Origin of the sequence: Cellulomonas iranensis NBRC 101100 = JCM 18110 (genome assembly GCF_001552375.1) — a bacterium.
Lineage (GTDB): Bacteria > Actinomycetota > Actinomycetes > Actinomycetales > Cellulomonadaceae > Cellulomonas > Cellulomonas iranensis.
In genome coordinates this window covers 1-46,084 of the sequence record NZ_BCRB01000025.1, presented here as the reverse complement: position 1 = coordinate 46,084, position 46,084 = coordinate 1, and the positions used below count along the sequence as shown (strand labels likewise).

Here is a 46,084-nt window from a genome sequence, read left to right as displayed (position 1 = left end):
CCAGCGAGGCCCACGCGAGCGCGGCGGCGCCGGCGAGCGCGAGCCCGCCCGCGGCGCGCAGCGCACCCGCGCCGGGGTGCGCGCTGCGCGCCGTCACGGGTTCTGGTTCCCGGGGTTGCCCTGACCGTTGTTGCCGCCCGGGCCGCGCCCGTTACCGGGCCCGCCGGGCTGGCCGCCTCCTCCGCCGGGCTGGCCACCACCCGGCGCGGCCGGGTCGGGCGCCGGCGGCTGGCCGTTCGACAGCGTCAGCGTGATCGTCGCGCCCCGCGTCGCGTTCGACGCGGACTGCTGCGCGACCGTCCCGGCCGGGTACGGCGACTGGACCTGCTCGCCCGCGACCGACACCCGGAACCCGGCGCGCTCGAGCGCGCTGCGCGCGTCGGCCTCCGACCGTCCGACGACGGACGGCACGGCGACGCGCTCGCCGAACACCTCGCGGTCGCCGGCGTTGCTGAACCCGGGGTTCTCGGCGCCCGCGAGCACCTGCGTCATGAACCGGCTCCACGTGGGCCCGGCGATCGACGAGCCGTACGGGCCGCGGTAGTACGTGCGGCCGTTGATCGTCTGACGGTTCATCGAGCGCATCTCGCCCGGGAACCCGACCCAGACCGCGGTGGCGCGCAGCGGCGTGTAGCCGACGAACCAGTTGTACTCGTTGCTCGAGGTCGTGCCGGTCTTGCCCGCGGCGGGGAACGGCGGCTTCGCGATGTCCTTGCCGGTGCCGGTCCAGACGTTGCTCAGCGCGAAGTTGATGGCCGACGCGTACTTGGGGTCGATGGCCCCGTCGCGGCAGTCCGCGCTGGGCACGGGCAGCTCGGCGCCGGTCGAGTCGACGATGCTCGTGATCGCGATCGGCTTGCAGTAGGTGCCGTCCGCCGCGAACGTCGCGTAGGCGGCCGCCATCTGCAGCGGCGACGTCGAGTTGGTGCCGAGGACGGACGACGGGTACGGGCTGAACGGCACGTCGCCCATCGGGCGGCCCTCGGCGTCGTTCGAACTGGGGTTGCCGGCGCGCGTCACGCCGAGGTCCGCGGCGCCCTGCATGATGTTGCACAGGTCGAGCTGCTGGGCCATCGCGATGTACGCGGAGTTGACCGAGTTCTTCGTCGCGTCGATGACGGTCTGGTTGATGGCTCTGCCGCCCTCGGAGTTCCGGAACGGGTACTCACCCGTGAGGCGTCCGACGCACGACGCCGTGAACTCGCTGTTGTTGTACTTCAGGCGCGTGCCGTTGACCGTCTCCTGCAGCGCGTGCCCCTGCTTGAGCCACTCCAGCAGCGTGAACACCTTGAACGTCGACCCCGGGGCGAAGCCGCCCGAGCCGCCGTACCGGTAGCTCGTGTTGTAGTTGACCGACGTCTCGCGCTCGCCCTGGTTCTGCAGCGCCGAGTAGGTGCGGTTCTGCGCCATCGCGGTGATCTTGCCGGTACGCGGCTCGACCGAGACGATCGCCGAGGCGACCCCGGACGGGTCGTCGACCGGCACGCCGTTCTTCACCTCGGCGTCGGCGACGGCCTGCTCGCCGGGCACGAGCGTGGTCGTGATGGTGAGGCCGCCGCGGTAGAGCCTGCTCGTGCGCTCGGCCGCGGTCTCGCCGAAGACGGGGTCGTTCCCGATGACCTTGGTGACGTAGTCGCAGAAGAACCCGGACCCGGGCACGGCGTCGCCGGCCGTCATGCAGCCCTGCCGCAGCGGCTGCACGTTGAGGGTGTCCTGCACGGGGGTCGCGAGCCCGGTGTCGAGCTCCTCCTGCGTGATGAAGCCCTCGCGGTGCATGTCGCGCAGGACGCGGTCGCGGCGGGTCTGCGACGTCTTGTACCGGGCCTGGTGCTCCTCCTCGGTCTGCGAGGCCGCGCCGACCGGGTCCCACTTCGCGGGCGACTGCGTGATGCCGGCGATGGTCGCGGACTGCAGGTAGTTGAGCTGGCTCGCGGGGATCCCGAAGTAGTACTGCGCCGCGGACTCGACCCCGTACACCGAGGAGCCGAACGCCGCGATGTTGAGGTACTTCTCGAGGATCTCGTCCTTGGACATGTTCTTCTCGAGCGTGATCGCGATCTTCGCCTCGCGGAGCTTGCGCGCGATGCCCGGCAGGCCCTCGCTCTCCTGCGCCTCGCGCGTGAGCCGGTCGCGCTCCTCCTTGGTCTCGGCCCGGAGCGCGGCGTCGACGAAGACGTTCTTGACGTACTGCTGCGTGAGCGTCGAAGCGCCGCCGCCGTCGCCGCCGACGAGCGTCGCGATCGCCGCGCGGAGCATGCCCTGCGGGTCGACTCCCGCGTGCTCGTAGAACCGGCGGTCCTCGACCGCGACGACCGCCTTCTGCATGATCGGCGCGATCTCGCTCAGGGGCACGACCACGCGGTTCTGGTAGAAGAACGTCGCGAGCAGGGTGCCGTCGGCCGCCAGGATCTCCGACTTCTGCGGCAGGGTCCGCTGCTCGAGCTCGCTGGGCACCTCGTCGAACGCCGTGGCGGACATCGTGGCCACGCCGTTGGCGGCCGCGACGCCGGGCAGCACGAGGCCTGCCGTGAGCAGGCCGCCGATCCCGGCGACGAGGACGAAGGAGAGGAGCAGCGCCAGCGCCTGGACGGCGTTGACCTGGCGTCCACGCGAGCGGGCAGGGTTCGGCATACCCGAGAGGGTACCGGCGGTGCCTGACGCCGGGCCTTCGGCGCCTTGCCCCGCGCCTCACCTCCACCGGACCTGCACACCCGGACGGGGCCGTCCGGCGGAAAGACACTTCCGGGGGCTCGTCAGGGGTGCCCGTGGGCCAGTACCTTCGGCGACACGCTGGGACGACACGCGGAGGTTGGCAGTGGCAGGGCAGGGGGCGCAGGGGGTGCAGGTGCACGACGGGCACTGGACGGCTCGGGCGCAGTGCGGTCAGGGCAAGGTGGCCCCGGACGCGCTGTTCGTCGAGGGGGCGGCGCAGCGGGACGCGCGGGAGGTGTGCCACCGGTGCCCGGTGCGGCTCGAGTGCCTCGCCGACGCGCTCGACAGCCGCGCCGACTTCGGCGTGTGGGGCGGCATGACCGAGCGGGAGCGCCGAGCGCTGCTGCGCCGCCGCCCCGAGGTGGTCTCGTGGCGGGCCGAGCTGGTCGACGCCGACGACATGGCGGTCCTCGGCGTGTGAGCGCTACCACGACGCCCGCGGGGCAGGTGCGTCGAGGCCTCGGGACGGGGTGCCGGGGCGATGTCGCCCGCGGCTAGGGTGGGCGCATGGCGACCCAGTGGGAGTACGCGACCGTTCCGCTCATCATCCACGCCACCAAGGCGATCCTCGACCAGTGGGGTTCCGACGGGTGGGAGCTCGTCACGGTGATCCAGGGTCCCGACGCGGGGCTCGTGGCGTACCTCAAGCGGCCCAAGGACGCCTGATGGCGACGTCGCGCGTCGCGGACCGCCTCGCGGAGCTCGGCCTGACGCTGCCCGACGTCGCGGCACCCGTCGCGGCCTACGTCCCCGCCGTGCGCAGCGGTGCGCACGTGTGGACCTCGGGGCAGCTGCCGTTCGTCGCCGGCGCGCTCGCGGCCACGGGCAAGGTCGGCGCGGCCGTCGACGTGGAGACCGCCACGGACCTCGCGCGCACGGCGGCCCTCAACGCGCTCGCGGCCGTCGGCGCGCTGCTCGCGGCGGAGGAGGGCGGCGACCCCGTCGCCGCGCTCGACCGCGTCACGCGCGTCGTCAAGGTCGTCGGGTTCGTCGCGAGCGAGGCGGGCTTCACGTCGCAGCCCGCCGTGGTCAACGGCGCGAGCCACCTGCTGCACGACGTGCTCGGGGACGCGGGCGTGCACGCGCGCTCGGCGGTCGGCGTCGCGGTGCTGCCGCTGGACTCCCCGGTCGAGGTCGAGCTGGTCGTCGAGACCGCCTGACGGCCTCCGGCGTCGTCGCCGGACGACGAGGGGCCCGGTCCGCCTGCGCGGATCCGGGCCTCGTCGTCGTCGGGCGTCGCCTCAGCGCGCGCGGCGCTCGAGACGGTCGACGTCGAGCAGCACGACCGCGCGGCCCTCGCGGCGCACCCAGCCGCGGGCGGCGAAGTCCGCGAGCGCCTTGTTCACCGTCTCGCGCGACGCGCCGACGAGCTGCGCGAGCTCCTCCTGCGTGAGGTCGTGCGCGACGCGGATGCCCTCGTCGACGGGCTGGCCGAACCGCGTCGAGAGGTCCAGCAGCGCCTTGGCGACACGACCGGGCACGTCGGAGAACACGAGGTCGGCGAGCGCCTCGTTGGTGCGACGCAGCCGGCGCGCGAGCGCCTGCAGCAGGTGCTCGGCGACCGTCGGCTTGTCCGCGAGCCACGCCACGAGGTCGTGGTGCCCGAGCTCGAGCACGACCGCGTCGGCGACCACCGTCGCGGTCGCGGTGCGCGGACCCGGGTCGAACAGCGACAGCTCGCCGAACATCTCGCCCGGGCCGAGCACGGCGAGCAGGTTCTCGCGGCCGTCGTTCGACCGGCGGCCGAGCTTGATCTTCCCGTCCCGCACGAGGTACAGCCGGTCGCCCGGCTCGCCCTCGTGGAACAGCACCTCGCCGCGCGTGACGTCGAGGACCTTCATCGACGCGATCAGCGCGGTCGACGACCCCTCGTCCATGCCCGCGAACAGCGGTGCCGTCAGCACGATGTCCTCCGCCACGGCGGTCCCTTCCCCTCTTCCCGCGGAACCGCGGGCGTGCATCGCGTCCGACGCTCACGGCCGGACGCCCCGTCCGCCAGTGTGCCCCATCCGGGGCCCGCCGCGCGCCCGCGGGCGCACCGGGCGTCGGTCAGCGGCCCTCGACGGAGCGTGTGCGCCGCCGCGCCGCGGCGGTGGGGTCGGCGGCCACGTGCGCCACCAGGCGCGAGGTCGTGCGGGCGAGCGCCTCCAGCACGCCCGCCTCGTAGCGCGCGAGCTGCGCGTCGAGCGACCGCAGCTGCGGAAGCGCTCCCACGTCGTGCCCCGTCGTCCCCTCGCCGAGCGTCGCGCGCAGCTCGTCGGGCCGCGGCACCTCGAGCGCGACCTCGAGCGGCAGCGCGAACGCGACGTGCTCGCCGAGCGGCCCGGGCGTCGCCGCCCCCGCGACCGCGAGGTCGATCCGGGCACGCACCAGGCGCCGCCACCAGGCCACGAGGTCGCGCTCGGCGCGCAGCGCCCGACGCTCCAGGCGCAGGTCGTGGAGCGGTCGCTCGACGCGGGACGGCATGACCCTGGTTCGGCGGGCGACGGCCCCGCCTTGACCGTTCCGCGACGGATCACCCGATCTCTTCACCCGCTGGGAGCAACGGGAACGCTTGCCTGTGACCGGCTTTACTCTCGAGGCATGGCGCCCACCCGTGCAGAGACCGCGCTCGCGCGCACGCGCCGCGCGCGACGGATCGACCGGATGCTGGCCGAGCGCTACCCCGACGCACGCTGCGAGCTCGACTTCCGGAGCCCCTTCGAGCTGCTCGTCGCGACCGTGCTGTCCGCCCAGACCACCGACGTGCGGGTCAACCTCACGACCCCCGAGCTGTTCGCGCGGTGGCCCGACGCGGAGGCGATGGCCGGCGCCGACCCGAGCGAGCTCGAGGAGGTCCTGCGCCCCACCGGGTTCTTCCGCGCCAAGGCCCGCTCGCTCACCGGCATCGGGCGCGCGCTCGTCGAGCGGTTCGGCGGCGAGGTGCCCGCGCGCCTCGAGGACCTCGTGACGCTGCCCGGCGTGGGCCGCAAGACCGCGAACGTCGTGCTGGGCAACGCGTTCGGCGTGCCGGGCATCACGGTCGACACGCACGTGCAGCGGCTCTCGCACCGTCTGGGGTACACGACGAGCGACGACCCGGTGGTGATCGAGGCCGAGCTGGGGGCGCTGCTGGAGCGTCGCGACTGGACCATGGCGTCGCACCGGCTGATCTTCCACGGTCGGCGCACGTGCTTCGCGCGGCGACCCGCGTGCGGTGCGTGCCCGGTCGCGTCGCTGTGCCCGTCGGCAGGCATCGGCGAGACCGACCCCGTGCGGGCCGAGACGATGCTCAAGGGCTGACCGGAGCCCGCACGTCGCTCAGCGCGGCGGGTCGACCTCCGCGAGCCAGTCGACCAGCAGCTCGCCCACGAGCTCGGGCGCCTGGTCGGTGAGGTAGTGGCCGGCGTCGCGCAGCAGCTCGAACCGGTACGTGGTCGCGACGTGCGCGGTCCCGGGGCGCAGCGCCGCGGACGTGGCGGGCCGCAGGCCGTCGCGCCGCCCGTGCACCTGCAGCACGGGCACGGGGCGCGCGTCGCGCAGCACCGCCCGGTACCGCCCGCCGTCCGGGCGCGGCGTCGACCGCACGAGCCAGCGCACCTGCTCGAGCTGGCTGTGCGCGGCGAACGGGACCCGCGCCGCGCGCCGGTACGTCTCGACGGCCTCGGCGTCCGGCCGGCCCGCGACCCCGCCCCAGTGCGCGAGCATGCGGTCCACCAGGTCGCCGCGGGTCATGGCCCGCTCGGGGAACGACGGGAGCTGCGCGAACGCGAGCAGCGAGGTCGCCGCGGGCCTCGGGGGCGTGCGGGGCAGCGCGAGCGCGTCGAGCGGGTGCGGCGCGCCCAGCACCGCGACCGCGCGGACCACGTCGGGGTGGTAGGCGGCGGTCGCCCACGCGACGTCGCCGCCCGTGCCGGCGCCGACCACGACCGCGTCGTCGGCGCCGAGCGACCGCACGACGCCGGCCGCGTCGGCGGCGAGCGTCGGGACGTCGTAGCCCTGCGGCGGCTTGTCGGAGCAGCCCGTGCCGCGCAGGTCCATGGCCGCGACGCGGTAGCCGGCGGCGGCGAGCACGGGCAGCTGGTGCCGCCACGCCCACCACAGCTGGGGGACGCCGTGCAGCAGCAGCACGAGCGGCGCGTCCTGCGGCCCGGACAGGGCCACGTGGAACCGCGCACCGTTCGCGGTGACGAAGCGGTGCTCCCACGGGCCGTCGAGGAGGAGCGACGCGGAGTCGACGGTGGTCATCGGGTGCGAACCTACCGGTTCGCCGCGCCGTCGGGGCGGTCGTCGGCCGTGACGTCCGCGGCGCGGGCGGTGTGGACGCGGGACCTCCAGGCCAGCAGCACGGACCCGATCGCCGCCGCGACCACCGACGCCGCGAGCACGGCCACCACGACGTGCTCGTCGTGCGCGGAGCCCTCGCCGAACGCGAGCACGCCGACCAGCAGCGACACCGTGAACCCGATGCCGGCGAGCGCGCCGACCGCGAGCACGTCCGCCCACGAGAGCCCGGGCGCCAGCCGGGCGCGGGTGAAGCGCGCCAGCAGCCACGTGGCGCCGAGGATCCCGAGGGGCTTGCCGAGCACGAGGCCCAGCGCGACGCCCTGCGCGACGGGGTCGCCCAGGGCCGCCCCGAGGGTCTCGGGGGCGATCGTCACGCCGGCGGCGAACAGCGCGAAGACCGGCACCGCGACGCCGGCCGACAACGGCCGCCACACGTGCTCGTACCGTTCCGCCAGCGACCCGTCCGGCAGGTCGGGGTCGTCGTCCTCGGCCGCGTCGCCGGGGGTCGCGCGGGGGCGGCGCGCGGAGCCGGGGGACGCGGGCACGGTGAACCCGAGCAGCACCCCCGCGATCGTCGCGTGCACGCCCGACGCGTGGAGCAGGCCCCACGCCGCGAGCGCGAGCGGCACCAGGAGCCACGGGCTGCGCAGGCCGCGCGCGAGCGCGACCCCGAACGCCGCCACCGCGACCAGCGCCCCGGCGAGCAGGCCGACAGCGACGTGGTCCGTGTACGCGACGGCGATGACGACGATCGCGAGCAGGTCGTCCACGACCGCGAGCGTGAGGAGGAACGCGCGCAGCGCGACCGGCAGCCCGCGACCGACGAGCGCCAGCACGCCGACCGCGAACGCGATGTCGGTGGCCGTCGGCACCGCCCACCCGACCGGTGCGCCGTCGGGGCGCGCGAGGTTGACCGCGAGGTAGATCCCGGCGGGCACGAGCATGCCCCCGACCGCCGCGACGGCCGGCAGCACGGCCGTGCGCACGTGGCGCAGCTCGCCCACGACCATCTCGCGCTTGAGCTCGAGCCCGACGACGAAGAAGAAGATCGCGAGCAGGCCGTCGGACGCCCAGTGCGCCAGGCTCAGGTCGAGGTGCAGCGCAGCCGGCCCGACCACGGTGTCGGAGACCGCGCGGTACGTGCCGGGCGACGCGTTGGCCCACACGAGCGCGGCGAGCGCACCGACGAGCAGCAGGACACCCCCGGTGCGCTCGTCGCGCAGCGTGTCGCGCAGGTTGCGCTCGGCACCGACGGACGGGCGCGTGAGCAGGCGCGGGCGAGGGCGGGGTGAGATCGGCACGGGGCCTCCGAGGGGTCGACGCAGCGGCTGCCGACCAGGCTTCCCGGCGCTCCCTGCCCCCAGCGTACGGCCCGGTCGGCGCGCGTGCGCACCGCGTCCACCCGCCCCGGCGGGGGCGTCAGGCGTCCGCGGGCTCCGGCACGTCGGCGCGGTCGTCGACCGGGCGGCGGTCCTTCGGCGGGTCGAACCGGTAGCCGACGTTGCGGACCGTGCCGATGAGCTGCTCGTGCTCGGGCCCCAGCTTGGCGCGCAGGCGCCGCACGTGGACGTCGACCGTGCGCGTGCCCCCGTAGTAGTCGTAGCCCCAGACCTCCTGCAGCAGCTGTGCGCGCGTGAACACGCGGCCCGGGTGCTGCACGAGGTACTTGAGGAGCTCGAACTCCTTGTACGTGAGGTCGAGGGGCCGGCCGCGCAGGCGGGCGGTGTAGCCGCCCGCGTCGATCGTCAGCTCGCCCGACGAGATCTCCTGCGGCGCGTCGTCGTAGGCGGCGGTCGCCGCGCGCTCCATGACGAGGCGGAACCGCGTCTCGACCTCGGCGGGGGTCGCGTGCTCGAGCACGAGGTCGTCGGCGCCCCACTCGGCGGTGACGACCGTCAGGCCGCCCTCGGTGAGGACCAGCACGAGCGGCACGGTCAGACCGGTGGCGCGCAGCAGGCGGCACGTGGTGCGCGCGGTGACCAGGTCGCGCCGCGCGTCGAGCACGACGATGTCCGCGTCCGGTGCGTCCACCAGGGCGGACGGCTCGACGGGAAGCACACGGACCCGGTGGGACAGGAGCCCCAGCGCGGGCAGCACCTGTGCCGAACCCCCGGACGCAGGCGTGAGGAGCAGCAGATCCGCCACCGGTCACCTCCTGGCTGCGAGTGGGGACACGCTACAACGTGCCGCCCCGCGCACGGGCACGGTCTCGCGGTACGACCCTCCACACCACCCGTCCGCGCCCCGCGTCCCGCCCGGGCGGGACGCGCGGTCTGCGAGAATCGCCCGCGTGCCTGCCGACCCCCGCTGGACCCGACGCGCCCCGGAGCGACCCGTGACGACGCCGCACGGCGGCCCGCGAGGTGGGCGATGAGCGTCGAGACCCGGTCGGTCGTCACGGCGGTGCTGGCCGCGGTCGTCGCGGTCGCGGGCTACTTCGGCATGCTGCCGCTCGCGGTGGTCAGCGCCGTGCTGGTGGTCGCGCTCGCGGTCGGCTGGCCCGCGCTCGCGGGGCTGCCGTTCACGCCCGGGGCGGGTGCCGTCGTCGGGCTCGGCGGCCTGGGCGCCGTCGCGGCCGTGACGATCACGCCCGAGGACCCGTTCCTGCAGCACATGGCGCTCGTGCTCGCGGGCGCCGTCGTCCTGGCGTTCGTCAACGAGCTGCTGCGCCGCGACGGGCGCGTGCGCATGGTCGAGTCGGTCTCGGGCACCGTCACCGGCACGGTGCTCGCGGTGTGCGTCACGGGCTGGGTCGCGACGGCCCGCCTGACGGGCGGCGACGAGCTGGTCGTCGCGGGTGCGATCGCGCTCGCGCTGGGCTCGGCCGCGGTCGCGCTGCGCGGCCGCCCGTGGGTCGTGTACCTCGTGACCGTGGCCGCGGCGACGGCCGGCGGCACGCTCGTGGGGTGGCTGCTGCCGACCGTGCACCTGACGGCGGGCGTCGCGCTCGGCGTGGGCGTGGGCGTGCTGGTCGCGGCGATGCACGCGCTGTTCGACCGGCTGCCGGCGCTCGTGCGGCGCGTGCCCGCGCTCGCGGTGGTCGTGCTGCCGGTGACCGTGACGGGCGTGCTCGTGTACGTCGCGGGGCGCGTGCTCGCCGGCTGAGCGGGGCCCGGGACCACGGGGTGCCGGCCGCTCGGGACGATCCGAGCGCCGTGCGTCGTTAGGATCGGTGCATGACTGCGCTCGAGGGCTTCTTCATCGGCCTGCTCGTGGCCGCCACGCTGACGATCGGGTGGTTCGCGACCTTCGTCGTGTACCGCCTCTACAAGGGCCAGCGCTGAGCCCTCGGCGCTGACCGCGCCCGCGTGCCGCCGACCCGGCGGTGCGCGTCCCGTGCACGTCGCCGGCCACCGCCGGTGCGCGCCCGAGCCGAGGAGGCACTGTGCCGTTCGTGCTGCCCGAGGGCCTCGCGCCCGAGGTCTACCCGCTCGCCTGGCTGGTCGGCCGCTGGCGCGGCGAGGGCGTCGTCGGGTACCCCGGCATCGAGGAGAGCGCCTTCACGCAGGAGCTCGAGGTCACGCACGACGGCGGGCCGTACCTCGCGTACCGCACGACGATCCGCCTGGTGGTCGCACCCGACGACGCGGCCGCGCTGACGGGCGACGACGCCCCCGCGCCCGACGGCGACCCGGACGCCGCCCGCGGCGGCGCGACCGCCGACGCGCACGACGGCCCCGTGTGGTCCACGGAGTCCGGGTACTGGCGCGTGCCGCCCGAGCGCCCGTCCGACCTGCCCGAGGACCAGCACCCCGTCGAGCTGCTGCTCGCCGACCCCTCCGGGAACGTGTCGGTCTACGTCGGGGCCGTCGGCAAGGGCCGCATCGACCTCGCGTCGGACCTGATCGCGCACACCGCGTCGGGTGCGGCCGTCAACGCGGGCAAGCGTCTGTACGGGCTCGTCGAGGGCGACCTCATGTGGGCGCACGACCTCGCCGCGTTCGGGCAGCCGCTGCAGTCGTACGCGTCGGCACGCCTCAGCAGGGTGGACGACTGACGTGACCACGCAGCCCGGCACCGAGCCCGCCGCCACGCCGACCGACGCGGACGTCGCACCGGTCGAGCCGCGGCACCGCAGCCCGCTGCTCGCGCGGCGCGGCGCCGTCGCCGGCGCCGGGCCCGACGCGGGCGTGGCCTGGCACTACGGCGACCCGACCGCCGAGCAGCGCGCGCTCGCGCGCGGCGGCGCGGTCGTCGACCAGTCGCACCTCGGGGTCGTCACCGTCACCGGGCCGGACCGGCTCACGTGGCTGCACTCCCTGACGTCGCAGGACGTCGCGACGCTCGCACCCCGCACGTCCACCGAGCTGCTGGTGCTCGACCCGCACGGCCACGTCGAGCACGCCGTCGGCGTCGTCGACGACGGTGCGACCACGTGGCTGCTCACCGAGACGGCGCCTGCGCTCGCGGCGTGGCTCGACCGCATGCGGTTCATGCTGCGCGTCGAGGTCGCCGACGTCACCGACGCGTGGGCGGCGATCGGCGAGCCCGTCGACGCCGAGGGCGCCGAGGGCGAGCCCGTGACGTGGCGCGACCCGTGGCCCCGCACGGCCCCGGGCGGGACGCGCTACGGCGCCGAGGACGCCGCGCACCCCGGGGTGGACCGGCCCTGGCGGCTCGTGCTCGTGCCGCGCGAGCGGCTCGCCGACGAGGTCCGGGCCCGCGAGGCCGCGGGCTGGCCGCTCGTCGGCACGTGGGCGTCCGAGGCGCTGCGGGTCGAGGCGTGGCGCCCGCGCGCGACCCACGAGGTCGACGACCGCACGATCCCGCACGAGCTCGACTGGCTGCGCACGGCCGTGCACCTGCACAAGGGCTGCTACCGCGGCCAGGAGACGGTCGCGCGCGTGCACAACCTGGGCCGCCCGCCGCGCCGGCTCGTCATGCTGCACCTCGACGGCTCGGGGCACCTCGTGCCCGAGGTCGGCGCGGCCGTGCGACTGCCGGGCGCCGCGGCGCCCACGGCCGGGGGCGGCGAGGCCGCCGAGCCGGGTCGCGCCGTCGGGCGCGTCACGACGGTCGCGCGGCACCACGAGCTGGGTCCGGTCGCGCTCGCGGTCGTCAAGCGCTCGGTGCCCGAGGACGCGGTCCTGCTGGTCGACTGCGACGGCGGTGCCGTGTCCGCCGGCCAGGAGGTCGTCGTCCGCGGCGAGGGCGTCACGGCCGACCGGCCCGCGCCGCGCGGTCCGCTGACCCGGGGGCTCGGGCAGCACCCGATGCTCGGCCCGTGACGCGCGCGGCGGGCGCGTCGTGAGCGCGGCGTCCTCGCTCGCGTCGTCCGCGACGCTGCGGCTGCAGGTCGAGTCCCGGGTCCGTGCGGGCTGGGCGCGCGTGCGCGCGTCGTGGCCGCTGATCCTCCAGGCGTCCCTCGCGGCGGGTGTCGCGTACGGCATCGCGCGGTACGTCGCCGGGCACCCCGCCGCGTTCTTCGCGCCCGTGAGCGCGTGGATCGCGCTCGGGTTCTCGCGCAACCGCAACGTGCGGCGCGTGGCCGAGCTGGCCGTCGGGGTGGCGATCGGCGTCGGCGCGGGCGACCTCGTGGTGCACGTCATCGGCTCCGGCGTGTGGCAGATGGCGCTCGTGCTGCTGGTCGCGGCGCTGCTGGGCCGGTTCCTCGACCGCGGCCTGATGCTCACGACGCAGGCCGGCGTCCAGGCGATCGTCATCGTCGGGCTGCCGCAGACCACGGGCTCGCCGTTCGGGCGCTGGGTCGACGCGCTCATCGGTGGCGGCGTCGCGCTCGCGGTCGCGCTGCTCACGCCCACCGACCCGCGACGGCACCCGCGCACGCTCGCGCAGGCCGCCGTGCAGGAGCTCGCGGCCGTGCTGCACCTGCTGTCGCGCGGCCTGCGGGCCCGCGCGGTCGACGACGTCGAGTCGGCGCTGCTCACGGGCCGGGCCTCGCAGCCCGCGCTCGACGAGTGGCGCGAGGCGGCGCGCTCGGCGGCCGACCTCGTGCGGCTCGCGCCCGCGCACCGTCGGCACCGCGGCGAGCTGCACCGGCTCGTCGACGAGTCCGTGCTGCTCGACCGCGCGATGCGGAACGCGCGCGTGCTCGCGCGGCGCGCGATCGCCGCGGTCGAGGACGGGCACGTCGCGCCCGGGCTCGCGGACGCGGTCGCGTCGGCGGCACGCTCGACCGACGACCTCGCGGCCGCCGTCGGGTCGGGGCACGACGCCCGGGCGGCGCGCGAGCGGCTGCTCGACCTCGCGGCGACGCTCGACCCGCACACGCTGGTGCCCGAGGACTGGCAGGCGCAGTCGCTCGTGCTGCTGCTGCGCTCGCTCGTCGTGGACCTGCTCGAGGCCGCGGGGGCGTCGCCGCAGGACGCGCGCGCGGCCCTGCCCGAGCTCTGACGGCACCGCCCGGGCGCGCCCCGCGCCGGTCGACCCGCCGCGCCCGGTAGCGTCCGGGGCCATGGAGGTCGCGGTCAGCGCGTTGCGCGCGGAGCTCAGGCAGTGGATCGAGACGGCGCGGTCGGGGCAGGACGTCGTCGTGACCGAGCGCGGCGTGCCCGTCGCGCGCCTGGTCGGGATCGAGTCCGCCGACCTCGTCGCGCGGCTCGAGCGCGACGGCCTGCTCACGGCCGCCGAGGGCGACCGGCCCGCCGCCGAGCCCGAGCGTGCCGCGGGGGCCGCGCGCGCGGTCTCGGGCCTCGTGCGACGGCTGCGGCGCTGACCGTGGCGCTCGCGTACCTGGACACCAGCGCGCTGGTGAAGCTGTGCGTCGCCGAGCCGGGCACCGCGCTGGTCGCGGCCGTGTGGGACGGCGCGGACCTCGTCGCGACGTCGCGGCTGGCCGACGCCGAGGTGCGGGCGGTGCTCGCGTCGGGGCGGCGCGCGGGCGCGCTCGACGACGACGCGGCGCGCACCGCGGCGGCGGCGTGGCACCGGCTGCGGCCCGGCCTGCGACTCGTCGAGACGACGCCCGCGGTGCTCGACGCGGCGGCGCGGCTCGTCGACCGGCACCCGCTGCGGGCGGCCGACGCGGTGCACCTCGCGTCGGCCCTCGCGCTGCGCTCGCCCGACCTGCTCGTGCTCGCGTGGGACGAGCACCTCGCCGCCGCGGCGCGCGCCGAGGGTCTGACGGTGCTGCCGCGCGGCTGACCGCCACGCCGTCTCGTAGGGTCGGGGCGTGAACTTCATCTGGTCGGTGCAGGCGCTGCTGTTCTTCGTCTTCTACCTGACGATCTTCGTGCTGAGCGCGTGGGCGCTGGTCGACTGCCTGCGGCGCCCGGCGGGGGCGTTCACGGCGGCGGGCAAGCGCACCAAGCAGTTCTGGACGTGGGTGCTCGTGGCCGCGGCGGTCGTCGCGTTCATCTCGGTGCCGATCCCCGGGTTCCCGTCGTTCGGCCTGAGCTTCCTCGCGCTCGGCAGCGCGGCGGCCGCGATCGTCTACCTGGTCGACGTGCGGCCCGCGGTCGGGCCGTACTCGGGACGCCGGGGCGGCGGCTCGCGGGGCGGGTGGTGAGCGGGCGCGCCGTCGCGGCGGCGGCGGTCCCGCTCGCGGACGTCGTGCGCGGCGACCTCGTGGAGTCGGTGCACCTGGGGCACGTCGTCGTGCTCGCGCCCGACGGTGCGGTGCGCCTCGCGCTCGGCGACCCCGAGGTCGTGGTGTGGCCGCGGTCGTCGCTCAAGCCGGTGCAGGCCGTCGCCATGCTCCGCGCGGGCCTCGACGTGGACGGCGAGGAGCTCGCGCTCGCGTGCGCGAGCCACTCGGGCGAGCCCGGGCACCTCGACGTCGTGCGGCGCGTGCTCGCGGGCGCCGGGCTGGGGGAGGGCGACCTGCAGAACACGCCCGACTGGCCGCTGTCGGCCGACGCCGCGTGGCAGCGGCGCACCGACGGGTACGCGCCTGCGCCACTCACGCAGAACTGCTCGGGCAAGCACGCCGCGATGCTCGCGACGTGCCGCGCGGCGGGCTGGGACGTCGCGGGGTACCGCGACCCGGCGCACCCGCTGCAGCGGGCCGTGGTGGCGACGACGGCCGAGCTGACGGGCGCGCCGGTCGACCACGTGACGGTCGACGGGTGCGGCGCGCCGCTGCTGTCGACGACCCTGGTCGGCCTCGCGCGCGCGTTCGGCGCGATCGCGTCCGAGGGCGACCCGGCGTCGCCGCTCGCGCGGGTCGCGCGCGCGATGACGTCGCACCCGTGGCACGTCGGCGGCACGGGTCGTGACGTCACGGACGTCATGCGGGCCGTGCCGGGGCTGGTCGCCAAGGACGGCGCCGACGGCGTGTACGCGGCGGGTCTGCCGGACGGCGGCGCGGTGGCGCTCAAGGTGCTCGACGGGTCGGCGCGCCCGCGCGCCGCCGTGCTGGCTGCGGCGCTCGCGGTCGCGGGGGTCGACCCGGGGCTCGTCGCGCCCGTGGGCGCGACGCCCGTGCTGGGCCACGGGCAGCCGGTCGGCGAGGTGCGCGCGACGTTCGGCGGTGCCGCGTGAGGGCGGTCGTCCAGCGGGTCACGCACGCGGCCGTGCGCGTCGACGGCGAGGTCGTGGGGCGGATCGACCGCCCGGGTCTGCTCGCGCTGGTCGGCGTGACGCCCGGCGACGGGCCCGCGCAGGTCGAGGTCGTCGCGCGCAAGATCGCCGAGCTGCGCATCCTGCGCGACGAGCGGTCGGCCGTCGACGTGGGTGCGCCCGTGCTCGTCGTCAGCCAGTTCACGCTCTACGCCGACGTCCGCAAGGGCCGCCGGCCGACGTGGAACGCGGCGGCGCCGGGGCCGGTCGCCGAGCCGCTGGTCGACGCCGTGGTCGCGGCGCTGCGGGCGCGCGGGCTCGAGGTCGCGACGGGCCGGTTCGGCGCCGACATGGCCGTCGAGCTGGTCAACGACGGGCCCGTGACGATCCTCGTGGAGTCCGCGCCCGCGTGACGTCGCCGCGCCCGCGCCGAGCGCGGCGGGGGAGCGCGCGCGCCGGGACGCGAGGAGGGCCCCTCGGAGTAAGCGTCCGAGGGGCCCTCCCGTGACCGCGTGCCCACGCGCCACCGGTCGCCCGGTGGCCGGCGCCGCTGTTGACGGTGCGGCTCCGTCCCGGCACCCGACGGTCCGGCGCACCGGTCCGCCGCGGGCGGGACGACCACGATCGACCTCGCGGTACCGGTGCGTCCCCTGCGTCGTCATCCACAGGTCGACGGGTCTCCCCGCCGAGGCGTCCACACGTTCTCCGCTCGGTCCGTCCCCGCCGGTCGCACGCCCTCCACGGGCACTCCTGGAGGAGTGTTTCCGCAGGTGGCGGGCGGTCGGTCGAGGTCGATGACCCATGTCTAGTCCTGTGCGGCGAGCGCCACAAGAGGGTGGCGCGGGGCGATTTCGTCCACCGCTCCGTCCACAACACTCTCCACAGGGATACCTGGGAATCCATCCGTCAGACACAGGGGTGTGGACAGAATCTGTGGACACGCCACCTGCCGGTCACCCGACGGCCCACCGCGCTCGGTAACCTGGACCCCGGTACGAGGCCCCTCGGAGTAAGCGTCCGAGGGGCCTCGCCGTGTCCCGGGCGGGCTCACGCCACCGCGGCGTCCAGCGCGGCGACCTCGTCGGCCGTCAGCTCGAGGTCCGCGGCGCGCACCGAGTCCTGGATCGACGCGGGGCGTGACGCACCCGGGATCGGGATGACGACGTCGGCCTGCGCGAGCTCCCACGCGAGCGTCACCTGCTGCGGGCTCACGCCGTGCGCGTCGGCGACCTCCTGGAACGCGGCGTAGCGCGTGCCCAGGTCCCGCGCGCTGCGGATGCCGCCCAGCGGGCTCCACGGGAGGAACGCGACGCCCAGCTCGGCGCACAGCTCGAGCTCGGGCTGCGACGAGCGGAACGACGGCGAGTACTGGTTCTGCACCGACGCGAGCCGGCCGCCCAGCAGCTCCTGCGCGAGGCGGATCTGGTCCGGGTCGGCGTTCGAGATGCCGGCCATGCGGATCAGCCCCGAGTCGAGCAGCTCGACGATCGCGCCGAGCGACTCGGCGTACGGCACCTGCGGGTCGGGGCGGTGGAACTGGTAGAGGCCGATCTGCTCGACGCCCAGGCGGCGGGCCGACGCCTGCGCCGCGGCGCGCAGGTGCTCGGGCGAGCCGTCGAGCGTCCAGGAGCCGTCGCCCGGGCGCAGGTGCCCGCCCTTGGTCGCGACCACGACGCCCGACGTGTCGCCGCCCCACGAGCGCAGCGCCTGCGCGATGAGCTCCTCGTTGTGGCCGACCTCGTCGGCGTGCAGGTGGTACGCGTCCGCGGTGTCGATGAGCGTGACGCCCGCGTCGAGCGCGGCGTGGATCGTGGCGACCGAGCGCTCCCGGTCGGGGCGGCCCTCGATGCTCATGGGCATGCCGCCCAGGCCGACGGCGCTGACGGGGACTCCGGCGAGGTTGCGTGTCTTCATGCGTCCATCCCACCCCGCGCGGGCCCGCGCCGCACGCCGTCGCGCGTCCGGCGCGTCCCCTCGGCCCTCGGTCAGGGCAGTCGCAGCAGCGCGCGCAGCGTGCGGACCACGCCGTTGTCCGCGTTGGACGGTGCGACGTACCGCGCGTGCGCGCGGACGTCGGGGTGCGCGTTGTCCATCGCGAACGACCACTGGGCCGCGTCGAGCATGCCGAGGTCGTTGAGGTAGTCGCCGAACGCGACCGTCTGCGCGGACGTGACCCCGAGCGCGGCCTGCACGTCGCGCAGCGCGTGCCCCTTGTCGGCCGTCGGGCTCATGACGTCCACCCAGTGCTCGCCGCTCACGAGGACGCGCGCCGCGTCCGAGAACGCCGCGAGGGCCGGCGCCACGCCCGTCTCCGCCGGGCCGAAGTCGTACACCGCGACCTTGAGCACGGTGTCCTCGACGGCCGTGAGGTCCGGCACGTGCTCGAGCAGCGCGTAGTACGGCTCGCACTGCGCGAGGAACGCGGCGTCGGTGCGCTCGACGTACGCCGACGCGCGCCCGCACAGCACGACGCCCACGTCGGCGCCGCCCGCGGCGTGCGCCCGCACGGCCCGCACGACGTCCCGTGCGGTCGCCGGGTCCAGGCCGTCGACCGCGAGCACGTCGCCGTCCCGCACCACGAGCGCGCCGTTCTCCGCGACGTACACCAGGTCGTCGCGCCCGAGCTGCCGGCGCAGCGTCGCGTACTGCCGCCCGCTCGCGGGGCACACCGCGACGCCGCGCGCCACGAGCGCGTCGAGCAGCGGCCAGAACGACGGGTCGACGCGCTTGGCGTCGTCGAGCAGCGAGCCGTCCATGTCGACGGCGACGAGGCGCACGTCGGGCACGACGTCGAAGGCGGGGGGATCGGTCACGCGCACGTGCTCGATCCTCGCACCCGTCGTCGCCTCACCAGTTCCGGCCGCCGCGCCCGCCGCCGCCGGTGCCCGGCTGGTCGCCGCCGCCGCGCCCGCCCGAGCCGCCCTCGCCCTCGCCCTCGGCGCCGTCACCACCGCCACCGCCCGCCTGACCGTTGCGCTCGGCGAGCTGCTGCTGGCGCTCGGCCTCCGCCTGTGCGGGGTCGGGTGCGCCCTGGTCGCCCGGGCCTGCGCCGGGCGCCGGGACGTCGTCGACGGTGCCGTCCTCGGCCGCGCGAGCGAGCTGGTCGACGCCCGTCGCGAGGTCCAGCAGGTCCTGCATGCGCTGCTCGGCGGCGGCCTGCGGCGACGACGACGCGTCGTCCTCGCCGCCGCCCTCCTGCTCGTCCTGGCCGCCGCCCCCGCCGCCCTGGTCCTCCTGGTCGTCCTCGCCCCCGCCGCCCTGCGAGGGCGGCGGCGTGCACGCCGGGTCGCCGAGCGCCTCGGCCGCCAGGGCCGCGTGGTCGGCGGCGATGCGGAGCAGGAACGAGGCGTACGACATCTCGTCGGCCAGGACGGGCGGCTCGTCGCCGTACCGGGGTTCGAGGTCCGCGGGGTCGTACGGCTCGCCCGCGGCCTGCGCCGCGAGCGCGTCGGCGAGCTTCCTCGCGTACTCGAGCTGCTCGTCCGCGCTCTTCACCGCCGAGGCCTCGGCGGCCTGCAGCGCGAGCGCGCGGTTGGTCTGCACGTCGCACCGGTGCTGCTCGGGCACCCCGGCGAGCGCCTCGTCGAGGTGCTGCACGGCGCGCGTGTACCGGCCCGCGCGGTAGGCCGCGGTGCCCGCGTTGAACGCGGCCCTCCACCGCTCGACGATCGTGCGGTCCTTGACCTGCTCGAACGCGTCGAGCGCACGCCACTCGTCGCCGTGGTCGTAGACGTCCCGTGCCGCGGCGTAGCCGGGCGCCATGCGGGAGACGTTCAGCGCGAACGCGAGCAGCAGGAGCGCGGGCAGCCAGCTCCAGAGCAGCAGCCGCCGGCGCCGCCGTCGGTGCAGCGGCATCGCGGCGATGCGCGCGCGCTTCGCGGCGCGGCGCTCCTTGCGGGTGGCCGGACGGCCCGTGCCGCGCGCGGCCGCCCGCGCCTGCGCGGTGCGCTGGCTCAGCTCGACGGCCGCGCGGCGCGCGGCGCGGCGCTGCTCCTCGGCCTCGGCGCGCCGACGCTGCTGCTCGGCCCCGCGGCGCCGCCGGTCCCGGCGGTCGTCGTTGCTCATGAGGTCCTCCTGCGGCGACGGCTCGACGCGCGCGCCCACGTCCACGCCTCGGCGGCGAGCAGCGCGCCCGCGAGCAGCGCGAACGGCCACACCAGGTCGCGCTGCGTCGACAGGTCCGCGCGGCCGTCGGCGGCGATCGCCGCGACGTCGACGTCGGCCACGAGGTCGGCCGTCGGGGTGGGGCCGTCGCGGTGCACGTACGGCACGCCGAGCTCGGCGGCGACCTCGCGCAGCGCGGCCTCGTCGGCACGCGACAGCGCGGGGCGCGACGGGTCGTCGGGGTCGGGGATGTAGGGCGCGTCGGGGCGGGCCACGCCGTCGAACTCGCGCATCGGCGCACCGGCCGCCGTGCCGTACCCGAGCACGGCGCCGCCGTCGACGAGCTCGGCGACCTCCGCGAACGAGCCCGGCTCGGCGTCGGCGGTCTGCTCGCCGTCGGACAGGTAGAACACCAGGCGCACCATGGCGGGGTCGCGGTCGCGCGCGTCCTGCAGCGACCGCGTCAGCACCTCGAGCGCGCGGTCGCGGCTCGTGCCCGCCGACCCGGCCGTGACCTCCTGCGTCACGGTCTGCGCCCACGCGCGCACCGCGTTCACGTCGTCCGTCAGGGGCAGCTGCGTGCCCGCCTCGTCGGCGAAGCCCACGACCGCGTACGAGCCGCCGGGCAGGTCGCCCGCGAGCGAGACCACGTCGTGGCGCACGCCGTCGAGACGCTGCACGGACGGCTCGGGCGGCAGGCCCGGGCCGCGGACCACGGGGTCGCCCGGGCCCCAGTCCTCGGCGGCCATCGAGCCCGTGCGGTCCACCACGAACCACACCTGCACGCCGACGCGCGCACCACCGGCCTGCGTCGCCGCGGTCGTCGGCGTGAGGCCCACGACGCCCAGCACGACCACGAGCGCGGCCCGCCGCCACCACGTCCACCCGCCCGCGCGCGGCGCGTCGGACCGCCGCACGCGCAGCCGTCCGCCCGTGCGCTCGACCCGCAGCGCCAGCGCCTGCCCGACGCACACCAGCAGCACCGGCACCGCCGTGAGCAGCACGACGGCGACGGGCACGACCGTGCGGGCGCTCATGCGCGCACCCGCCAGGCCAGCACGACCGCCGCGAGCCCCGCGGCGTACAGCAGCACGAGCCAGCGGTCGGAGTCGTCGGTGACGACGCGCTCGGGGTCGGCGTCCATCGCGGCGAGCTGGCTGGCCTGCACGCGCGCGAGGATCGCGGGCACGGCGCCCGCGTCGTCGGCCGTCGAGAACGTGCCGTCCGTCGACTCCGCCGCGAGGCGCATCTCGGTGGCCGTCGACGCCGCGAACGTCTCACGCCCGGCGGCGTGCAGCGCGTGCAGCACGACGCCGCGCGACGCCGCGAGCGCGGCCGCCTCGGGCAGCGTGTAGATCGGGGACCCCCACACCTCGTTGTCGGTCGCGAGCACGACCGAGCGCGACCGGTCGGCGTCGAACTGGTCGAACAGCAGCGTGCACGACGCGAGCCCGTCGCCGACCAGCGACGCCTGCCCCTCGAGCCCGGACGTGCCGCGGTAGATGGCCTCCGCCTCGGGAGAGCGGGGGTCGGCGAACGCCTCGCGTGCCGCGCGCAGCTGCTCGGACACCAGCGTGTAGTCGTCGGTCAGCGGGAACACGGTCGACGACGTCGAGTCGAACACCGCGAGGGCCACGCGCTCGCCCGTGAACCCCTCGACGAGCCGCTCGAACGTCGCGACGACCCGTTCGTCGTAGTCGACCATCGACCCCGACACGTCGAGGCACAGCACGATGTCGCGGTTCGCGAGCTCGCGCGTGCGCTCCTCGACCGTGACGGGCCGCGCCGCGAGCACGCCCGCACCGACGGCGGCCGCGGCGACCGCGAGCGCGAGCCCCACGCGCAGCGCGCGGTACCGCACGCGCCACGCGCGCAGCGCCGGCACGCGCCGCAGGTCCTCGGTGTTGGCGACGCCGGTGGTCGCGCGACGGTCGCGCAGCAGCAGCCCCACGAGCACGGCCGCGGCCACGACGCCCAGCACGACCGGCACCAGCCACGGCACCTCGAGGCCCGCGCGCGTCACCACGAGCGCACCCGTGCCCGGGCCTGGTCCAGCGAGCGCGTGACGCGCGTGCGGGACGACCGGGCGAACGCGGGCACCGACGACTGCTCGAGCAGCGGTGCGAGGGGGCGCGTCTCGCGGCGCTCGCGCGCCTGCGAGGCCGTCATGGTCGTGGTGTCGACGCCCGTGCGGACGCTCGCGAACTCGCGGACCGCGGCGCGCAGCTCGAGGTGCGCGCCGCGCGCGTCGACGTCACCCGCGCGGTAGCGCCGCTCGACCTCGTCGAGGCGCGCGAGCGTCGTGGCGCGCAGCATCGCCCACGGGTCGGTGCTCGCCTTCGCCGCGGGGCGCGCGGCGGGGGCCGGGGTGGGCTCGGGCGGTGCGCCGGCGGGGCGGCGCGTCCACAGCAGCACGCCCACGAACCACGCGGCGACCAGCACGACGATCGCGCCGGCGACCCACGGCCACCACCACGAGAACGGCATCGGGTCGACGAGCTCAGCGGCCGGCACGGCGCGACCTCCCCAGCAGCGCGACCATCTCGTCGAGCACGTCGTGCGTGCTCTCGACGCTCACCGACCGCACGCCCAGCCGCCGCAGCCTGCCCTCGACCTGCGCGTGCCGCTCGGTGCGCGCCGCGGCCACGGCGTCGCGCACGGCGCGGCGGCCCCGCAGGTAGGCGGGCAGCGACCATCCCGTCACGACGTCCCGCACGCGGCGCCCGCGCGGCGGCGCGACCACGGGCCGGCCGCGCTCGGTCGCCGCCGAGCCGCCCGCGAGCGACCCCGGCGCGGCGCCCAGACCGGCCGCGAACAGATCCGCGTCGACGACCTGCACGACCATCACCTCGTGCCGCGTGCGCAGCCGCGCGAGCGCGCGCTCGTCGGCCTCGCCCGGGCGCGCCTCGTCGGTCACGACGACCACCAGGGACCGGCGCGGCGTGCCGCGCAGCACGCGGTCCAGCAGGCGCGCCAGGGCGCCCTCGGGCGCGTCGGGGTCGAACGTGCGCTGCACGCGCCGCAGCAGCACCTCCAGGTGCGTCGTCCCCGCGCCCGACGGCACCTCGACCACACGGCCCGCGTCGCCCGCCACGAGGGCGACGCGGTCGCCGCGCTGGTGCGCGAGGTGCGCGACCACGTCGGCCACGAGCTGCGCGACCTCGTGCTTGGGCTCGCCGCCGGCCGACGTCGCGGTCATGTGCCGCCCGGTGTCGACGACCAGCACGAGCGTGACGTTCGACGTCTCGACGTACCGCTTGACCACGGGCTGCGCCGAGCGCGCCGACGCGCGCCAGTCGATGTCGCCCACGTCGTCGCCCGGCGTGTAGACGTGCAGGTCGTCGACCTCGTCGCCGTGGCCCTTCCAGACCGCGCGGTGCCGTCCGTCGAGCAGGCCCGTGGCGCGCCGGAGCGTGGGCAGCTCGAGGCGCGCGCGGACGAGCGCGAGGCGGGACCGGGCGGGCACGGGGCTCAGGGCACCGGGACGGCGTCGAACACCGACGTGATGATCGACTCGGTCGACACGTCGTCGGCGATCGCGTCGAACGTGCGCACGATGCGGTGGCGCAGCACGGCGTTGCGCAGCGCGTGGACGTCGTCCGGGACGACGTGGCCGCGACCCGCGCGCAGCGCGACGGCCTGCGCGACCCGCATGAGCGAGATCGACCCGCGGGGGCTCGCGCCCATCCGCACGAGCCGGTCCAGGCCCGGGACCTGCACGGGGCCGCGGCCGCGCGTCGTCGCGACGAGGTCGACGACGTACCGGCGGATCGACGCGTCGACGTACACCTGGTCGACCAGGCGCTGCAGCCACGCCACCTCGTCGAGCCCCAGCCGGTCCGCGTCGAGCGGGCGGACCATGCGGCCGTCGGAGATGCGGTCGAGGATCTCGACCTCCTCCGCGGGGTCCGGGTAGTCCAGGACCTCCTTGAGCAGGAACCGGTCCATCTGCGCCTCGGGGAGCACGTGCGTGCCCTCCTCCTCGACCGGGTTCTGCGTGGCCAGCACCATGAACGGCGACGGCACCGCGTGGATCTCGCCCGCGATCGTGGTCTGCCGCTCCTGCATCGCCTCGAGCATCGCCGACTGCGTCTTGGCCGACGAGCGGTTGATCTCGTCGAGCAGCACGACGTTGGCGTGCACGGGGCCCAGCTGCGTCGTGAACTGCGACGTGCCGTAGTTGAAGACCTGCGTGCCCACGATGTCCGACGGCATGAGGTCGGGCGTGCACTGGATGCGGTGGAACGACCCCGACACCGCGTGCGCGAGCGTCTGCGCGGCCGTCGTCTTGGCGAGGCCCGGCACGGACTCGAGCAGCACGTGCCCGCCGCACATCAGCGCGACGACGAGCGACGTGCGCAGCTGCCGCTGCCCGACGACGCGCTGGTCGAAGACCGCGTCGATGCGCTCGCACAGCGCGATCGCACGCGAGCGGTCGGACGGGGAGACGGTGTCGCGAGTCACGGCGGGCAGGTTACCTGTGACAACGCACGCCCGCGCGCTCGGGCGTGTCGGGCGGGCACCGCGTGTCGCCGTGCCCCACCACCGCCACCACCCGCGGTCGAGTGCGGGGTTCGGCCGGTTCTCGGCACCGGGTAGCGGCAGAGCTCCGCGTTCGACGGGGTGACGGCGGTGGGTCCGGTGGTCGGTCAGGTGAGCCAGGTGCGGACCGCGTCGACGACGGGCGGGTCGGCGGGGGCGTGCCCGCCGGGGACCGTGACGAGCGTGACCGGACCGGCGAGCGTTGCGAGGTGCTCGGTCAGCTCGGCGGGGCTGCCGTAGGGGTCGCTCGCGCCGCTCACCGCGAGCACGGGGACGGTGACGCGCGGCAGGTGCGCGACGCGCAGCGTCTCGGGCTTCGCGGGCGGGTGCAGCGGGTACGACAGCAGCAGCAGGCCCGCGACCGGCAGCCCGTCGGCGACCGCGACCGAGCACATGCGTCCCCCGAACGAACGACCGCCGACCACGAGCCGGTCGGTGCCGACGCCCAGGTCGGCCGCGAACGCCGTGGTCTCCTCGACGACGCGCGTGGGGGCCGCGCGTGCGCCGCGTGGCAGGTCGACGCGCCGCACGGGCACGCCCGCGTCGGTGAGGGCCGCGTCGAGCGCGACGAGCGTCGCGTGGTCCCGCGTCGCGCTCGCGCCCGGCGTCAGGAGCACGCCCGCGACCTCCGCCGGACCCGGTCCGTCCCGTAGCACCCGCACGTCCGCCATCCCTGCATCCTCCCGCACCCGACCGCACAGCACCGTGGCACGGACGTCGCCGTCGCGCTCCCGTGCACGCGCGACGCGGTCGGACGTCGCGCGTGCACGGACGGACCGTGCGGTGCGCCGGTGGTGCTCGATCGCTCTCTCGCGCGGGTGCTCAGGTCTGCCTGCGCGCCGGTAGGAGGTGCTGGATCGCTCTCTCGCGGGCGGGTGGTGGTGCGGCGGGTGGGTCAGGGGGTGGCGAGGAGGTCGCGGACCAGGGCCGGGACGGCCTCGTCGATGGGGGCGCGGACGACCTCGTCGGCGAGGTGGTCGTACGGGGTCGGCTCGGCGTTGACGACCACCAGGCGTGCGCCCGCGTCGACCGCGAGCGGGGCCAGGCCCGCGACGGGGTGCACCGTCAGCGTCGTGCCGATCGCGACGAACGTGTGCGCGTCGGTCGTGGCTGCGACGGCACGGGCCAGGGCGTCGTCGGGCAGCAGCTCGCCGAAGTACACGACGTCGGGCTTGAGCACGCCGCCGCACGCCGTGCACGCCGGGTCCGGCTCCGCGGCCAGCCGGTCGAGCACGTCGCGCGTCGGGACGCCCGCGCCGCAGCGCAGGCACGACGTCGTCGCGAGCGACCCGTGCAGCTCGACGACCGACGCGGGGTCGGCGCCCGCGACCTGGTGCAGGCCGTCGAAGTTCTGCGTGAGCGTCGCGATCAGCACCCCCGCGCGCTCGAGCTCGACGAGCGCGCGGTGCGCCGGGGTGGGTCGCGCGTGCCACACCGGGTGCCCGGCCCACGTGCGCCAGCCGCGTGCGCGGACGCCCGCGTCGCGCACGTACCGGTCGATCTCGAGCAGCTCGGCCGCGGCCGGGTCCCGCGTCCACACGCCCTGCGGCCCGCGGAAGTCGGGCACGCCCGACGACGTCGAGATCCCCGCGCCGGTCAGCACGGTGACGGTCGGTGCGTGGTGGTGGTGCGGCACGGTTCTCCCGGGGTCGGCGGCTGCCGTCGAGCGTAGGCGCCGTCGGCGCGCGGTCAGGCCGCGTCGAGCGCGGCGACCACGCGGTCGACGTCGTCGGAGTCGTTCCAGACGTGGAACGCGAGCCGGACGCCGCCGCCGCGCCCCGCGACCCGCAGGCCGGCGGCGTCGAGGCGTGCGCGGACGGAGCCGTCGTCGTCGGCCAGGGACACGATCGCGGAGCCGGCCGGGTCCAGCCCCAGCCGGCCGCGCAGGTCGTCCGCGAGCCCGACGTCGTGCGCGTGCACCGCGGCGACGTCGACGCGCGCGAACGCGTCGAGCGCGGGTGCGGCGCCGACCCAGCTCAGCCACGCGGGCGACGTGTCGAACCGGCGTCCGTCGGAGGCCAGGCGCATGTCGGTGCCGTAGACCGACGCCCACGGGTCGTCGCCCGCGTACCAGTTGGCCGCGAGCGGGCGCAGCCGCGCGGCCGCGGCGGGCGTCGTCGTCGCGAACGCCGTGCCGCGCGGCGCGCACAGCCACTTGTACGCCGAGCACACCGTGACGTCCGCGTGGTCCGCCGGTGCGGGGACGAGCGGCAGCCAGCCGGCCGCCTGCGTGACGTCGACGAGGCTGACCGCACCGACCCGCGCGGCCGCGGCGCGCACGGCCCCGACGTCGGCGACGCGCCCGTCGCGCGACTGCACGAGCGACGTCGCGACGACGTCGCAGCCGTCGGCGGCCGCCTCGGCCAGGTGCCCGACCGGCACCGCCCGCACGGTCACCCCGCGGTCGGCGTGCGCGAGGAACGGGTACGTGACCGACGTGAAGTCGTCCTCCGCGACGACGACCCGACCACCGTCCGGCACCGCCGCCGCGACGAGCCCGACCAGCGGCGACGTCTGCGCGCCGATCGCGACGCGCGTGACGTCGACGCCCGCGACGCGTGCGTACGCGGCGCGTGACGCGGCGACCGACACGTCGTAGGTGGCGGGGGTCGCCTCGCCCGCGGTCCACGCGTCGAGGGCCGAGCGCAGCGCGTCGGCGGTCGCCGTGAGCGGCAGGCCCGACGTCGCGGCGTCGATGTGCCCGGGGACGCGCCGGAACATCGCCCGCAGGTCGGCCAGCGGCAGGGTGCCCGGACGCGGGGCGGCGGGGGTGACGGTCGTCATGCGTCCACCCTCACGGAGCCGATGACATCACACAACGGCCAGTCATGACGGCCCTGCATCACCGACAGTTATGGTTCGGCCATGTCGCCCACCCGCCACCACGGCGCACGCGGCCGCACCCGGGCGTCCGCGGACGACCGGGACGTCCGGGCGCCCGGCACGCCAGCGCCCGTCGTCGTCACCGCCGACGGCGAGCCGCCCCCGGTCGCCGACGTCCCCCGGACGTTCCCCGCGCACGCGCTCGACGTGGCCGCGCTGCGCATGGTCCAGGCCGTCGCCGAGCACGGCACGCTCACGGCCGCGGCCGCCGCGCTCGGCGTTAGCCAGCCCGCCGTGTCGCAGCACCTGCGCCGCCTCGAGCGCCGCCTCGGCACCGCGGTGCTCGACCGCAGCGGACGGTCCGTGCGGCTCACGGAGGCGGGGCGGGTGCTGGCCCGCCACGGGGCGACCGTGTCCGCCGCGCTGCACGCCGCATCGGCCGAGGTCGCCGCGCTCACCGGGCTGCGCGCGGGCGTCGTGCGGCTCGTCGCGTTCCCGTCCGCGTGCGCGACGCTCGTGCCGCGCGCGCTCGCGGACCTGCGCGTGCGCCACCCGGGGCTGTCCGTCACGCTCGTCGAGGCCGAGCCGCCCGAGTCCGTCGCGCTGCTCGCCGCGGGCGAGGCCGACGTGGTGCTCACGTTCGCCTACGACGACCTGGCCCGGACGGTACGCGGCACGGACGACGCCGAGCGCCCGGCGGACGACGTGGCGACGGCGGCCCCGGACCCGCGCCTCGTGCACCGCCGGCTGCTCACCGACCCGACGCTCGTCGCGCTCCCGGCCGGCCACCCGGCCGCGACCGTCGACGGTCTCGCGCTCGGCGACCTCGCCGCCGACACGTGGATCGCGGGGTGCCCGCGCTGCCGGCGGCACCTGCTGACGTCCGGGCGGGCGGTCGGGTTCGAGCCGCGCGTCGCGTACGCGACGGACGACTACCCGGCGGTCCTCGGCCTGGTCGCCGCCGGTCTCGGCGTCGCCGTGCTGCCGGGACTCGTGCGCGCGACCGCCGCGGGCGTGCCGGGTGTCGTCCTGCGCCCCGTCGACGGGACGTCGGCACGCCAGGTCGACGCGGTCACGACGCGCGACCTGCTGCGCGTCCCCGCCGTCGTGGCGACCCTCGACGCCCTGACGTCGGCGGCCGCCCCCGCCTGACGGGCGCGCGACCCGCGGGTGGGTAGCGTGAGGGGGTGGACGTGAGCGGACGGCCCGAGGCCGGGGACGGCGCGCGCGGCCGCGTCGTCATGCAGGTGCGGTGGTCGGACGTCGACCTGTTCGGGCACGTCAACAACGCGGCGTTCCTGCGGTACCTCGACGACGCGCGGTTCACGCTCTTCCCGCGCATGGGCGTCGACGAGGCCGGCGCCATGACCGCGTCGCTGCTGGTGGTCGTCAAGCACGAGATCGACTACGTCGCACCCATCCGGTTCCGGCTCGCGCCCGTCGTCGTCGAGGTGTGGGTGCCGCGCCTGGGTCGGTCGTCGGTCGACTTCGCGTACGAGGTGCTCGACGGCGACGGCCCCGACGCGGGCGTCGCGCTGCGCGCGCGCTCGCGGATGGTGCAGCTCGACCGCGCGACGCACACGCCGCGTCCCTTCACCGACGAGGAGCGCGCGACGTTCGCCGCGTTCCCCGGGCCCTCCCCGGAGCTGCGCGGCTGGTGACCGCTCGCACCCGGTGACCGCTCCGACCCGGTGACGGCCGGACGCCCGTCCCGCTTGTCCGGGATCGTCCGGACCCGCGCCGGTCGGGTGCGCCGCCGCCCGTGACGCGGCGAGCATCGCCGACGGGGCGAGCGGCGTGCCCGCGGCCCCGCGGACGACGCGCGACCCCCGCGCGCGCCGGAGACCGGGAGGACCCATGGGACGCATCACGCGCGTGGCGGGCGCGGCGGCGGTGCTGGCGCTGCTCGCCGCCGGCTGCACGGCGGCCGACGAGCCGGACACGGACACGACAATCACCGACGCGGCGACGCCCGAGCCGGGCCCCGGCTCGCTGACCATCCGCTGGCTCGCGTACACCGGGTCGGGCGAGGGGGCGGTCGGCGAGACCGAGCTGACGCGCCGCCCGCACGCGGACGGCGACTTCCGCGTCGAGCTCTCCGAGAACGAGGTCGGCGGCATCGGGCCCGCCGCGCAGGCCGGCGCGTGGAACGCGGCGATCGTCTCGACGCTGCTGCTGGGGCTGCCGCTGAGCGGCGAGTTCCGGTTCGAGACGAGCGGGCGCGTCGACGGCCCGAGCGCGGGCGCCCTGACGACGGCCGGGCTCATCGCGCTGCAGCGCGGCGACACGTTCCTCGACGACGTCACGATGACCGGCACGATCAACCCGACCGGCACGATCGGCCCGGTCGGCGGCATCCCCGAGAAGGTGCAGGCCGCGGCCGACGAGGGCTTCACGACCGTCCTCGTGCCGCTGGGGCAGCGCAACTCGCCGAACCAGGCCGGCGAGGTCGTCGACGTCGTCCGGCTCGGCGACCGCGAGGGCGTCGAGGTCATCGAGGTCGGCGACGTCTACGAGGCGTACGGGCACCTCACCGGCGAGCCGCTCGAGGCGCCGCGCCTGGGCGGCGACCCGCGGCTGTCGAACCAGTCGTACGACAAGGTCTCGGCGCAGGTCGAGGCGACGCTCGCGCGCTACGACACCGCGTTCCGCCGGTTCGAGGCGCTGCCCGCGGAGATCCGCACGACGCTCGCGTCGTCCGGCCTGCTCGACGCGGCCGCGACCGCGTCGGTCGACGCGAGGGACCTCGCGCAGCAGGGCCAGCAGGCCGGGGCGTTCCTCGAGGCGCAGCAGGCCGCGATGCTCGTCGAGACGCTCGTCGGCGCCGGGGAGTGGATGAACCCGCTGTTCACGCAGGGCCTGCCGGGTCTCGAGCTGCTGTTCCGCGACGCGCTCGACCTGGGCCCGACGAGCGCACGCGTGACGTCGTTCCTCGACCAGCTCTCGACGTACTCGCCGCGCACCGTCGCGGACGTCGAGGGCCTCGTGCAGGGGTACGCGGGCACGTTCGACGCGTACTCGCTCATGGTGTTCGCCCACCAGATGATCGCGAGCATCAAGGCGCGGTCCGACGCGGGCGGCTACGCGTCGCTCGAGCAGCTCTTCACCGACCTGTCCGGGCCGCTGCTGTACGCGCGGCTCAGCGAGGCGATGCTGACGTCGACGCAGGCGACGTTCGAGCTCGGCCGCGACAACCCGGGCACGCCCGTGCACGAGGACGTCGACCTGGGGGCGGTCGGCGACTTCTTCCGTCGCGGCGCCGACGCCAACCACACGGCCTTCCGCGAGATCGTCGTCGCGCCGCTCGCGCAGCAGCACGGCCTGAGCGAGGAGGACGTGCTCGCGCGGCTGAGCGGCGCCGACATGGCGGTCGCGTACGCGACCGTCGAGCGCAGCCTGCTGCCCGTGATCACCGACTACATCGGCGAGGGCAAGCCGAACGCCGACTACGCGGCCCTCGCCTACGGCGTCACCAACTACGTGCGCAACGCGGGCCTCATCGACAAGTACTACAACAACGCCGACCTGGGCCCGGGCTTCGAGATCACGGGGGTGCGGTGGCAGGCGGCGCTGAACCGCGCGCTCGACCTGGGCCGGCAGCAGCTCGGCGCCGAGGTCGACGCGCTGCGGGCGCACGACGTCGACCCGGTGCTCGGCGTCGGGTCGTACGAGGCTGCCGGGGTCATGCGCAACGGCACGGACTCCGAGCGGTTCAGCGCCGTGAACCAGTACGCCTCGGGCTTCGTGACGGCGCGGATGATCTCCTACCTCACCGGCCGCGACCTCGCCGAGGCCGCCGGCTGAGCCGGGGGCCGACGTTCAGGCCGGGTCCGCCGCGAGCGAGTCGTCGTGCGCGGGCCCGGCCGGCAGGCCCAGGGCGGCGAGCCCGGCGGCCGCACGCGTGGCCTCGTGCGCGTACCGCAGCGTGGCGGCCAGGTCGGCGGCCGTCCGGTAGCCGGCCCCCGCGAGGTCCGCGCGCCCCAGCGCGCGGTGCGTGTCCGCGAGGTTGTTGAGCACGGACACCTCGAGGTGCGGGTCGCCGATGCGGCGGCCCTGCGCGAGCGCCTCCCGGTGGTGGTCCGCGGCCGCGTCGTGGTCGCCCGTCGCGTCGAGCGCGATGCCGACGTTGGTCAGCGCGTACGCGACGACCCGGTCGTCGCCGCACGCACGGCCGATCGCCAGGGCCTCCCGTGCGGTGGCCAGGCCGTCGACGGCGTGCCCGAGCGCGAGCAGCACGTCCGACAGGTTCACCAGCGCGTTGCCCTGGCCCTCGCGGTCGCCCGCCGACGCGCTCTCGGCGGCGGCGCGGCGGTGCTCGGCCGCGGCCTCGTCGAGCCGGTCGAGGCGGCGCAGCACGATCGCCAGGTTGTCGCGCGCACGCCCGGCGTCGCGGACCCGCCCGCCGGCCACGAGACCGTCGAGCAGCTCACGCAGCAGCGCCGCGGCCTCGTCGTACCGCCCGGTCTGGGCCGCGACGATCGCGAGCGCCTGCGTGCACTCCTCGGCCTGCTCCCGCACGCCGTGCCGCTCGAACCCGCGGCGCGCGGCCGTGAGGAGCGCCGTCGCGTCGTCCCACTCGGCGCGCCACACGCTGAGCCGTCCGAGCGCGAGCGTCGCGCGCAGCACGCCGACCTCGTCGCCCGCCGCACGCGCGACGTCCCGTGCCCGGGTGTGCAGGAGGCGCGCGGTGTCCCACCGCGAGTACTGGTTGAGCGCCCACCCGAGCGCCTCCGACAGCTCGACGACCTGCTCGGCGTCCGGCCGGGTCGCGGGGTCGACGAGCAGCAGCACGTCGGCCGTGAGCCGGTCGAGCCACCCGCGGGCCTCGCGCGCGTCGACCTCGGGCCAGCCGGACCGGGTGCGGCTCGTGAGGCGCACGCGCTCGCCGCCGAGCGCGTGGTGCACGGCCCACGCGCGCTGCACCCACAGCTCGCGCAGCCGCGCGAGCGCCTCGACGCGCTCCGACGGCGGGTCCTCGTCGGCGCCGACACCCGCCGCGTACGCGCGCACGAGGTCGTGCAGCGCGACGCCGTCCGCGTCGCGGTGGACCAGGTGCACGGCCTCGAGGCGTGCGACGTCGCGCTCGGCGCCGCCCGTTGTCGTGCCCGTGAGCACCGCGACCTCGCGCGCCGACAGCGTGCGGCACGGCTGCGCGGCCAGCAGGCGCAGGGTCCGCGCGGTACGTGGCTCGAGGTCGAGGTAGCTGAGGTGGAACGCCGCGTGCACGGCCTCCTCGACGCGCGCCGTGCCGAGACGTTCCGTGACCCGGTCGGCGTGGTCGGCCAGCGACCACGACGGCGTCCCCGCGACGTGCCGGGCCGTCAGCTCGAGCGCCAGCGGCAGCCCGCCCAGCGCGTCGACGAGACGCCCCGCGGCGGCCGGCTCCGCGTCGACCCGCTGCGGGCCGACGACGGCCCGCAGCAGGTCGAGCGCCGCGTCGGCGGCGAGCGGCCGCACCGTGACGCGCTCGTGCGGCAGCGCCGCGGGCAGGCGCAGCCGGCGCCGCGACGTCACGACCACGCGCATCCCCGGGACCTGGGCGAGCACGGTCACGTGCTCGGCCGCGGGCACGTCGTCGAGCACGAGGAGCACGGTCCGCCCCGCGAGGTGCCCCGCGAGCGCGGTGCGCGCCGCGGCGACGTCGGCCGCCGCGGGCAGCCGCACGTCGAGGTGCCGCGCGACGGCCGCGACCACTGCCGTCGGCCCGGCCGGGCGGCGCGACGGCGACGACCCGTGCACGTCGAGGTGCAGCGCGCGCTCGGCGACGCCGGCCGCCACCAGGTCGTGCGCGACGGCGCGCGCGAGCGTCGACTTGCCTACGCCGGCCATGCCCTCGACCAGCACGACCGGCACGTCGCGCTCGACGACCGCGCGCCGCGCGACCTCGCGCTCGCGCGCCCGCCCCACGAGGAGCCCCGGGTCGCCGGTCGCGAGCCCTTCGCCGTGCGCGGCCTCCGTCCAGCGCGCCGGTGCGCCCGCGAGCCCGGCCGCGGCGAGCCACGCGGACGTCTCCTCGGCGCCCAGCCCGAGCGCCGCGAGCACGTCGCGGACCAGCGCGACGTCGACGCGGGCGCGCCCGGGCCGGAAGCAGTCGTACACGGTGCTGCGGGCGGGGGCCGCGCCGGGCTCGCCGCGCGCGGCCCGCACCTGCCCGACGCGCGCCGCGATCACGGCGTACGACGGCGACCCCGCCTGCGCGCGCAGCGCGACCAGGCGTGCGGCGACGTCGTCGAGCCCCGCGTCCTGCGCCATGCCGCCCCTCCCGCCGTGCGACCAGGCCCTCGACCCTAGCGACGGACCGCGCACCGGCGCGGGCGGGTCCACCCGGGACCGCGCGGGACGCACCGGAACGGCCGCGGGGGTGTCCCCCGGGTGGGTGATCTGGGTAGGTTCCTCCCCGTGCCCGAGCAGCCCCCGGCCGTGCCCACCGTCACCCCCGCGTCCGGTGCCGTCGCCGTCGTGCCCGAGGACGCCGACCACGCCTCCGCCGGACCGGCCGGCGTCGCCCTCGCGGCACTCGCGCTCGCCGCGGTCGTGGCCGCGTGGGTCGGCCTGACGCACCTGGGCGGGCTCGTCCCGGGCGTCGTCGGGCGCGTCGCCGCCGACGGCCCGCAGGCGCGTGCGCTCGCGTTCTGGGCGCTCGCGTGGGGTGCGCTGCTGCCGTGGGTCGCGACGCTCCTCGTCGCGCACGACGGCCGCACGCCGCGGTGGCGGGGCTCGCGCGGGTGGGCGCGCGCCGGTGTGCCGCTCGTGCTCGTGCCCGTCGCGGCCGCGCACGTCGTGCTGGCGCTCGCGACGCTCGGGCCCCGCGGGACGTCACCCGAGGAGTCGGTCGCGCAGGTCGCGCTGCTGCTGCCCGCGCACCTGCCCGCGTACGACGTGTGGGTCGGGGCGACGTGCGGCGCGTTCACCGGTCTCATCGGCCTGGTGCTCGGCGTGGCGGCCGCCGCGGGCGCCCTCGACGCGCGCGCGGGGCTGCTGCCGCGCGCGGTGTGGTGGTCGTGGCTCGTGGGCTGGCCGGCGCTGCTCGTGGGCGTCGCGCTCGTGGTCCGCTGACGCCGGACGGCGTCGGGCCGCGCGGCGTCCGGCCGCGCACGACGCCGGGGCGGGACGTGTCCGCTCAGTCCGCGGCGTCGAGCCGGGCGGCGACGTCCGCCGGGAAGCCGCCGGTCGCCAGCGGGCCCCACCGCTCGGGCGTGATCCGCAGCAGGCTCTTGCCCTGCAGGCGCATCGCGGCGCGGTACTCGTCCCAGTCGGGGTGCTCGCCCGCGATGCACCGGTAGTAGTCGACCAGCGCGTCCTCCGCCTCCGGCATGTGCAGCACCTCCGCGCTGCCGTCGACCTGCACCCACGGGCCGTCCCACTCGTCCGACAGCACGCACACCGACACGCGGGGGTCGCGCTCGGCGTTGCGGGTCTTGGCGCGGCCCGGGTACGTCGAGACGACGAGCCGCCCGGCGTCGTCGACGCCGCCGCTCACGGGGGAGACCTGCGGGCGCCCGTCGGCGCGGGTCGTCACCAGCAGCATGCGGTGCCGGGGACGGACGAAGTCGAGCAGCGTGGTGAGGTCGACGGGCGTGGCGGTCGCGACGGTGCGGGGCATGCCGCGACCCTACGTCGCGCGCGCCGTCGCCACCCGGCCGCCGTGCGGGCCGCTCAGCCCAGGCCCAGCAGCCCGCGCCACGTGCGGTAGTGCTGCACCGCGATGCCCTCGAAGCCGGGCGTGCCCCGCAGCGCCTGCGCGGCCAGCGCCGTCTCGCGCGCGAGCGCCTGCGCGCCGTCGTCGCCGAACGTCCACTGCGCGCCGCCCGCGACGGCCGGCGTGTCCGTCTCGACGCCCACCGTGAACGGCAGCCCCGCGCGCACGGCCGCGGCCACGGCGTCGGCGGACAGCGCGAGGATCCCGTCGTCGCCCTGCGCGTGGTCGACGAACGCGACGACGTCGACGCGGTCGGCGCGCGCCATCGCGGCGTCCGCCACCGACCCGTCGCCCCACGGCTCCCACGCGAGCCAGTAGGGCACGTCGACGCCCAGGCCCACGCCGGGCGGCAGCTCGACGCGCACCGTGTCGAGCAGCGCGAGCCAGCGCGTGACGGACCCGGCGCGGTCGGTGCCCCACGCGGGCAGCGTCCACGGCTCGACGTTGAGCTGCACGTGCGTCACCGCGCGGTCGTGCGTCGCCGCGTGCATCCACTGCACCGCGAGCTGCGGCTGGTCGAGCCACGGCGGGTCGCCACCGAGCACGCCCACCGACGCGCCCTCGGCGCGCACGGCGTCGACCGCGGCCGTGAGCCACGGCGCGACGGGGCCCTCGTCGGACGCCCACGGCGCCGACAGGTGCACGGTCGTCAGGCCGTGCTCGCGGACGAACGCCGCGAGCTGCGCGGGCTCGGCGGGCGCGTAGCCGGTGCCCCGGGGGTCGACCGCGCGGTCCACGGGGTTGTCCCACACCCACATCGCGCTGGTCACGGGCGGCGGGGGCGGGGTGGCCGTCGCGACGTCCTGCGCGAACGCGAGCGACAGCCCCGCGAGCGGCAGCGTCGTCAGCGCCACGACCACGGCCGCGCGCCGCAGGTGGTCGCGCGCCGTGCGCGCGGGGACTCCCGCAGCGGTCTCCGCGGCGGTGCGTGCGGTCGTGCGTGCTGCGGCCATGCGACGTCCCCCCGGAGGTCGGTCGCGACCCGTGAGTGGCGTGCGTCACGGATCGCTGTGCGACCCCGATCGTCACCTGCCGGGGCGACCCGCGCGAGGGGAGCGGAGCAGGTTCCCCCGGACGGCCGCGGACGGGCCGGGACGTTCCGGGCCAACCCCGCGGTCAGGCCTCGCCCGGGAGTGCGCGGCGTACGACCAGACGGGTCCACGACCCGAGGTACAGCCGGTCGCCGTCCTGCAGCTCGTGGCGCTGACCTGCGGGGATGGGTACCTCGGGGAGCGGCTCGCCGACCCGCGCGACGTACGTGCCGTTCGACGACTGCAGGTCCTCGACCCACCAGCGCTGCCCGTCGGTGTTGAGCTGGCAGTGCCGCCGCGAGACGCCCGAGTCGGCGCCCGCGTCGACCTGCGGCCGGATGTTCCGCGACGCCGACGGCCGCCCCACGAGCACGCTGCGCTCGCGCAGCGGCACGAGCACGGGCAGCCCGACCGACGGCATGGGGTCCTCGGCCTGCTGCGCGGCGTACCAGTCGGGGTCGACCCACAGCTCGGCGACCCACGCGTCGTCGCCCGGGGTCGGGGGCGCGAGCGGCGGGTCGGCGGGTGCGGTCTGCTGCGCACCGGGCGCTCCCGGCGCACCGGGCGCGGCCGTCGCGGCCGGCGATGCTGCGGGCTCGCCGGCCGGGTCCGCCGCGTCGACGCCGGGTACGGCCGGGGGAGCGGCCGGCGGCGTGACGCCGGGCGGCGGGGTCAGCGGGGTCGGGCCGGTCCCGGTGCCGGCCGCGGGGGCCGGGGCGGGGGCCGGTGCGCCGAGGTCCAGCGACGACGTCGGCGCCGCGGCCGCCGGGGCCACGGGCGTCGCGCCGGTCGTGAAGTCGTAGCCGCAGTTCTCGCAGAACAGCGCACCCGACGCCGCGGGGGACCCGCAGTGCGGGCACGTCGACGGGCCCGCCGCAGCCGGTGCGGGCGTCGCCGCCGCGGGCGCGGCCGACGCGATCGGCGTGCCGCACACGTCGCAGTAGTCGGTGGCCTCGCTCGTGTGCCCCTGCGGGCAGGTCACGGCGCTCACCGCCGCACCCGCGTGGTCTTCGTCGAGGCGGTGTCCAGGGCCATCTCGTCCAGGCGCGACGCGCCCCGCTTGAGCCTCACGGTGCCGTGCTCCTCGTCCTCGATGTCGACCACGCGTCGCAGCTTGCTCGTGGCCTCCTCGTTGCCGGTCTCGGCCGCGAGCTGCACGGCCCGCCCGAGCTTGACGGTCGCGGTCGCCTCGTCGCCCGCGGCCTTGGCAGCCAGACCCTCCTGGATCGCGTCGGCGAGCTCGGCCTGGCCCGTGTAGTGCGCGACCTCGGGGCTGATGCGGGCGGTCAGCGACGCGTCGTCCGACCACGCGGCCTTGACCAGCCCGGACGCGAGCACCTCGTCGCCGACCGCGATCTGCACGCGGGCCGCGAGCTGCTCGTTGCCGACCGTGCGCGACGGCACGCGCACCGCCACGTGGTAGTCGCGCGACTCGTCCGCCCACGCGCCCGTCGGGTAGGCGCCGACCAGCGGCGTGATGTCGGTGCGCCGGGCCGTGAGGTCCTCGACGGTCGGCGCGACCTGCCGCACGAACAGCACCTGCCCGCCCTGCGGCGTCCACACCCGCAGCTGCGCGTCGGCCACGCCGCGCGCGAGCGACGCCGCGAGCAGCGCCCGGAAGTCGTCCGCGATGTCCGCCGGGTCGGCGATGAGCTCGACAGTGCCGAGCAGCGCGGTGGAGATCTCGCGCAGCTCGTCGACCTGCCAGTGCTGGCCGACGCCGCGCGCGTCGCACTGGAACCGGCCCGTGACGTCGCGGATCGCGGCCGTGAGCTGCTCGCGCGGCTCGGACTCGTTCTTGCCGTCGGTCAGCAGGATCGCGTGCCGCTGGGTGGCCGCCGGCTGGGTCGCGAAGATCTGGTCCGCGAGGCGCAGCCACGTGCTCATCGCGGTGCCGCCGGTCGCCTTGAGCGCCGCCACCGCGCGCTTGGCCTCGGCGCGCGCGCCGGGCTCCATCTGCACGATCGCGACGCGCGCGTTCGGGTACGGGAACACGCGCTGCGCGACGTGGCTGCCGCTGACGATCGCGAACCACGTCCCGTCGGGGATGTGGTCGAGCGCGACCTGCGCGGCGTGCTTCGCGGCCTCGAGGGTCGGACCCGTCATGGAACCCGACGTGTCGATCATGACGACCTCGGCGACGCCGCCGTCGGCGGTGACCGCCCCGCCCACGCCCTCGGCGGTGACGGTGACGATCGCGTGCACGTCCGTGCCGCCGTCGGGCAGGAACTCGTTCTGGAAGACCTCGGCGCGGAACGTGGCCACGGTGCTGGCTCCTCGGGGGTGGCGAAGCGGGCGGGACGGGGTCGGCGGCTGGTCAGGCGGTCGGCGGGGCGGCGGTGCGGGGTCCTCCCGCGAGGCTACCGGCCGGTCGACGGCGCACGGTCGGGACGGTGCCGGGGTCGTCCTCGGCCGTCGTGCCGGGCGCGACGTCGGTGCCCGCGGGGCCGGCGACGCGCGCGAGCGCGACGGTCACGTTGTCGTGCCCGCCGCGCGCGTTGGCCCAGCCGACCAGGTCGCGCGCGACGGCCACGGGGTCGGGCCCGAGCCGGTCGACGGCGTCCCGGACCAGCCCGGCGACGACGTCGGGAGCCGACCCGTAGTTCCACAGGCCGTCGGAGCACGCGAGCACCCAGCCCGGCCCCGCGGGCCGGGTCGCGACGGTCCGGGCCGTCGCGTCCTCGGCGTCCGCCCCGAGCCAGCGCGTGATCGCGTGCGCGTCGCGCGAGCGCTCGGCCTGCTCGCGCGTCATGCCGCCGGCCACGAGCTCGGCCGCGAGGGAGTCGTCCTCGGTGAGCTGCTCGGCCGGCCCCGCGTCGGGCAGCCAGTACACGCGCGAGTCGCCCAGCCACGCCGCGACCAGCAGCGTCGGGCCGGCGAGCGCGGCGACGAACGTGCACGACGGCGGGTCCTCGCGCGACGCCGCGTCGTCGACGGCCGCGCGCACCGCGGCGTCGGCCGCGTGCCCCGCCGCCACGAGCAGCCGCGACCACGCACCCGCGTCGGGCGCGGGCGCCTCGACCGCGCCGAGACCGCCCACGAGCAGGTCGCGCGCGGCCTGCGCGGCCGCGCGGCTCGCGCGGTCGGAGTCCGGGGCGGACGCGACGCCGTCGCACACCACGAGCACCGCGACGTCGCCCGCCGTGCCGAGCGCGAGCGCGTCCTCGTTGCGGCGGCGTCGCACGCCGACGTCGCTCACGCCGCCGACGTCGTCGGACGCACGCCGCTCGACGTGGTCGCGCTCGCGCGGTGCGCGGGCGCCGCACTCGAGGCAGTACCCGTCGGGGGCGATCTCGCCGCCGCACGCGGGGCACGGGGTGGGCTCGGCGTCCGCCGCGTCGGGGGCGCCGTCGCGTGCTCCCTGCGGCGCCGCGGCGCCGGCCACGGTCGCGTCCGGGTCGCCCGGGTCGCCGTGCTCGCCCGGGGTGGCAGGGGCGGCGGGCCTGGCGACGCCTGCGGCTGCGTCCGCCGGGCCCGTCGACGGCGCGGCCGTCCCGTCGGGCGTCGTGCTCGCGCCCGCGGGTGCGAGCACCGCGCCGCACGCCTCGCAGAACCGTGCCCCCGGGCCCGCGGCCTCGCCGCACGCCGGGCACACGGCGGCGTCGGGAGCCCCGGCCGTCACCACGCCGTCCACCGCCGCACCCGGTTCGCGCGGTCCACGAGCGCGACGCGCTCCGCCCGGTCCGCGGTGAGCTCGGCCTGCTCGCGGTACGCGCCCTCGAGCGCGGTGCGCAGGTGCGGCTCGGTGGCCTCGGCGCCGTCGAACGTCGCGCCGCGCGTCGTGCGCCCGCTCGTGACGAGCTCGAGCGCCGTGCTCAGCACGTCGACGCGCAGCGCCGCGCGGTCGGCCGGCGCGAGCGTGACCGAGCGCACCGAGTCGAGCGCCGCCGACAGCGCGCGCAGGTCCTGGCGCGACCGCGCCAGCACGCGGGCGCGCAGCAGCCGTGCCTGCGGGTAGGACGAGCGCGTCGGCGTCACGAGGTCGAGCGCGGCGAGCGCGCCGTCCACGTCGTCCGCCGCGCGGCGCAGGCGCGCGAGCCCGAACGCGGCCGGCGCCGTGTAGTTCGCGTCCGCGTACGCGCACGTCGCGTACAGCTGCTCGGCGACGAACGGCTCGTCGGACAGCTCGCACGCCGCCGCGAGCGCGAGCTTGGGCGCGAGCTCGCCCGGCACCTGCCCGTACACCGCGTTGAACGACGCGCGGGCCGCGACCGCGTCGCCCGCCGCGAGCTGCGCGAGGCCCTGCGTCCACACCGCGCGCCACTCCCACGGGTCGTCCGCGAGGATCGCGTCCACCGCGGACGCCGCGACCTCGGGCCGCCCGGCCTCGATCGCCGTCGTGGCGCGCAGCAGCCGCACCTCGACGCTCTCGTCGGGGGCCGACGCGAGCGCGACGAGCCGCTGCTCGGGGTCGGCCACGTTGACGCCCGCGAGCCACCCGGCCATCGGGTCGTCGGGGTCGACCCGCAGCGCGGGCAGCTCGTGCCACGCGAGCGGCCGCTCGACCTGGTCGGTCGTGGGCGGCTCGAACAGCACCGACGCCGCGCTGGTCAGCGGCGGGTCGCCCGCGCCGCGGTCGGCGGCGACCACCTCGCGCAGCACGCCGAGCACCTGCGCGCGCATCTCGTCGACCGTGCCGAACCGGTCCGACGGGTCCGGTGCGCACGCCTTGGCGAGCAGCCGGTAGAACGAGTCGTACCGCTGGAACACCGGCGTCTGCTCGACGGGCGGCAGCGCCGCGACGTACGTCGTGGTGTTGCCGCGGAAGTCGAGCACGAGCGTCGCGAGCGTGCGGCCGATCGTGTAGACGTCGGACGCGACCGACGGGCCGTCCTGCGCGACCTCGGGCGCCTGGTAGCCGACCGTGCCGTAGATCGCGGACTCGTCGTCGTCGACGCGGCGCACGCCGCCGAGGTCGATGAGCTTGAGCGCGTCGCCCGCCTGGATGACGTTGTCGGGCTTGAAGTCGCAGTACAGCAGGCCCACGTCGTGCAGGTACCCGAACGCGGGCAGCACCTCGAGGACGAACGCGAGCGCCTGGTCGACGGGCAGCGGGTCGACCGTGCCGGCCGCGTCCCGCCGGTCGGTGAGCAGCTGCTTGAGCGACCGCCCGCCGACGTACTCCATGACGGTGTACCCGTCGCCGTCGTGCTCGACGAAGTTGTAGATCTCGACGATCAGCGGGTGCTCGACCCGCGCGAGGAACTGCCGCTCGGCGATGGCCGCGGCGACGGCGTCCTCGTCACCCGTGTTGAGCAGGCCCTTGAGCACGACCCACCGGCCCGACACGTTGCGGTCCCGCGCGAGGTAGATCCAGCCCATGCCGCCGTGCGCGAGGCACCCGACGACCTCGTACTGCCCGCCGACGAGCGTGCCGGGCGTCAGGCGCGGGTCGAAGTCGAAACGCGCGCCGCACTTCGGGCAGAAGCCCTGCGTACGCGCGGGCACGCCCTCGCGGCCGCGGCCCACGGGCTCGCCGCACGACGCGCAGAACCGCTTGCGCTCGGGCACCTGCGGGTCGGCCATGACGGCCTGCAGCGGGTCGGCCACGGGGGCGGGCGGCACGCTCGTCAGCCCCGCGCCGAGGCGCGCGCGCCGCAGGCGGGTCGAGGTCGTGCCGAGCCGACGCGTCGTGCGCGAGCCGGTCGCCGCGGTGCGCGCCGAGCCGAGCGCGGCCGACGCGAGGCGCGTCGAGCTGGTGCGGCCCGTGCGGGTCGAGCGCTCGGCGTCCGGGTCGCCGCCGCCCGCACCGGGCGTGGGGACGCCGCCCGCGATACCCGTGCCGAGCATGGCCGAGGGCGTGCGAGCGGCCGCGGTGCGACCGGTCGCCCCGGCGGGGGAGGCGGGGACGGCGGCGGGCGGGGGCGTGGTCGTGCCGGTGCTCGTCGACGCGGCGCCCGCGGGCGCGGGCGAGCCGCACACGTCGCACCAGCCGTCCTCGTAGCTGCCGGTGCACCCGGGTTCGCGGCACGCGGTGGCGCTGGTCATCGGGGTTCTCCCTGTCCGCCCGGCAGCGGCCGGGCCAGGTGCTCGTACTGCTCGACGAGGGCGCGGGCGAGGTCGACGTCGCACGGCGTCGCGTCGACCGCGGCGCGCGCCTCGTCGTGCGCGGCCCGCACGGTCGGGGACGCGTCGCGGCCGTTGCCGGCGGCGAGCGTCGTGGCCTGGCCGACGCGGTAGCGCAGCTCGGCGCGCTCGCGCAGCGGCTCGCTGTACGCGTCCTGCGCGGCGTCGAGCGCGCGACGCACGGCGTCGAGGCGCGCGACGTACGCGTCGAGCCCCGCGCGGTCCTCGGGGACCGGGCCCAGGCGCGAGACGTCGGGCACGGCGTTGCGCGGCGGGTCGACGACCTCGCGGCGGCACCGCTCGGCGAGCTCGTGCAGCGCGGGCTCGCGCGCCTCGAGCGCCGCGGCGGTGGTGTGCGCGTCGACGCGCGCGCGGGCCAGCGAGCGGCGCTGCGACACCGCGACCATGAGGTCGCGCTCGGCGCGCGCCGCCTGCGTCTCGAGCTCCGCGAGCGGCCCGGTGACGTCGCCGCCCCGCGCGGCCTGCTCCGACAGCCGCTGCTCGCGCGTCCGCAGGCCCGCGACCCGCTCGTGCGCGGCGGCGTCCGTCCCCGCGAGGTCCTCGGCGCGCACGAGCGACGCCCGCACGCCGCGCAGCCGCGCGACCACGTCCGCCGTGTCGGGGTCGAACGCGAGGCGCGTGCGCAGCGCCGAGACCATCGCGTCGCACAGCGTCAACGCCTCCGGCAGCGACACCGGCGCGGCCCCGGCACGCGTGTCGACGCGCCCCCACACGAGCTGCGACATGCGTTCGCGCTCGACCTCGGTGACGCGCCCCGAGTCCCACACGGCCAGCAGCTCGTCGGCGCGCGTGCGCACCGACTGCCACACCGTGAGCGCGAGCACCACGTCGGGCGTGTACCGCTGCGCGTCGGCCGTGGCCTGCGCCGCGGCGTCCAGCGCGTCGAGGCGCGACCGGCGGTCGTCGAGCCACGTGAGCAGGCCGTCGAGGTACGTCATGAGGTCGCGCGCCGGGATCGCCTCGCCCAGGCGCCCGGGCGCGACCGGCGCGACGACGTCCCCGCTGGCCATCACGCTCACGAGCGCCCGTAGACGGACGCGGGCGGCGCCGGCGCGGGGCCGAGCGCCTCACCGAGCCACCGGTCGTACAGCGCGGCCCAGCGGCCGTCGGCCTTCATCGCGTCGAGCACGCCGTTGACGTACCGCACGAGGTCGACCTGGTCGGCCGCGACGCCCAGGCCGTACGGCTCGGCGCTGAACGCGTCGCCGACGACCTTGGCGTACGGGTCCTGCGCGACGAACCCCGCGAGCACCGTGTCGTCGCCCGTGATCGCGTCGACCCGGCCCTGCTGGAACAGCGCCAGGCACGCCGAGTGCGTGCGGGCCCCGACGGCCTCGACGTCGTAGTCGGCCAGCCGGTCGAGCGTCGTCGTGCCCTCGGGCGCGCATACCCGCTGCCCGGCGAGGTCCGCCATGCCCGTCGCGTCGGACTCGGTGCTGACGAGCACCTTCTGCCCGGCCTGCAGGTACTCCGCCGAGAACGCGATCTGCTGCCAGCGGTCGCAGTTCATGGTGAACGCGCGCGCCACGAGGTCGACCTCGTGGTCCTCGAGCACGCCGATGCGGTCGCCCGCGGTGATGACGCGGAACCGCACGGCGTCGGGGTCGCCCAGCAGCGCCGCGGCCACCTGCCGCGCGACGTCGACGTCGAAGCCCTCGATCGTGCCGGTGAACGGGTTGCGGGCGCCCATGCGCAGCGTGTCGGCGGACACGCCGACCAGGAGGTAGCCGCGGTCGCGGATCGCGGCCATGGTCGACCCGTCCGGGACCGAGCCGTCGCCCGGGGCGTACGAGGTCGTCGCGTCGTCGCACGTCACGGCCTGCGGCGCGGGCGACGCGGGCGGCGGCGCGGACGCCGTGCCGGACGCGGACACCGTCGCGCTGGTCGTGGGCGTGCAGCCCACGAGCGTGGCCGCGAGCACCGCGACGACCGCCGCGGCGCGCGCGAGCCGGGTTCGGCGGCGCGCGACCGCCGCGTGCTGCGTGGTGCGTGCGCTCACCGGTACTCCTCCCGTCGGGGCCGCAGCCCGGTCCACGCCAGCACCGCACCGGCGCCGCCGACGGCCAGGAGCGCCCAGCCGAGCCACGCGCCCGCGGGCCGCAGCCCGTCGGCGACCTGCTGCCCGCCCGCGTCGACCGCGGCCGCGAGCGCACCCGACAGCGCGTCGAACAGCGCGGGCGGTGCACCCGGGTCGTCGCTCGTGACGAACGCGACCGCGCCGTCCCAGTCGCCGTCGTCGTCGCGCTGCCGGACCTCGTCGTGCGCCGCGACCCACGCGTCGAGCCGGTCCACGAGCGAGCCGTCCAGGCGCACGCCGTCGCGCTCGAGCGCGGTGCGCGCGTCGGCGACGTTCGCACGGAACGTCTCCTCGTACGACGCGCCCGAGCCGCGGCGGATCAGCGTGAACGCCTCCTGCGAGCGGGCGTCGTTGACCAGCGCGAACGCCTGCGACGTCTGCACGGTCGCGCGGTACGCGTCGTCGCGCACCTGCGCGGCCCGTGCCCCCGCCCCACCGAGGACGGCGCCGCCGACCGCGCCGACCAGCACGACCGCGACGGTCGCCGCGACGAGCCCGACGTTGAACGTGCGGCGCGTGCGACGCGCGACCCACACCTGCACGAGCGCCAGCACGACGAGCGCGAGCACGGCCACCGCGACGACCATCGGCGCCGCGAACCGGGCCGTCGCGATCTCGTCGTCCACCTGCTGCTGCTCGGCGGCGACGAGCGCGTCGAGCGCCGGCACGACGTCGTCGCGCAGCACGGCCGACGCCTCCTCGAGGTACGCCGACGCGACCGGGAAGCCCTGCCGGTTGTTCGCGCGCGCCTGCTCGACCAGCCCCGTGTACCGCGTGAGGTCCGCGCTCACCGCGGCCAGGCCGTCGGCCCCGTCGGGGCCCGTCGCGGCGAGCGACGTCAGCGCCTGCGCACCCGCGTCGACGGCCGCGTCGTACCGCGTGCGCAGCTCGACCGGCTCGAGGCCGCCCACGAGGAACGCGGTCGTCGCGGCGGCGTCCGCGGCGACGAGCTGGTTGCGCGCGTCCTGCAGGCCGACGAGCTGTGCGGCCGCGTCGCGCGCGTCGTCGACCGCGAGCGACTGCGAGGACACCGCGAGCACGCCGAACAGCCCGGTCAGGGCGGTGACGACCGCCGCGAGCGCACCCCACGTGCGCAGGCCGCGGGGCGTCGAGCCCCAGCCGCTCGTGGGGTGCGCGGGCGGCGCGGTCGCGGGGGCGCCGGGCGCCGTGGGTGCGCCGCCGGCCGCCGTGGGTGCGGGCGGCGCCGCGGGGGACGCGGTCGTGGTCACGCGGGCTCCTCGGTGGGCTCGGAGTCGGTGCGGGGTGTGGGCAGGTCCGGGTCGGCGGTGCCGGGCGACGGCGGGGCGACCTCGCCGACGGGCGGTGCGTCGGGCGCGGCGTCGTCGGCGTCCGGGACGGGCAGGTCGGGCGCGACGTCCTCGACGTCGGTCGCGAGGTCCTCGGGCAGGAGCGTGCGCAGCTGCTCGACGGTCGGCTCGGCGACGTCCCGCAGCCGCCACGCGTGCCGCAGCACCGCGCGGTCGAGCAGGTTGCGCGCGTACCGGCCGTTGCCGAAGCCCTCGTGCCGCGGCTGCGCGGCGACGATCTCCTCAAGCAGGTCGAGGCACGCGGGCGACGGCTCGAAGTCGGCACGGCGCGCGGCGAGCGCGAAGATCTCGCGCAGCTGGGCGTCGGTGTAGTCGTCGAACGTGACGGTCGTCGCGAACCGCGACTCCAGGCCCGGGTTCGTCGCGAGGAACCGCGCCATCGGCAGCGGGTAGCCCGCGACGATGACGACGAGCTCGTCGCGGTGGTCCTCCATGTCCTTGACCAGCGTGTTGACGGCCTCGGTGCCGTACTGGTCGTCGGCCAGCGCGTACGCCTCGTCGATGAACAGCACGCCGCCGATCGCGCGCTGCACGACCTCGGTGGTCTTCGCGGCGGTCTGGCCGAGGTACCCGGCGACGAGCTCGGAGCGGTCGACCTCGACGAGGTGCCCCTGCGCGAGCAGCCCGAGCGCGCGGTACAGCCCGGCGACCAGGCGTGCGACGGTCGTCTTGCCGGTGCCCGGGTTGCCGACGAACACGAGGTGCCGCGTGAGCGACGGCGTCGTCAGGCCCGCGTCGGCGCGCAGCCGCTCGACGCGCAGCAGCTGCGCCTGCTGCCGGATCTCGCGCTTGACGCGGTCCAGGCCGACGAGCGCGTCGAGCTCGGCGAGCAGCTCGTCGTACGTCTTCTCGGGCCGCGCGGGTGCGGCGGGCGGGGCGGGGGCGGTCGGGACGGCGGGCGCCGTGGCCGTCGGGGCGGGCGCACCGTCGGGGGCGGCCGAGCGACCCGGCCCCG

45 protein-coding genes are annotated in these 46,084 nt (G+C 77.0%); 17 read left to right on the top strand and 28 right to left on the bottom strand.

Features of this window, described 5'->3' with window-relative positions:
- Window positions 1-93: 93 nt before the first annotated feature.
- A complete protein-coding gene (locus CS2_RS07610) occupies window positions 94-2,631 on the bottom strand; it encodes a transglycosylase domain-containing protein (protein ID WP_070319510.1) in 2,538 nt (845 codons plus the stop codon).
- 184 nt (window positions 2,632-2,815) lie between these two features.
- Between CS2_RS07610 and CS2_RS07605 the strand changes: the two genes are divergently transcribed.
- From CS2_RS07605 to CS2_RS07600, 3 genes are all read left to right on the top strand, one after another.
- Window positions 2,816-3,133, top strand: a complete 318-nt coding sequence (locus tag CS2_RS07605) for a WhiB family transcriptional regulator (RefSeq protein WP_276209593.1) — start codon at window positions 2,816-2,818, stop codon at window positions 3,131-3,133.
- A gap of 86 nt (window positions 3,134-3,219) precedes the next feature.
- Window positions 3,220-3,378, top strand: coding sequence for a Sp36 family protein (sp36, locus tag CS2_RS19040; protein WP_087510177.1), 159 nt, complete (start codon window positions 3,220-3,222; stop codon window positions 3,376-3,378).
- Window positions 3,378-3,872, top strand: coding sequence for a RidA family protein (locus tag CS2_RS07600; RefSeq protein WP_070319509.1), 495 nt, complete (start codon window positions 3,378-3,380; stop codon window positions 3,870-3,872). The genes sp36 and CS2_RS07600 overlap by 1 nt, the downstream gene beginning before the upstream one ends.
- 81 nt (window positions 3,873-3,953) lie before the next feature.
- Here CS2_RS07600 and CS2_RS07595 read toward each other — a convergent pair whose 3' ends face one another.
- Complete coding sequence (locus CS2_RS07595; RefSeq protein ID WP_046529309.1) at window positions 3,954-4,631, bottom strand: Crp/Fnr family transcriptional regulator; 678 nt, start codon at window positions 4,629-4,631, stop codon at window positions 3,954-3,956.
- A 130-nt stretch (window positions 4,632-4,761) separates the two neighbouring features.
- Entirely contained in the window at window positions 4,762-5,178 is a 417-nt protein-coding gene (locus CS2_RS07590) for a hypothetical protein (protein WP_046529308.1), read from the bottom strand.
- A 117-nt stretch (window positions 5,179-5,295) separates the two neighbouring features.
- On the opposite strand from CS2_RS07590, the gene nth reads away from it, so the two are divergent.
- Entirely contained in the window at window positions 5,296-5,994 is a 699-nt protein-coding gene (gene nth / locus CS2_RS07585; RefSeq protein WP_070319508.1) for an endonuclease III, read from the top strand.
- An 18-nt stretch (window positions 5,995-6,012) separates the two neighbouring features.
- On the opposite strand, the gene CS2_RS07580 is transcribed toward nth, so the two are convergent.
- From CS2_RS07580 to CS2_RS07570, 3 genes are all read right to left on the bottom strand, one after another.
- On the bottom strand, window positions 6,013-6,939 hold the full coding sequence (locus CS2_RS07580) for an alpha/beta fold hydrolase (protein ID WP_070319507.1): 927 nt from the start codon (window positions 6,937-6,939) through the stop codon (window positions 6,013-6,015).
- A gap of 11 nt (window positions 6,940-6,950) precedes the next feature.
- On the bottom strand, window positions 6,951-8,279 hold the full coding sequence (gene nhaA / locus CS2_RS07575) for a Na+/H+ antiporter NhaA (RefSeq protein ID WP_070319506.1): 1,329 nt from the start codon (window positions 8,277-8,279) through the stop codon (window positions 6,951-6,953).
- A gap of 118 nt (window positions 8,280-8,397) precedes the next feature.
- A complete protein-coding gene (locus CS2_RS07570) occupies window positions 8,398-9,123 on the bottom strand; it encodes a winged helix-turn-helix transcriptional regulator (protein ID WP_046529305.1) in 726 nt (241 codons plus the stop codon).
- Between the two features lie 225 nt (window positions 9,124-9,348).
- Here CS2_RS07570 and CS2_RS07565 point away from each other — a divergent pair, with 225 nt between their 5' ends.
- The 9 genes from CS2_RS07565 (at window position 9,349) to dtd (ending at window position 15,851) form a co-directional block, all read left to right on the top strand.
- Window positions 9,349-10,083 (top strand): hypothetical protein, encoded by a 735-nt coding sequence (locus CS2_RS07565; RefSeq protein WP_070319505.1) that lies wholly within the window; start codon window positions 9,349-9,351, stop codon window positions 10,081-10,083.
- Between the two features lie 280 nt (window positions 10,084-10,363).
- Window positions 10,364-10,975: a heme-binding beta-barrel domain-containing protein gene (locus tag CS2_RS07560; protein WP_046529303.1), complete on the top strand. Its 612-nt coding sequence runs from the start codon at window positions 10,364-10,366 to the stop codon at window positions 10,973-10,975.
- A gap of 1 nt (window position 10,976) precedes the next feature.
- On the top strand, window positions 10,977-12,206 hold the full coding sequence (gene ygfZ, locus CS2_RS07555; RefSeq protein ID WP_082739954.1) for a CAF17-like 4Fe-4S cluster assembly/insertion protein YgfZ: 1,230 nt from the start codon (window positions 10,977-10,979) through the stop codon (window positions 12,204-12,206).
- Between the two features lie 19 nt (window positions 12,207-12,225).
- Window positions 12,226-13,332, top strand: a complete 1,107-nt coding sequence (locus CS2_RS07550) for an FUSC family protein (protein ID WP_070319504.1) — start codon at window positions 12,226-12,228, stop codon at window positions 13,330-13,332.
- 61 nt (window positions 13,333-13,393) lie between these two features.
- Window positions 13,394-13,654 (top strand): type II toxin-antitoxin system Phd/YefM family antitoxin, encoded by a 261-nt coding sequence (locus CS2_RS07545; RefSeq protein WP_046529301.1) that lies wholly within the window; start codon window positions 13,394-13,396, stop codon window positions 13,652-13,654.
- Window positions 13,655-13,656: 2 nt separating this feature from the next.
- Window positions 13,657-14,082, top strand: a complete 426-nt coding sequence (locus tag CS2_RS07540; protein WP_046529300.1) for a type II toxin-antitoxin system VapC family toxin — start codon at window positions 13,657-13,659, stop codon at window positions 14,080-14,082.
- Window positions 14,083-14,110: 28 nt separating this feature from the next.
- The gene (locus CS2_RS07535) at window positions 14,111-14,446 is read left to right on the top strand and encodes a DUF2516 family protein (protein WP_087508565.1); all 336 of its coding nucleotides are present in this window, start codon (window positions 14,111-14,113) and stop codon (window positions 14,444-14,446) included.
- Window positions 14,443-15,420 (top strand): asparaginase, encoded by a 978-nt coding sequence (locus CS2_RS07530; RefSeq protein ID WP_070319514.1) that lies wholly within the window; start codon window positions 14,443-14,445, stop codon window positions 15,418-15,420. Before CS2_RS07535 ends, CS2_RS07530 begins: the two co-directional genes overlap by 4 nt.
- The gene (dtd, locus tag CS2_RS07525) at window positions 15,417-15,851 is read left to right on the top strand and encodes a D-aminoacyl-tRNA deacylase (RefSeq protein WP_070319503.1); all 435 of its coding nucleotides are present in this window, start codon (window positions 15,417-15,419) and stop codon (window positions 15,849-15,851) included. The genes CS2_RS07530 and dtd overlap by 4 nt, the downstream gene beginning before the upstream one ends.
- Before the next feature lie 634 nt (window positions 15,852-16,485).
- On the opposite strand, the gene CS2_RS07520 is transcribed toward dtd, so the two are convergent.
- The 11 genes from CS2_RS07520 to CS2_RS07470 all read right to left on the bottom strand — a co-directional run bounded on the left by CS2_RS07520 (window position 16,486) and on the right by CS2_RS07470 (window position 26,868).
- Complete coding sequence (locus tag CS2_RS07520; RefSeq protein WP_070319502.1) at window positions 16,486-17,352, bottom strand: aldo/keto reductase; 867 nt, start codon at window positions 17,350-17,352, stop codon at window positions 16,486-16,488.
- Window positions 17,353-17,423: 71 nt separating this feature from the next.
- Window positions 17,424-18,194: a Cof-type HAD-IIB family hydrolase gene (locus CS2_RS07515; protein WP_082739957.1), complete on the bottom strand. Its 771-nt coding sequence runs from the start codon at window positions 18,192-18,194 to the stop codon at window positions 17,424-17,426.
- Between the two features lie 91 nt (window positions 18,195-18,285).
- Window positions 18,286-19,503, bottom strand: a complete 1,218-nt coding sequence (locus CS2_RS07510) for a hypothetical protein (RefSeq protein ID WP_156442041.1) — start codon at window positions 19,501-19,503, stop codon at window positions 18,286-18,288.
- Window positions 19,500-20,579, bottom strand: a complete 1,080-nt coding sequence (locus CS2_RS07505) for a VWA domain-containing protein (protein ID WP_070319500.1) — start codon at window positions 20,577-20,579, stop codon at window positions 19,500-19,502. Before CS2_RS07505 ends, CS2_RS07510 begins: the two co-directional genes overlap by 4 nt.
- Window positions 20,576-21,568, bottom strand: a complete 993-nt coding sequence (locus CS2_RS07500) for a VWA domain-containing protein (RefSeq protein WP_070319499.1) — start codon at window positions 21,566-21,568, stop codon at window positions 20,576-20,578. Before CS2_RS07500 ends, CS2_RS07505 begins: the two co-directional genes overlap by 4 nt.
- Window positions 21,562-22,056 (bottom strand): hypothetical protein, encoded by a 495-nt coding sequence (locus CS2_RS07495; protein ID WP_070319498.1) that lies wholly within the window; start codon window positions 22,054-22,056, stop codon window positions 21,562-21,564. The genes CS2_RS07500 and CS2_RS07495 overlap by 7 nt, the downstream gene beginning before the upstream one ends.
- A complete protein-coding gene (locus CS2_RS07490; RefSeq protein ID WP_070319497.1) occupies window positions 22,043-23,008 on the bottom strand; it encodes a DUF58 domain-containing protein in 966 nt (321 codons plus the stop codon). The genes CS2_RS07495 and CS2_RS07490 overlap by 14 nt, the downstream gene beginning before the upstream one ends.
- Window positions 23,009-23,013: 5 nt before the next feature.
- Entirely contained in the window at window positions 23,014-24,006 is a 993-nt protein-coding gene (locus tag CS2_RS07485; RefSeq protein ID WP_070319496.1) for an AAA family ATPase, read from the bottom strand.
- 185 nt (window positions 24,007-24,191) lie between these two features.
- On the bottom strand, window positions 24,192-24,755 hold the full coding sequence (locus tag CS2_RS07480; protein WP_070319495.1) for an alpha/beta hydrolase family protein: 564 nt from the start codon (window positions 24,753-24,755) through the stop codon (window positions 24,192-24,194).
- A 224-nt stretch (window positions 24,756-24,979) separates the two neighbouring features.
- Entirely contained in the window at window positions 24,980-25,720 is a 741-nt protein-coding gene (locus CS2_RS07475; protein WP_070319494.1) for an SIR2 family NAD-dependent protein deacylase, read from the bottom strand.
- 53 nt (window positions 25,721-25,773) lie between these two features.
- Window positions 25,774-26,868 (bottom strand): aminotransferase class V-fold PLP-dependent enzyme, encoded by a 1,095-nt coding sequence (locus CS2_RS07470; RefSeq protein ID WP_070319493.1) that lies wholly within the window; start codon window positions 26,866-26,868, stop codon window positions 25,774-25,776.
- An 81-nt stretch (window positions 26,869-26,949) separates the two neighbouring features.
- Here CS2_RS07470 and CS2_RS07465 point away from each other — a divergent pair, with 81 nt between their 5' ends.
- From CS2_RS07465 to CS2_RS07455, 3 genes are all read left to right on the top strand, one after another.
- Window positions 26,950-28,059, top strand: a complete 1,110-nt coding sequence (locus CS2_RS07465) for a LysR family transcriptional regulator (RefSeq protein WP_233421103.1) — start codon at window positions 26,950-26,952, stop codon at window positions 28,057-28,059.
- 41 nt (window positions 28,060-28,100) lie between these two features.
- On the top strand, window positions 28,101-28,568 hold the full coding sequence (locus tag CS2_RS07460) for an acyl-CoA thioesterase (RefSeq protein ID WP_233421102.1): 468 nt from the start codon (window positions 28,101-28,103) through the stop codon (window positions 28,566-28,568).
- Between the two features lie 196 nt (window positions 28,569-28,764).
- Window positions 28,765-30,711 carry a S16 family serine protease gene (locus CS2_RS07455; protein ID WP_070319492.1) on the top strand — a complete coding sequence of 649 codons (1,947 nt, stop codon included), beginning with the start codon at window positions 28,765-28,767 and terminating at the stop codon, window positions 30,709-30,711.
- A gap of 15 nt (window positions 30,712-30,726) precedes the next feature.
- Here the strand turns inward: CS2_RS07455 and CS2_RS07450 are convergent, their stop codons facing one another.
- Window positions 30,727-33,159, bottom strand: a complete 2,433-nt coding sequence (locus tag CS2_RS07450) for a tetratricopeptide repeat protein (RefSeq protein WP_070319491.1) — start codon at window positions 33,157-33,159, stop codon at window positions 30,727-30,729.
- A 147-nt stretch (window positions 33,160-33,306) separates the two neighbouring features.
- On the opposite strand from CS2_RS07450, the gene CS2_RS07445 reads away from it, so the two are divergent.
- Window positions 33,307-33,963, top strand: coding sequence for a hypothetical protein (locus tag CS2_RS07445; RefSeq protein ID WP_070319490.1), 657 nt, complete (start codon window positions 33,307-33,309; stop codon window positions 33,961-33,963).
- Window positions 33,964-34,027: 64 nt separating this feature from the next.
- Here CS2_RS07445 and CS2_RS07440 read toward each other — a convergent pair whose 3' ends face one another.
- The 10 genes from CS2_RS07440 to CS2_RS07395 form a co-directional block, all read right to left on the bottom strand.
- Complete coding sequence (locus CS2_RS07440) at window positions 34,028-34,510, bottom strand: PPOX class F420-dependent oxidoreductase (protein ID WP_046529290.1); 483 nt, start codon at window positions 34,508-34,510, stop codon at window positions 34,028-34,030.
- A gap of 53 nt (window positions 34,511-34,563) precedes the next feature.
- Complete coding sequence (locus tag CS2_RS07435) at window positions 34,564-35,559, bottom strand: hypothetical protein (protein ID WP_233421101.1); 996 nt, start codon at window positions 35,557-35,559, stop codon at window positions 34,564-34,566.
- A 163-nt stretch (window positions 35,560-35,722) separates the two neighbouring features.
- Window positions 35,723-36,628, bottom strand: a complete 906-nt coding sequence (locus tag CS2_RS07430) for an FHA domain-containing protein (RefSeq protein ID WP_070319489.1) — start codon at window positions 36,626-36,628, stop codon at window positions 35,723-35,725.
- Window positions 36,625-37,902 carry a vWA domain-containing protein gene (locus CS2_RS07425; protein WP_070319488.1) on the bottom strand — a complete coding sequence of 426 codons (1,278 nt, stop codon included), beginning with the start codon at window positions 37,900-37,902 and terminating at the stop codon, window positions 36,625-36,627. Before CS2_RS07425 ends, CS2_RS07430 begins: the two co-directional genes overlap by 4 nt.
- A 52-nt stretch (window positions 37,903-37,954) precedes the next feature.
- On the bottom strand, window positions 37,955-39,271 hold the full coding sequence (locus CS2_RS07420; RefSeq protein WP_156442040.1) for a PP2C family protein-serine/threonine phosphatase: 1,317 nt from the start codon (window positions 39,269-39,271) through the stop codon (window positions 37,955-37,957).
- Window positions 39,256-41,625: a serine/threonine-protein kinase gene (locus tag CS2_RS07415; protein WP_070319487.1), complete on the bottom strand. Its 2,370-nt coding sequence runs from the start codon at window positions 41,623-41,625 to the stop codon at window positions 39,256-39,258. The genes CS2_RS07420 and CS2_RS07415 overlap by 16 nt, the downstream gene beginning before the upstream one ends.
- On the bottom strand, window positions 41,622-42,734 hold the full coding sequence (locus CS2_RS07410; RefSeq protein WP_070319486.1) for a hypothetical protein: 1,113 nt from the start codon (window positions 42,732-42,734) through the stop codon (window positions 41,622-41,624). The genes CS2_RS07415 and CS2_RS07410 overlap by 4 nt, the downstream gene beginning before the upstream one ends.
- Window positions 42,735-42,739: 5 nt before the next feature.
- Complete coding sequence (locus CS2_RS07405) at window positions 42,740-43,723, bottom strand: glutamate ABC transporter substrate-binding protein (RefSeq protein WP_070319485.1); 984 nt, start codon at window positions 43,721-43,723, stop codon at window positions 42,740-42,742.
- Window positions 43,720-45,030 carry a GlnX family signal transduction membrane protein gene (locus CS2_RS07400; RefSeq protein WP_070319484.1) on the bottom strand — a complete coding sequence of 437 codons (1,311 nt, stop codon included), beginning with the start codon at window positions 45,028-45,030 and terminating at the stop codon, window positions 43,720-43,722. The genes CS2_RS07405 and CS2_RS07400 overlap by 4 nt, the downstream gene beginning before the upstream one ends.
- The coding region (locus CS2_RS07395; RefSeq protein WP_233421100.1) for an AAA family ATPase at window positions 45,027-46,084 on the bottom strand (1,058 nt) is incomplete at its 5' end. The genes CS2_RS07395 and CS2_RS07400, both read right to left, overlap by 4 nt.

What these genes read in the sequence shown, in the direction of transcription:
- CS2_RS07610 (WP_070319510.1), bottom strand. Translation starts at nt 2,631, where the DNA reads ATGCCGAACCCTGCCCGCTCGCGTGGACGCCAGGTCAACGCCGTCCAG.
- sp36 (WP_087510177.1), top strand. Translation starts at nt 3,220, where the DNA reads ATGGCGACCCAGTGGGAGTACGCGACCGTTCCGCTCATCATCCACGCC.
- CS2_RS07600 (WP_070319509.1), top strand. Translation starts at nt 3,378, where the DNA reads ATGGCGACGTCGCGCGTCGCGGACCGCCTCGCGGAGCTCGGCCTGACG.
- CS2_RS07590 (WP_046529308.1), bottom strand. Translation starts at nt 5,178, where the DNA reads ATGCCGTCCCGCGTCGAGCGACCGCTCCACGACCTGCGCCTGGAGCGT.
- nth (WP_070319508.1), top strand. Translation starts at nt 5,296, where the DNA reads ATGGCGCCCACCCGTGCAGAGACCGCGCTCGCGCGCACGCGCCGCGCG.
- CS2_RS07580 (WP_070319507.1), bottom strand. Translation starts at nt 6,939, where the DNA reads ATGACCACCGTCGACTCCGCGTCGCTCCTCCTCGACGGCCCGTGGGAG.
- CS2_RS07565 (WP_070319505.1), top strand. Translation starts at nt 9,349, where the DNA reads ATGAGCGTCGAGACCCGGTCGGTCGTCACGGCGGTGCTGGCCGCGGTC.
- CS2_RS07545 (WP_046529301.1), top strand. Translation starts at nt 13,394, where the DNA reads ATGGAGGTCGCGGTCAGCGCGTTGCGCGCGGAGCTCAGGCAGTGGATC.
- CS2_RS07520 (WP_070319502.1), bottom strand. Translation starts at nt 17,352, where the DNA reads ATGAAGACACGCAACCTCGCCGGAGTCCCCGTCAGCGCCGTCGGCCTG.
- CS2_RS07515 (WP_082739957.1), bottom strand. Translation starts at nt 18,194, where the DNA reads ATGGACGGCTCGCTGCTCGACGACGCCAAGCGCGTCGACCCGTCGTTC.
- CS2_RS07510 (WP_156442041.1), bottom strand. Translation starts at nt 19,503, where the DNA reads ATGAGCAACGACGACCGCCGGGACCGGCGGCGCCGCGGGGCCGAGCAG.
- CS2_RS07505 (WP_070319500.1), bottom strand. Translation starts at nt 20,579, where the DNA reads ATGAGCGCCCGCACGGTCGTGCCCGTCGCCGTCGTGCTGCTCACGGCG.
- CS2_RS07480 (WP_070319495.1), bottom strand. Translation starts at nt 24,755, where the DNA reads ATGGCGGACGTGCGGGTGCTACGGGACGGACCGGGTCCGGCGGAGGTC.
- CS2_RS07470 (WP_070319493.1), bottom strand. Translation starts at nt 26,868, where the DNA reads ATGACGACCGTCACCCCCGCCGCCCCGCGTCCGGGCACCCTGCCGCTG.
- CS2_RS07465 (WP_233421103.1), top strand. Translation starts at nt 26,950, where the DNA reads ATGTCGCCCACCCGCCACCACGGCGCACGCGGCCGCACCCGGGCGTCC.
- CS2_RS07455 (WP_070319492.1), top strand. Translation starts at nt 28,765, where the DNA reads ATGGGACGCATCACGCGCGTGGCGGGCGCGGCGGCGGTGCTGGCGCTG.
- CS2_RS07450 (WP_070319491.1), bottom strand. Translation starts at nt 33,159, where the DNA reads ATGGCGCAGGACGCGGGGCTCGACGACGTCGCCGCACGCCTGGTCGCG.
- CS2_RS07440 (WP_046529290.1), bottom strand. Translation starts at nt 34,510, where the DNA reads ATGCCCCGCACCGTCGCGACCGCCACGCCCGTCGACCTCACCACGCTG.
- CS2_RS07435 (WP_233421101.1), bottom strand. Translation starts at nt 35,559, where the DNA reads ATGGCCGCAGCACGCACGACCGCACGCACCGCCGCGGAGACCGCTGCG.
- CS2_RS07415 (WP_070319487.1), bottom strand. Translation starts at nt 41,625, where the DNA reads ATGACCAGCGCCACCGCGTGCCGCGAACCCGGGTGCACCGGCAGCTAC.
- CS2_RS07410 (WP_070319486.1), bottom strand. Translation starts at nt 42,734, where the DNA reads ATGGCCAGCGGGGACGTCGTCGCGCCGGTCGCGCCCGGGCGCCTGGGC.